Annotated in this window: 53 protein-coding genes (1 of these 53 cut by a window edge); 27 read left to right on the top strand and 26 right to left on the bottom strand. The window is 64.2% G+C overall.

The genetic code is table 11. The features are described 5' to 3' along the window. Window positions 1-167 precede the first annotated feature (167 nt). The 3 genes from holA to leuS are packed head-to-tail and all read right to left on the bottom strand — an operon-like array spanning window position 168 to window position 4517. Window positions 168-1205, bottom strand: a complete 1038-nt coding sequence (gene holA / locus CAG44_RS19495) for a DNA polymerase III subunit delta (protein ID WP_025340761.1) — start codon at window positions 1203-1205, stop codon at window positions 168-170. Between the two features lie 39 nt (window positions 1206-1244). Continuing rightward, complete coding sequence (gene lptE, locus CAG44_RS19500; protein ID WP_003257580.1) at window positions 1245-1850, bottom strand: LPS assembly lipoprotein LptE; 606 nt, start codon at window positions 1848-1850, stop codon at window positions 1245-1247. Window positions 1851-1910: 60 nt separating this feature from the next. Next, a complete protein-coding gene (gene leuS / locus CAG44_RS19505) occupies window positions 1911-4517 on the bottom strand; it encodes a leucine--tRNA ligase (RefSeq protein ID WP_085692817.1) in 2607 nt (868 codons plus the stop codon). Between the two features lie 227 nt (window positions 4518-4744). On the opposite strand from leuS, the gene CAG44_RS19510 reads away from it, so the two are divergent. Together CAG44_RS19510 and CAG44_RS19515 are read left to right on the top strand one after the other, a co-directional pair. Further along, window positions 4745-5059 carry a hypothetical protein gene (locus tag CAG44_RS19510; RefSeq protein ID WP_003257582.1) on the top strand — a complete coding sequence of 105 codons (315 nt, stop codon included), beginning with the start codon at window positions 4745-4747 and terminating at the stop codon, window positions 5057-5059. 136 nt (window positions 5060-5195) lie between these two features. Beyond that, window positions 5196-5957: a YdcF family protein gene (locus CAG44_RS19515; protein WP_085692818.1), complete on the top strand. Its 762-nt coding sequence runs from the start codon at window positions 5196-5198 to the stop codon at window positions 5955-5957. Window positions 5958-6082: 125 nt separating this feature from the next. Here the strand turns inward: CAG44_RS19515 and lnt are convergent, their stop codons facing one another. From lnt to CAG44_RS19535, 4 genes are read right to left on the bottom strand one after another with little or no spacing between them, the layout of a single operon-like run. Further along, window positions 6083-7600 carry an apolipoprotein N-acyltransferase gene (gene lnt / locus CAG44_RS19520; RefSeq protein WP_085591623.1) on the bottom strand — a complete coding sequence of 506 codons (1518 nt, stop codon included), beginning with the start codon at window positions 7598-7600 and terminating at the stop codon, window positions 6083-6085. Window positions 7601-7608: 8 nt separating this feature from the next. Further along, the gene (locus CAG44_RS19525; RefSeq protein ID WP_003257584.1) at window positions 7609-8448 is read right to left on the bottom strand and encodes an HlyC/CorC family transporter; all 840 of its coding nucleotides are present in this window, start codon (window positions 8446-8448) and stop codon (window positions 7609-7611) included. Between the two features lie 25 nt (window positions 8449-8473). After that, window positions 8474-8947 carry an rRNA maturation RNase YbeY gene (ybeY, locus tag CAG44_RS19530; protein ID WP_015271932.1) on the bottom strand — a complete coding sequence of 158 codons (474 nt, stop codon included), beginning with the start codon at window positions 8945-8947 and terminating at the stop codon, window positions 8474-8476. Continuing rightward, a complete protein-coding gene (locus CAG44_RS19535; RefSeq protein WP_039613560.1) occupies window positions 8940-9938 on the bottom strand; it encodes a PhoH family protein in 999 nt (332 codons plus the stop codon). The genes ybeY and CAG44_RS19535 overlap by 8 nt, the downstream gene beginning before the upstream one ends. Window positions 9939-10214: 276 nt before the next feature. Between CAG44_RS19535 and CAG44_RS19540 the strand changes: the two genes are divergently transcribed. Beyond that, window positions 10215-10541 (top strand): DUF1820 family protein, encoded by a 327-nt coding sequence (locus tag CAG44_RS19540; protein ID WP_013974341.1) that lies wholly within the window; start codon window positions 10215-10217, stop codon window positions 10539-10541. Window positions 10542-10544: 3 nt separating this feature from the next. Here CAG44_RS19540 and CAG44_RS19545 read toward each other — a convergent pair whose 3' ends face one another. The 4 genes from CAG44_RS19545 to CAG44_RS19560 form a co-directional block, all read right to left on the bottom strand. After that, on the bottom strand, window positions 10545-11090 hold the full coding sequence (locus CAG44_RS19545; RefSeq protein ID WP_003257587.1) for a tetratricopeptide repeat protein: 546 nt from the start codon (window positions 11088-11090) through the stop codon (window positions 10545-10547). 257 nt (window positions 11091-11347) lie between these two features. After that, on the bottom strand, window positions 11348-12631 hold the full coding sequence (hemL, locus tag CAG44_RS19550) for a glutamate-1-semialdehyde 2,1-aminomutase (RefSeq protein ID WP_013974339.1): 1284 nt from the start codon (window positions 12629-12631) through the stop codon (window positions 11348-11350). A 15-nt stretch (window positions 12632-12646) separates the two neighbouring features. Further along, window positions 12647-13270 carry a thiamine phosphate synthase gene (gene thiE, locus CAG44_RS19555; RefSeq protein ID WP_025340753.1) on the bottom strand — a complete coding sequence of 208 codons (624 nt, stop codon included), beginning with the start codon at window positions 13268-13270 and terminating at the stop codon, window positions 12647-12649. 13 nt (window positions 13271-13283) lie between these two features. Next, window positions 13284-14081, bottom strand: coding sequence for a hydroxymethylpyrimidine/phosphomethylpyrimidine kinase (locus CAG44_RS19560; RefSeq protein ID WP_046613210.1), 798 nt, complete (start codon window positions 14079-14081; stop codon window positions 13284-13286). 265 nt (window positions 14082-14346) lie between these two features. Between CAG44_RS19560 and CAG44_RS19565 the strand changes: the two genes are divergently transcribed. From CAG44_RS19565 to CAG44_RS19590, 5 genes are all read left to right on the top strand, one after another. After that, on the top strand, window positions 14347-16335 hold the full coding sequence (locus tag CAG44_RS19565; RefSeq protein WP_085692819.1) for a hybrid sensor histidine kinase/response regulator: 1989 nt from the start codon (window positions 14347-14349) through the stop codon (window positions 16333-16335). A 472-nt stretch (window positions 16336-16807) separates the two neighbouring features. After that, window positions 16808-17068, top strand: a complete 261-nt coding sequence (locus CAG44_RS19570; RefSeq protein ID WP_085692820.1) for a DUF3077 domain-containing protein — start codon at window positions 16808-16810, stop codon at window positions 17066-17068. A 399-nt stretch (window positions 17069-17467) separates the two neighbouring features. Further along, the gene (locus CAG44_RS19580; protein WP_085692821.1) at window positions 17468-19120 is read left to right on the top strand and encodes an acyl-CoA dehydrogenase family protein; all 1653 of its coding nucleotides are present in this window, start codon (window positions 17468-17470) and stop codon (window positions 19118-19120) included. A 177-nt stretch (window positions 19121-19297) separates the two neighbouring features. Beyond that, the gene (gene amn / locus CAG44_RS19585) at window positions 19298-20761 is read left to right on the top strand and encodes an AMP nucleosidase (protein ID WP_025340748.1); all 1464 of its coding nucleotides are present in this window, start codon (window positions 19298-19300) and stop codon (window positions 20759-20761) included. Between the two features lie 6 nt (window positions 20762-20767). Then, window positions 20768-21400 carry a pseudouridine synthase gene (locus CAG44_RS19590; protein WP_085591636.1) on the top strand — a complete coding sequence of 211 codons (633 nt, stop codon included), beginning with the start codon at window positions 20768-20770 and terminating at the stop codon, window positions 21398-21400. Between the two features lie 50 nt (window positions 21401-21450). Here CAG44_RS19590 and CAG44_RS19595 read toward each other — a convergent pair whose 3' ends face one another. Continuing rightward, window positions 21451-21654, bottom strand: a complete 204-nt coding sequence (locus tag CAG44_RS19595) for a DUF2788 domain-containing protein (protein ID WP_013974331.1) — start codon at window positions 21652-21654, stop codon at window positions 21451-21453. Window positions 21655-21708: 54 nt separating this feature from the next. Then, the gene (locus tag CAG44_RS19600; protein WP_003249795.1) at window positions 21709-22185 is read right to left on the bottom strand and encodes an Lrp/AsnC family transcriptional regulator; all 477 of its coding nucleotides are present in this window, start codon (window positions 22183-22185) and stop codon (window positions 21709-21711) included. Between the two features lie 395 nt (window positions 22186-22580). Between CAG44_RS19600 and CAG44_RS19605 the strand changes: the two genes are divergently transcribed. Further along, window positions 22581-23366 (top strand): DUF6515 family protein, encoded by a 786-nt coding sequence (locus CAG44_RS19605; RefSeq protein WP_085692822.1) that lies wholly within the window; start codon window positions 22581-22583, stop codon window positions 23364-23366. Between the two features lie 455 nt (window positions 23367-23821). On the opposite strand, the gene CAG44_RS19610 is transcribed toward CAG44_RS19605, so the two are convergent. Together CAG44_RS19610 and CAG44_RS19615 are read right to left on the bottom strand one after the other, a co-directional pair. Then, window positions 23822-24694: a cation diffusion facilitator family transporter gene (locus CAG44_RS19610; protein WP_085591640.1), complete on the bottom strand. Its 873-nt coding sequence runs from the start codon at window positions 24692-24694 to the stop codon at window positions 23822-23824. Window positions 24695-24716: 22 nt separating this feature from the next. Beyond that, window positions 24717-25136 carry a hypothetical protein gene (locus CAG44_RS19615; protein ID WP_013974328.1) on the bottom strand — a complete coding sequence of 140 codons (420 nt, stop codon included), beginning with the start codon at window positions 25134-25136 and terminating at the stop codon, window positions 24717-24719. A gap of 116 nt (window positions 25137-25252) precedes the next feature. Between CAG44_RS19615 and hrpB the strand changes: the two genes are divergently transcribed. Further along, window positions 25253-27781 (top strand): ATP-dependent helicase HrpB, encoded by a 2529-nt coding sequence (hrpB, locus tag CAG44_RS19620; RefSeq protein ID WP_085692823.1) that lies wholly within the window; start codon window positions 25253-25255, stop codon window positions 27779-27781. A 151-nt stretch (window positions 27782-27932) separates the two neighbouring features. Here the strand turns inward: hrpB and CAG44_RS19625 are convergent, their stop codons facing one another. Further along, complete coding sequence (locus CAG44_RS19625) at window positions 27933-28427, bottom strand: hypothetical protein (RefSeq protein ID WP_170929256.1); 495 nt, start codon at window positions 28425-28427, stop codon at window positions 27933-27935. 87 nt (window positions 28428-28514) lie between these two features. Continuing rightward, window positions 28515-29171, bottom strand: a complete 657-nt coding sequence (locus CAG44_RS19630; RefSeq protein WP_085591644.1) for a YciC family protein — start codon at window positions 29169-29171, stop codon at window positions 28515-28517. Between the two features lie 166 nt (window positions 29172-29337). On the opposite strand from CAG44_RS19630, the gene CAG44_RS19635 reads away from it, so the two are divergent. Beyond that, window positions 29338-30093 (top strand): DUF2076 domain-containing protein, encoded by a 756-nt coding sequence (locus tag CAG44_RS19635; RefSeq protein WP_085591646.1) that lies wholly within the window; start codon window positions 29338-29340, stop codon window positions 30091-30093. A gap of 107 nt (window positions 30094-30200) precedes the next feature. Here the strand turns inward: CAG44_RS19635 and CAG44_RS19640 are convergent, their stop codons facing one another. After that, window positions 30201-30731 (bottom strand): hypothetical protein, encoded by a 531-nt coding sequence (locus tag CAG44_RS19640; protein WP_085591648.1) that lies wholly within the window; start codon window positions 30729-30731, stop codon window positions 30201-30203. A 364-nt stretch (window positions 30732-31095) separates the two neighbouring features. Between CAG44_RS19640 and CAG44_RS19645 the strand changes: the two genes are divergently transcribed. Further along, window positions 31096-31575, top strand: a complete 480-nt coding sequence (locus tag CAG44_RS19645; RefSeq protein ID WP_004576858.1) for an NYN domain-containing protein — start codon at window positions 31096-31098, stop codon at window positions 31573-31575. Window positions 31576-31583: 8 nt separating this feature from the next. Then, window positions 31584-32189: a PolC-type DNA polymerase III gene (locus CAG44_RS19650; protein ID WP_085692824.1), complete on the top strand. Its 606-nt coding sequence runs from the start codon at window positions 31584-31586 to the stop codon at window positions 32187-32189. Here the strand turns inward: CAG44_RS19650 and CAG44_RS19655 are convergent. Further along, the gene (locus CAG44_RS19655) at window positions 32186-32635 is read right to left on the bottom strand and encodes an Lrp/AsnC family transcriptional regulator (RefSeq protein WP_015271918.1); all 450 of its coding nucleotides are present in this window, start codon (window positions 32633-32635) and stop codon (window positions 32186-32188) included. The two genes, CAG44_RS19650 and CAG44_RS19655, sit on opposite strands and share 4 nt — an antisense overlap. Before the next feature lie 154 nt (window positions 32636-32789). On the opposite strand from CAG44_RS19655, the gene yedA reads away from it, so the two are divergent. Both yedA and CAG44_RS19665 read left to right on the top strand, forming a co-directional pair. Then, window positions 32790-33710: a drug/metabolite exporter YedA gene (yedA, locus tag CAG44_RS19660; RefSeq protein WP_025340737.1), complete on the top strand. Its 921-nt coding sequence runs from the start codon at window positions 32790-32792 to the stop codon at window positions 33708-33710. Between the two features lie 55 nt (window positions 33711-33765). Next, on the top strand, window positions 33766-35097 hold the full coding sequence (locus CAG44_RS19665; RefSeq protein ID WP_013974320.1) for a DEAD/DEAH box helicase: 1332 nt from the start codon (window positions 33766-33768) through the stop codon (window positions 35095-35097). A 120-nt stretch (window positions 35098-35217) separates the two neighbouring features. Here CAG44_RS19665 and CAG44_RS19670 read toward each other — a convergent pair whose 3' ends face one another. The 3 genes from CAG44_RS19670 to CAG44_RS19680 form a co-directional block, all read right to left on the bottom strand. Continuing rightward, a complete protein-coding gene (locus CAG44_RS19670) occupies window positions 35218-36453 on the bottom strand; it encodes a TIGR03862 family flavoprotein (RefSeq protein ID WP_085692825.1) in 1236 nt (411 codons plus the stop codon). 147 nt (window positions 36454-36600) lie between these two features. Further along, window positions 36601-37515, bottom strand: coding sequence for a histone deacetylase (locus CAG44_RS19675; RefSeq protein WP_015271914.1), 915 nt, complete (start codon window positions 37513-37515; stop codon window positions 36601-36603). 195 nt (window positions 37516-37710) lie between these two features. Further along, a complete protein-coding gene (locus CAG44_RS19680) occupies window positions 37711-38403 on the bottom strand; it encodes a histidine phosphatase family protein (protein WP_085692826.1) in 693 nt (230 codons plus the stop codon). Between the two features lie 179 nt (window positions 38404-38582). Between CAG44_RS19680 and CAG44_RS19685 the strand changes: the two genes are divergently transcribed. From CAG44_RS19685 to CAG44_RS19700, 4 genes are all read left to right on the top strand, one after another. Then, window positions 38583-39152, top strand: coding sequence for a GNAT family N-acetyltransferase (locus tag CAG44_RS19685; RefSeq protein ID WP_085617949.1), 570 nt, complete (start codon window positions 38583-38585; stop codon window positions 39150-39152). Between the two features lie 96 nt (window positions 39153-39248). Continuing rightward, window positions 39249-40118, top strand: coding sequence for an acyl-CoA thioesterase II (tesB, locus tag CAG44_RS19690; RefSeq protein WP_046613155.1), 870 nt, complete (start codon window positions 39249-39251; stop codon window positions 40116-40118). Further along, window positions 40115-40705, top strand: coding sequence for an HAD family hydrolase (locus tag CAG44_RS19695; protein WP_025340732.1), 591 nt, complete (start codon window positions 40115-40117; stop codon window positions 40703-40705). Before tesB ends, CAG44_RS19695 begins: the two co-directional genes overlap by 4 nt. Window positions 40706-40868: 163 nt before the next feature. Further along, window positions 40869-41879 (top strand): NAD(P)-dependent alcohol dehydrogenase, encoded by a 1011-nt coding sequence (locus CAG44_RS19700; protein WP_085692827.1) that lies wholly within the window; start codon window positions 40869-40871, stop codon window positions 41877-41879. A gap of 124 nt (window positions 41880-42003) precedes the next feature. Here the strand turns inward: CAG44_RS19700 and CAG44_RS19705 are convergent, their stop codons facing one another. Continuing rightward, window positions 42004-42705 (bottom strand): FadR/GntR family transcriptional regulator, encoded by a 702-nt coding sequence (locus CAG44_RS19705; protein ID WP_085692828.1) that lies wholly within the window; start codon window positions 42703-42705, stop codon window positions 42004-42006. Window positions 42706-42966: 261 nt separating this feature from the next. Between CAG44_RS19705 and CAG44_RS19710 the strand changes: the two genes are divergently transcribed. Together CAG44_RS19710 and gudD are read left to right on the top strand one after the other, a co-directional pair. Then, window positions 42967-44319, top strand: a complete 1353-nt coding sequence (locus tag CAG44_RS19710) for an MFS transporter (RefSeq protein ID WP_025340729.1) — start codon at window positions 42967-42969, stop codon at window positions 44317-44319. A 19-nt stretch (window positions 44320-44338) separates the two neighbouring features. Continuing rightward, window positions 44339-45685, top strand: coding sequence for a glucarate dehydratase (gene gudD, locus CAG44_RS19715; protein ID WP_085692829.1), 1347 nt, complete (start codon window positions 44339-44341; stop codon window positions 45683-45685). Between the two features lie 109 nt (window positions 45686-45794). Here the strand turns inward: gudD and CAG44_RS19720 are convergent, their stop codons facing one another. Further along, a complete protein-coding gene (locus CAG44_RS19720) occupies window positions 45795-46682 on the bottom strand; it encodes a LysR substrate-binding domain-containing protein (protein ID WP_085692830.1) in 888 nt (295 codons plus the stop codon). A gap of 99 nt (window positions 46683-46781) precedes the next feature. Here CAG44_RS19720 and CAG44_RS19725 point away from each other — a divergent pair, with 99 nt between their 5' ends. The 3 genes from CAG44_RS19725 (at window position 46782) to gabP (ending at window position 51124) form a co-directional block, all read left to right on the top strand. Next, the gene (locus CAG44_RS19725; protein ID WP_085692831.1) at window positions 46782-47723 is read left to right on the top strand and encodes a 2-hydroxyacid dehydrogenase; all 942 of its coding nucleotides are present in this window, start codon (window positions 46782-46784) and stop codon (window positions 47721-47723) included. 175 nt (window positions 47724-47898) lie between these two features. Next, the gene (locus CAG44_RS19730; RefSeq protein ID WP_085692832.1) at window positions 47899-49242 is read left to right on the top strand and encodes an MFS transporter; all 1344 of its coding nucleotides are present in this window, start codon (window positions 47899-47901) and stop codon (window positions 49240-49242) included. 490 nt (window positions 49243-49732) lie between these two features. Continuing rightward, window positions 49733-51124, top strand: a complete 1392-nt coding sequence (gene gabP / locus CAG44_RS19735; RefSeq protein ID WP_075046444.1) for a GABA permease — start codon at window positions 49733-49735, stop codon at window positions 51122-51124. 57 nt (window positions 51125-51181) lie between these two features. On the opposite strand, the gene CAG44_RS19740 is transcribed toward gabP, so the two are convergent. Then, a complete protein-coding gene (locus CAG44_RS19740) occupies window positions 51182-52045 on the bottom strand; it encodes a LysR family transcriptional regulator (protein ID WP_085692833.1) in 864 nt (287 codons plus the stop codon). A gap of 283 nt (window positions 52046-52328) precedes the next feature. On the opposite strand from CAG44_RS19740, the gene CAG44_RS19745 reads away from it, so the two are divergent. Continuing rightward, window positions 52329-53867 (top strand): MFS transporter, encoded by a 1539-nt coding sequence (locus tag CAG44_RS19745; RefSeq protein ID WP_085692834.1) that lies wholly within the window; start codon window positions 52329-52331, stop codon window positions 53865-53867. A 67-nt stretch (window positions 53868-53934) separates the two neighbouring features. Here CAG44_RS19745 and CAG44_RS19750 read toward each other — a convergent pair whose 3' ends face one another. Then, window positions 53935-54810, bottom strand: a complete 876-nt coding sequence (locus CAG44_RS19750; RefSeq protein ID WP_025340723.1) for a WYL domain-containing protein — start codon at window positions 54808-54810, stop codon at window positions 53935-53937. 119 nt (window positions 54811-54929) lie between these two features. On the opposite strand from CAG44_RS19750, the gene CAG44_RS19755 reads away from it, so the two are divergent. Both CAG44_RS19755 and CAG44_RS19760 read left to right on the top strand, forming a co-directional pair. Beyond that, window positions 54930-55187 (top strand): hypothetical protein, encoded by a 258-nt coding sequence (locus tag CAG44_RS19755; protein ID WP_025340722.1) that lies wholly within the window; start codon window positions 54930-54932, stop codon window positions 55185-55187. Window positions 55188-55198: 11 nt separating this feature from the next. Further along, on the top strand, window positions 55199-55399 hold the 5' end (the start) of the coding sequence (locus CAG44_RS19760) for an ADP-ribosylglycohydrolase family protein (protein ID WP_085692835.1). The gene runs 852 nt beyond the window's last position; only the first 201 of its 1053 coding nucleotides appear in the window; the start codon lies at window positions 55199-55201; its stop codon lies beyond the right edge, outside the window.

A 55399-nucleotide genomic window follows, 5' to 3' on the forward strand; every position in this document is an offset into this window, starting at 1 on the left:
CTGTAGGGCTTGGGGCAGGGTGGGGCCAATTGATTGTGTATATGGTTCGAGATGTTGGGGACATTGCAGCCCTGTGGGAGCGGGCGTGCCCGCGAACACCGGCGAAGCCGGTGCCATCCACCGTGTCGCCTGGTTCGCGGGCATGCCCGCTCCCACAGCGGCCCCAGTTACTCGGGAGGCAGTGTCAGGCGCTGGCCGGCCATCAGCAGCGACAAGCGCGCCAGGCCGGTCCACGGCGAGCCCTCGGCCTGGCCCTTGATCTGTGCATCGATACGCTGGGCATCTTGCAGCAACTGCGCCCAGCGCTGCGCCGACAGGCGCTGCAGGGCCTTGCTGACCAGTGGCCGGCGTTTGTCCCAGATCGGCGGGCGGGCCTGGCTGAAGGCCTTGTCCAGCGGTACACCCTGGCTGAACTGCTGGGCCAGCCCGGCCAGCTGGCGCAGCTCGCGGGCCAGGGCCCAGAGAATCACTGGTGGCTCCACGCCTTCACCGCGCAAGCCTTCGAGCATGCGCAAGGCATGCGCAGCTTCGCCGTTGAGAATGGCATCGACCAGGCCGAAGACATCGAAGCGGGCGCTGTCGGCGACGGCGGCTTGCACGGTCTCCACGGTGATCTGGTTACCTTCGGCAAGCAGCTTGAGCTTTTCGATTTCCTGCGCTGCAGCCAGCAGGTTGCCTTCCACGCGCGCGGCAATCAGGTCGACGGCGTCACGCTGTGCCGACAGGCCGGCCTGCTGCAGGCGCTGGTTGATCCACTGCGGCAGCTGGTGCACATCCACCGGCCAGATCTGGATGAACTGGCAGTGGGCACCTTCGATCAGCGCCTTGCCCCACTTGGTCTTCTGTGCGCTGCCGTCGAGCTTGGGCAGGCTGACCAGCAGCAGGGTGTCTTCGGCGGGGTTGGCGCAGTATTCCATCAGCGCAGCAGCGCCCTTGTCACCGGGCTTGCCCGAGGGCAGGCGCAATTCCAGCAGGCGGCGCTGGGCGAACAGGGACAGGCTGGCGCCAGCCTGGAGCAAGGTGCCCCAGTCGAAGTTGGCGTCGGCACTGAATACCTGGCGTTCGTCGAAGCCCTGCTGGCGCGCGGCGTTGCGGATGGCGTCGGCGGCTTCCTGGCACAGCAGCGGGTCGTCGCCGCTGACCACGTAGACCGGTGCCAGGGCGCCTTGCAGGTGCTTGTTGAGTTGGGCGGGAGCGAGCTTCATGGGAAACAGGCGGGGCACCCGAAGGTACCCCGCTCGGGCTTAGTTGCCCGGCACTTCCAGTGGCGACTGCTGAGGCGTTTCGGCCTGCTGGCGGCGAGCGGCCTCCAGCGCAGCGGCTTCGGCCTTGGCACGTTCGTCGGCTTGACGCTGCAGCTCGTCCAGCTGGGACGGGGTCAGCATCTGCAGGCGAACGACCATGGCGTTGACCAGGTCGCGACGCATTTCTTCGCGGGCGCGGTTGGCTTCCTGCTCGGAGCCGGTGATGTTCGAGCCGTCACGCAAGTAGATCTTGCGCACTTCCAGCTTGTCGCTCATCAGCTCCAGGTTGTTCAGGCCCTGGATGCTGTAGTTCAGCACGGTGGTCAGCTCGTATTCGGCGGTACGGTTGCCGCTGTTGTAGGTCGCCGAGCGCTCGCGCTCCTGCTCGTTGGTCAGCACCAGGCGGTACGGTGCGCCAGCGTGCACGTTGACACCGCTACGCTGCAGTACTTCACGCAGCTGGACCACGGTGGGGCCGTAGGCGTTGCGCGCACTTACGTCCATTTCCTTCACGCTCAGTTCGGTAGAGCCGGTGCCACGCAGCTGGAAACCGCAGGCGCTGAGCATGACCGCCAGGCCAATTACCAGCAAATTGCGTTTGATCATGTTGTTGCTCCCTTGTGGGCCTGTTCGCCCGCCCGCAGTGGCTGCGGGCGGGCGTTGCCATCAGTTGGCGACGATGTTGACCAGCTTGCCCGGTACCACGATGACCTTGCGGATGGTCAGGCCATCGATGAAGCGCAGGACGTTCTCGTTGCTGCGCGCGGCGGCTTCGATTTCTTCGCGGCTGGCGGCGGCCGGCATTTCGACCTGGCCACGCAGCTTGCCGTTGACCTGCACCACCAGGGTAACGGTGTCCTGTACCAGGGCTGCCTCGTCGACGGCTGGCCAGCTGGCGTCGATGACGGCCTGCTGGTGGCCCAGCTGTTGCCACAGCTCGTGGGAGATGTGCGGGGTGATCGGTGCCAGCAGCAGGGTGACGGCCTCCAGGCCTTCCTGCAGCAGGGCACGGTCCTGTTCAGTGACTTGCGGGGCCTTTTCCAGCACGTTCATCACGGTCATCACCTGGGCGATGGCGGTGTTGAACTTGTGGAACTGACCCACGTCGGTGCTGGCCTGCTTGATGGCGGCGTGGATGGCGCGGCGGATGACCTTCTGCGCGTCGTCCAGGGCGGCGACATCCAGCTTGCCCGGCAGGCCTTGGGCCACGTGGGTCTGGGCCAGGCGCCAGACGCGGCGCAGGAAGCGGCTGGCGCCTTCGACGCCGGAGTCGGACCATTCCAGGCTCATGTCGGGCGGCGAGGCGAACATCATGAACAGGCGGCAGGTGTCGGCGCCGTACTGGTCGATCATCGATTGCGGGTCGACGCCGTTGTTCTTCGACTTCGACATCTTCTCGGTGCCACCGATTTCCACCGGCAGGCCGTCGGTCTTCAGGCGGGCGCCAATGATCTTGGCCTTGGCATCGCGCTCGACTTCGACATCGGCCGGGTTGAACCAGTCCTTGCCGCCGTTGCTGGCCACACGGTAGTAGGTTTCGGCGACCACCATGCCCTGGGTCAGCAGGTTCTTGAACGGCTCGTTCGAGGTGACCAGGCCTTCGTCACGCATCAGCTTGTGGAAGAAGCGCGCGTACAGCAGGTGCAGGATGGCGTGCTCGATACCGCCGATGTACTGGTCGACCGGCAGCCAGTGGTTGGCCGCTTTCGGGTCGACCATGCCACCTTCGTAGTTCGGCGAGGCGTAGCGGGCGAAGTACCAGGACGACTCGACGAAGGTGTCCATGGTGTCGGTTTCGCGCTTGGCCGCGGTGCCGCATTTCGGGCAGCTGCACTCGTAGAATTCAGGCATGCGCGCCAGCGGCGAACCGGCACCGTCCGGCACCACGTTCTCCGGCAGGGTGACCGGCAGTTGGTCTTCCGGCACCGGTACGTCGCCGCAGGACGGGCAGTGGATGATCGGGATCGGGCAGCCCCAGTAGCGCTGGCGGCTGATACCCCAGTCGCGCAGGCGGAACTGGGTACGCGATTTGCCCAGCTCCTTGCGGATCAGGGCGGCTTCGATGGCGTCGAAGGCACCGGCGAAGTCCAGGCCGTCGAACTCGCCGGAGTTGATCAGCTGGCCGTGCTCGCCATAGGCGGCCAGCCACTCGTTGCCGACTTCGTCGCCAGCGCTGGTGCGCACCACGGCCTTGACCGGCAGGTTGTACTTGTGGGCGAACTCGAAGTCGCGCTCGTCGTGTGCCGGCACGGCCATGACGGCGCCATCGCCGTAGTGCATCAGCACGTAGTTGGCGACCCATACCGGCAACTTCTCGCCGGTCAGCGGGTGCTCGACCAGCAGGGAAGTGGCCATGCCCTTCTTCTCCTGGGTGGCCATGTCGGCTTCGGCAACGCTGCCGCTCTTGCACTCGTCGATGAACGCCTGCAGCGCCGGGTTGCCCTGGGCGGCCTGGGTGGCCAGCGGGTGTTCGGCGGCGACGGCGACGTAGGTGGCGCCCATCAGCGTGTCGGGACGGGTGGTGAAGACCTTGAGGGTGCCTTCGTGGCCGATGCTGGCCAGGTCGAACGGGAACTGCACTTCCATGCCGCGCGACTTGCCGATCCAGTTGCGCTGCATGGTCTTGACCTGCTCAGGCCAGCCCGGCAGCTCGTCGAGGCTTTCCAGCAGCTCGTCGGCGTAGTCGGTGATGCGGAAGTAGTACATCGGGATTTCGCGCTTCTCGATCAGCGCGCCCGAACGCCAGCCACGGCCGTCGATGACCTGCTCGTTGGCCAGTACGGTCTGGTCCGCCGGGTCCCAGTTCACGGTACCGTTCTTGCGGTAGATGATGCCTTTCTCGAACAGGCGGGTGAACAGCCACTGCTCCCAGCGGTAGTAGTCGGGCTTGCAGGTGGTGACTTCACGTGCCCAGTCGATGGCCAGGCCCAGGCTCTTGAGCTGGGTCTTCATGTAGTCGATGTTTTCGTACGTCCACTTGGCCGGGGCGACGTTGTTCTTCATCGCCGCGTTTTCCGCGGGCATGCCGAATGCGTCCCAGCCCATCGGCTGCAGGACGTTCTTGCCCAGCATGCGCTGGTAGCGGGCAATCACGTCACCGATGGTGTAGTTGCGCACGTGGCCCATGTGTAGCTTGCCGCTCGGGTACGGGAACATCGACAGGCAGTAGTAGGTGTCCTTGCCTGGCTGTTCGGTAACAGCGAACGATTGTTGCTCGTCCCAGAACTTCTGGGCGGCGGCTTCGATATCACGGGGCGTGTATTGTTCGTGCATGGCTACTTTTTGCTGAGAGGGAAGAGACCTTGTTCCAGGCAGCGGAACCTCGCTGCGTCCGGCACTCCGGTGTCGTTTAGAGTGAACGCCGTAGCATACAGCAGCGCCGCGCATCGTGGGAAACCTTCGTTGCGAATGCCCGCTGGTCGCGGCACACGGCTGCTTTTTGCAACGACGCTAAGCTCAGGTGTGGGGGGAGATATTCTTATCTTCAATGAGGTGAACGGATGGGAGAGACGCAGCTACCCGCAATCAGACCGGAGCTATACGAACGCCTGATCGACCGGCTTGGCCTGGCGCTGGAAGTGGCCAGGACCTCGGTGCGATTGCGCGACGAAATGCCAGCCGAGCTGGAGTTGCGTGGCCTGAGCCACGCAGAGTTCGAACTGATCAAGGCCTACCTGGATTCCCTCCCGGAGCGCCACAATGCCTGTGTCGGCAGTTACCCACAAGCGGAGCCGACATCGGCCAAGATCATCTGGCTCAAGGACAAGAAACGCCCCGCCAGCACGGCGAGATCCAGGACGCTGCCACATCGCTAGCCGTTCAGGACGCCAGGCGCAGGCTATCGCGCGCCGGTTCTTCAAAATTTGCACAGCTCACGATCGGCGCCGGCCTCACCCTTGTTGACCGGCGTCGATCCTTCTAGGCTGCACGCCTGCCAAGGAGGTGTGGCCAATGCCGATCCGATTCTTCGTAAAACAATGGCTGATGCCGCCAGGCGTCCTGTTCCTGCTGCTGCTTGTGGCGTGGTGGCTGCGCCGTCGCCGGCCCAGGCTGGCAGCGCTGTGTTTTGCCGTGGGCCTTGGTGGCCTGTGGCTGATGAGCCTGCCGCTGGTGGTGCAGGAAACCGCTCGTGTGCTGGAGACGGAAGCGCCGCTGGCGGTCAGTGATTGGGCCGGCCTGGCAAGCCGGGCGGATGCCATCGTGGTGCTGGGCGCGGGGCGTGAGCGGGGTGACCCGGCCTGGGGTGGTAGCGACCAGCCCACGGCCACGGCGCTGGAGCGCATGCGCTTCGCCGCGCGGCTGGCCAAGGCTTCGGGCTTGCCGGTGCTGACCAGTGGCGGGTTGCACTATGGCACGCCGCCGAGCGAGGCGCGGTTGATGGCTGATCGCCTGCGTGAAGATTTCGGCGTCGAGGTGAAATGGCGGGAGGAGGGCAGCCGCACGACCTGGGAGAATGCCCGGCTGACGGCCAAGGTACTGCAGCCGTTGGGGATTCGCCGGGTGGTCGTGGTGACCCAGGCCTGGCACATGCAGCGCTCGCGCTGGAGCTTCGAGCAGGCGGGGTTCGAGGTGGTGCCGGCGCCGGTCGGGTTCCTCGGGCGCGATCATGCGCGGCCGTTCGGCGGGTTGCTGCCGGAGAGCCGGGCGATGTGGCAGAGCGGGCAGTTGCTCAATGAAGTGGCGGGGTTGGTGGGGTATCGGCTGTTCTACTGACCCTTGTGTTGCCTGTGCCGGCCTCTTCGCGGGTGAACCCGCTCCCACAGGTACACCGCAGGCCATGGGCTTGTGCGGTCCCTGTGGGAGCGGGTTTACCCGCGAAGAGGCCGGTACAGGAAAACTCAAACGGTCTTGGCAATGCGCCCGGCCAGCAACGCCCAACCCAGCAGCAATGCGCAGACTATCGCCAGCGGCCACGACCGCCATTGCAGGTACGGCGTCAGTTTCTGCATCGGCACCACCTCGCCGTACAGCACCGCCTGCTGGAACTGCGGTACCTGCGTGGTAATGCGGCCAAACGGGTCGATCAATGCGGTCACGCCGTTGTTGGTGGCGCGGATCATCCAGCGGCCGGCTTCCAGCGCGCGCATCTGCGCCATCTGCAGGTGCTGCAACGGGCCGATCGAGGTGCCGAACCAGGTGTCGTTGCTGATGGTCAGCAGCAGGTCGCTGCGGGCCGCCAGGCCAGCGGCGAATTCGGGGTAGACCACTTCGTAGCAGATGTAAGGCGCAATCTGGTAGCCCTTGGCCTGCAGCAGCGGCTGGTCTTCCGGCCCGCGGGCGAAGTCCGACATGGGCAGGTTGAAGAACTCGATCAGGCCGCGCAGCATGTCCTGCAGCGGCACATACTCGCCAAACGGCACCAGCTTCTGCTTGAGGTAGGTGCCATCGCCTTCACCGGTGACGGTGATGCCGTTGTAGTAGCGGCGCTGGTGGTGCACCACTTCACGCACCGGCACGCCGGTGATCAGCGCCGAATGCCGTTCGGCGGCGAAGCGGCCCATCACGTCGATATACCCCTGGGCTTGGTCCTTGAGCACCGGGACCGCGGTTTCCGGCCACACCAGCAGGTCCACCGGCCTGGAGCTGAAACTCAGGTCACGGTACAGCGCCAGTTGCGCGTCGATGTGTGCCGGGTCCCATTTCAGGTCCTGCTCGACATTGCCCTGGATGGCCGCCACTTTCAGCGGGTCGCCCGCCGGCTTGGTCCAGGCATGGCCCTTGAGCGCCAGGCCCAGCACCCACGGGGCCAGCAACAGCAGGCAACCCGCCGCCAGGAACGAGGGGCGGGCGCGCAGGCGGTGCAGGTTGCACAGCAGGGCAGCGGTCAGGGCCAGGGTGAAGGAAATCAGCCACACGCCGCCCAGCGGTGCCAGGCCGGCCAGCGGGCCGTCCAGCTGGCTGTAGCCGGCGTAGAGCCAGGGGAAACCGGTCAGGAACCAGCCGCGGAAGGCCTCTTGCAGCAGCCAAAGGGCGGCGAAGCACAAGGCGTCGGCCAGTGGTGCCTCGGTGCGCCGCAACCAGCGTGCCCAAAGCCAGGTGGGCAGGGCGAAGAACCAGGCCAGGGCGGCGAAGAACGCCAGCAGCAGCAGGATCGCCAGCAGCGGCGAGGCGCCGCCGTAGGTGTTCATGCTTACGTAGATCCACCAGGTGCCGGCACCGTACAGGCCGAAGCCGAACCACCAGCCACGCCACATGGCCTGGCGCGGGCTGAGCTCGCGCAGGCCAAGGTAGAGCAGGGCGATGGACAACACGGCCAGGGGCCAGATGTCGAACGGCGCCAGGGCCAGGAGGGTGGAGGCACCGGCCGCCAGGGCCAGCAGGTTACCGGGCCAGCCGGGGCGGGTGATCCAACGCATGTTTGTCCTTAACGGGTGATCGGTGTCAGGCGCAGCAAGTGTATCCGCCGGCTGTCGGCATTGAGAATACGGAACTTGTAAGGGCCGATCTCGGTGGTTTCGTTGCGCTTGGGCAGGTGACCGAAGGCGCTCATCACCAGGCCGCCGACCGTGTCGAACTCGTCATCGGAGAATTCGCTGTCGAAGAACTCGTTGAAGTTCTCGATCGGGGTAAGCGCCTTGACCAGGAAGTCACCGCTGGGCAGCGGCTTGATGTAGCTGTCTTCCTCGACATCGTGCTCGTCCTCGATGTCGCCGACGATCTGCTCCAGCACGTCCTCGATGGTGACCAGGCCGGCCACGCCGCCGTACTCGTCGATGACGATGGCCATGTGGTTATGGTTGGCGCGGAACTCGCGCAGCAGCACGTTCAGGCGCTTGGACTCGGGCACGAAAGTGGCCGGGCGCAGCAGGTCCTTGATGTTGAAGCTGTCACCGTTCTCCTTGAGGATCAGCGGCAGCAGGTCCTTGGCGAGCAGGATCCCGAGCACATCGTCGTGGCTTTCGCCGATCACCGGGTAGCGCGAGTGTGCGGCGTCGATCACTGCCGGCAGGAACTCGCGGGGCGACTGGCTGGCCTTGATACTGATCATCTGCGAACGCGGCACCATGATGTCGCGAACCTGCAGGTCGGCCACCTGGATGGCGCCTTCGACGATGGTCAGCGCTTCGCTGTCCAGCAGTTTGTTCTGATGGGCTTCGCGCAGCAGTTCAAGGAGCTGCTGGCGGTTTTTCGGCTCATGGGCAAAAGCCTGGGTCAGTTTACCCAGCCAGGACTTCTGCCCGTTGCTCGATCGATCTTCGCTCATGGCGGTTCTCGTGATCCTTCGTGTATCAGTGTGTGATGGTGTCGGTTTCATCGTCGGCGTACGGGTCGGGATGACCCAGTTCTGCCAGCAATTCCCGTTCCAGGCCTTCCATTTCCTCGGCTTCCTCATCTTCGATGTGGTCGTAACCGAGCAGGTGCAGGCAACCGTGGATGACCAGGTGTGCCCAGTGCGCTTCCAGCGACTTGCCCTGTTCGGCGGCTTCGCGCTCGACCACCGGCACGCAGATCACCAGGTCGCCCAGCAGTGGGATATCGAGCAGGTCGTCGGGGACGTCGGCCGGGAACGACAGCACATTGGTCGCGTAGTCCTTGTGCCGGTAGGTGTGGTTCAGCTCGCGGCCTTCGGCTTCGTCGACCAGGCGAATGGTCATTTCCGAATCGGCGCTGCGCTGGCGCAGTGCCAGTTCGCACCAGCGGCGAAAGGCGGTGTCATCCGGGGCGGCAGCATCCGTGGCCCGTTGAATATCGAGTTCAAGCATCTTTGCCGGGCGCCTCGGGCTTGGCCTGGCGGGCATCGAAGCGGTCGTAGGCCTCGACAATGCGCTGCACCAGTGGGTGACGAACCACATCTTTGGGTTGGAAGTGGGTGAAACTGATCCCCGGAACGTCCCTCAGCACCTCGATGACGTGCGCCAGGCCCGACTTGGTGCCACGGGGCAGGTCGACCTGGGTGATGTCACCGGTGATGACCGCGGTAGAGCCGAAGCCGATACGGGTGAGGAACATCTTCATCTGTTCCAGCGTGGTGTTCTGGCTCTCGTCGAGGATGATGAAACTGTTGTTCAGGGTGCGGCCACGCATGTAGGCCAGCGGGGCGATCTCGATCACCTGGCGCTCGATCAGCTTGGCCACATGTTCGAAGCCGAGCATTTCGTACAGGGCGTCGTACAGCGGGCGCAGGTACGGGTCGATCTTCTGGGCAAGGTCGCCGGGCAGGAAGCCGAGCTTTTCGCCCGCCTCGACCGCCGGGCGCACCAGCAGGATACGGCGCACCTGTTCGCGTTCCAGCGCGTCCACGGCGCAGGCCACGGCCAGGTAGGTCTTGCCGGTACCGGCCGGGCCGATGCCGAAGTTGATGTCGTTGGCCAGGATTTCCTTGACGTAGCGTTGCTGGTTGACCCCGCGCGGGCGGATGTTGCCCTTGCGCGTGCGCAGCGACACGCTGACCTCGTTGACGGCCGGGTTGTCGATGTTCTCGACGGTCGATTCCTGCAGGTACAGGTGCACGGTTTCCGGCGACAGGTCGCTGGCCTTGGTCTCGCGGTAGAGACGGCGCAGCAGCTGTTCGGCAGCGGAGGTGGTCTTGGGTTCGCCGATCAGCTCGAACTGATTGCCGCGGTTGCGGATCTCGATGGCCAGGCGCTGTTCGATCAGGCGCAGGTGCTCGTCGAACTGGCCGCACAGGTTGGCGAAACGGTGGGCCTCGAAAGGTTCGAGGATGAAACGATGGGGTTGTATGGGTGCGTTCAAGGTCGTTTTTAGCCGCTCGACGGCAATGGATGTGAACTCAAGAATAACCCTTGAATGGCAGTGGCGAAAGCACTGAAACGTTCAACGGTATGTATGGCCTGTTCCGGCCCTATCGCCGGCAAGCCGGGCTCCCACAGATACTGCACAGGCCTGAAGCTTGCGCAGTACCTGTGGGAGCTGGCTTGCCGGCGATGAGGCCGGGACAGGCAACACAGATCAGCAAACCTGTCTGCTATGATGCCCGCCTTTTCTTACGCATGTGTTATCCCGACGAACATGAGCAAACGCGAACCTGCCATCTATAAAGTGATCTTCCTCAACCAGGGGCAGGTCTTCGAGATGTATGCCAAGCAGATCTACCAGAGCGACCTGTGGGGGTTCCTGGAAATCGAGGAGTTCGTGTTCGGCGAGCGTTCGCAGCTGGTGGTGGACCCGAGCGAGGAGAAGCTCAAGAGCCAGTTCGATGGGGTGATCCGCAGCTTCGTGCCGATGCACTCGATCGTGCGCATCGACGAGGTGGAGCGCCTGGGCACGGCGAAGATCAGCGAAGCCAAGGGCGGCGGCAACGTGATGCCGTTCCCCATGCCGATGCCGGAAAAGTAACCCTCAGGGGAGTGGCGAGAACGGCGTGCGCCCTTCGGCGTTCTGCAGTTCCAGCAGGTACTTGCGGAAGATCTGGCCGAGCACCTGGGTGGCGTGCTCCAGTTCGTCGCGGGGCATTTGCTCGGTCACTTCGTCGGCCATGTCCAGCGCATCCTCGGCGCCGTTGACCGCTGCCATCTTCAGCAGGATGTAGGCCTGCACATTGTTGGCCTTGACCCCTTCGCCACGGAAGAACATGGCGCCCAGGCGGTACTGGGCCTCTGCATGGCCTTGCAGCGAGGCCTTTTCGAACCAGTTCAGGGCTTTGCCCAGGTTTTTCGGCGTTTGCGTGTAGTAGTACTCGCCCAGTTCGAATTGCGCCTGGGCATCCCCCGCTGTTGCCGTCTGCTCACAAGCCTTGAGGGCGTTTGCCAGGTCTTCAGGCTGGACATTCAAGGTGCAGCGGCCCGTCGCCGGAATGAGCAACGAGTTACCGCCCTCCGCCAGGGCCAGCAGGGGCTGAAGAAGCAACAGGCAGCCCAGGGTCAGGGCGCGGCCGGTGCGGTTCATGGGGATCGACTTACCTCTGCAAAGCTGCGGCCAATGTCTCTGGTGGCACATTATGGGATAAGCAGCGCCAACCTTACAAAGTTTTACTCGAATTTCTGCTTGGTTGGGGGAGTCAGCTGATTGTGCAGGGTCTTTTGTTGCCTGTCCCGGCCTCTTCGCGGGCACGCCCGCTCCCACAGGGATCGCACCATTTTCAAGGTTGGTGCAGAACCTGTGGGAGCGGGCGTGCCCGCGAAAGGGCCGGTACAGGCTGACAATTACTTCAGGGCTGCAAAAGCCTTTTCAGCCGCATCCAGGGTGATCTGCAGCTCCTTGTCGCCATGGGCGATGGAGGTGAAGCCGGCCTCGAACGCGCTCGGCGCCAGGTACACGCCACCATCGAGCATCAGGTGGAAGAAGCGCTTGAAGCGCTCGGCATCGCTGGCCATCACGTCTTCGAAGGTGACGATGTCGTCGGCACCGCTGAAGTACAGGCCGAACATGGCACCGGCCTGGGTGGTGACGAACGGCACGCCAGCGGCATCGGCGCGCTGTTGCAGGCCGTCGAGCATGCGGCTGGTGTAGTCGGTCAGCTCGGCGTGGAAGCCCGGGCGGCTGATCAGCTTCAGGGTGGTCAGGCCGGCGGCCATGGCCAGCGGGTTACCCGACAGGGTACCGGCCTGGTAGACCGGGCCGAGCGGGGCGATGCAGCCCATGATTTCACGCTTGCCGCCGAAGCAGCCGACCGGCATGCCGCCACCGACGATCTTGCCGAAGGTCGACAGGTCCGGCTTGATGCCGTAGTGGCCCTGGGCGCCGCCGAGCGAAACGCGGAAACCGGTCATCACTTCGTCGAAGATCAACACCACGCCGTGCTTGTCGCACTGCTCGCGCAGGCCTTCGAGGAAGCCTGGCGCCGGCGGTACGCAGTTCATGTTGCCGGCTACCGGCTCGACGATGATGCAGGCTACGGTCTGGCCGACTTCGGCCAGGGTTTTCTCGACGGCGGCGATGTCGTTGAACGGCAGGGTCAGGGTGTGCTTGGCGAAGTCCGCCGGCACGCCCGCCGAGCTCGGCACGCCCTGGGTCAGCAGGCCGGAGCCGGCTTTTACCAGCAGGCTGTCGGAGTGGCCGTGGTAGCAGCCTTCGAACTTGATGATGGCGTCACGGCCGGTGTAGCCACGGGCCAGGCGGATGGCGCTCATGGTGGCTTCGGTGCCCGAGCTGACCATGCGCACCATCTCCATGGACGGCACCAGCGAGCAGACCAGGTCGGCCATCTCGGTTTCCATGGCGGTCGGGGCACCATAGGACAGGCCGTGCTCCAGCTGCCTGCGTACCGAGTCCAGTACCTCCGGGTGGCCGTGGCCGAGGATCATCGGGCCCCAGGAGCCGACGTAGTCGACGTAGCGCTTGTCATCCTCGTCAACGACGTAGGCTCCTTCGGCATGCTTGAAGAACAGCGGCGTGCCGCCAACGCTCTTGAAAGCGCGGACCGGCGAGTTGACGCCACCGGGGATGTGCTTCTGGGCTTGGGCGAACAGGGCTTCGGAACGGGACATGGGGGTTCTCTCGAATCAGGATGCGAACAAGGCGTTGAAGGCGCGGGCGCGGCGGGTGACTTCCTGCGCGCTGTCGGCACCGAACAGGCCGTGGATCACCGCCAGCAGGTCGGCGCCATGGGCGACCAGCGGGGCGGCGTTGTCGAGGGTAATGCCGCCGATCACCGCGATCGGCAGTTTCACCTGGGCGCGGGCCTGCTCCAGCAGTTCGATGTTGGCAGCGGGTGCACCCGGCTTGGTGACGGAATTGAAGAAGCGGCCAAAGGCCACGTAGCTGGCGCCTTCGCTGGCAGCCTGGGCGGCCAGTTCGAGGCTGGCGTGGCAGGTGGAACCGATGATCGCCTGGCGGCCGAGCAATGCGCGGGCTGGGGTCAGCGGGCCGTCGGTCTGGCCCAGGTGCACGCCGACGCCCAGGCGCGCGGCCAGTTCGGCGTCGTCGTTGATGAGCAGCTGGGTGCCGTAGCGCTCGCAGAGCTTCAGCAGCCCTTCGGCTTCACGCAGGCGGCGCGCCGCGTCGTCACTTTTGTCGCGGTACTGCAGCAGGCACACGCCGCCTTCCAGTGCCGCCTCGACATGGGACAGGAAACGGCCAGCGAGCAGCTGGCTGTCGGTGATGGCGTACAGACCGCGTAGCTTCATTGGAGGCCTCGTGTCAGGAGCAGAAATCCAGCGGCAGGCGGCGCGGCACGAACTGGCCCTTGCCCAGCTGTTCGGCGTCACGCAGGGTGCGCCAGGTGTAGTCCAGGGCGCTGCGGACGGCGCTTTCCAGCTGCTCGCCGAGGGCCAGACGGCCGGCCAGGGCGCTGGCCAGGGTGCAGCCCGAGCCGTGGTAGCTGCCCGGCAGGCGCTGGCAGGTCCAGGTGTGGCGCTGGCCGTCGCGGCTGTACAGGCGGTTGTGAATTTCGTCTTCGTCGCCGTGACCGCCGGTAATCAGCAGGTGTCTACAGAACGGCAACAGTTTCTCGGCACACTCGTCGGCGGTGCCTTCGGGCAGTTCGGCAAGGATGCGGGCTTCGGGCAGGTTCGGCGTGGCGATGGTCGCCAGCGGCAGCAGGCGTTCGCGCAGGGCGTAGCCCACTTCGTCCTTGCCCAGGCGGCCACCACCACCGGCACGCAGCACCGGGTCGCAGACCAGCGGCAGGTGCGGGTGGGCGGCCAGCAGTTCGGCGACGGTGTCGACCATTTCGATCGAACCGAGCATGCCGAGCTTGACGGCGGCCACCGTGGAGTCGGCCAGCACGGCGTTGGCCTGGGCCAGCACCCACTCGCGGTCGAGCACGCGGAAGTCGGAAACGTTGACGGTATCCTGCACGGTCAGGGCGGTCACTGCGGGTGCGGCGTGACAGCCTTGGGCGATCAGGGCTTCGATATCTGCCTGCAGGCCGGCGCCGCCACTGGGGTCGTGGCCGGAGAGACAGAGGACAACGGGGCGGGAGCTGTAGGTATTCATGGTCGGCGAGCTTACCACCAATCCTGTTTGGGCGGATCGTCCTACAAACGAGTTTTGTTGATCATAAGGTCAGTTTTTTGCCGGTTTAATTTCTGAAAGCATTGATTTAGAGCCTTTTCTTTGTGATTGGATATGGTCGATTGCCAGGTTGCGAAGCTATGCTAGAGTGCTCGGATAACTCTACAAACGGGTTCTGCCGGATCGTGTCGTCTCAAACGGATGGGAGGCAACCGCGACTCGACCGGACAGGCCATGCTGGGGCTGTATGCGCTATTTGCTGATTGTGCTTCTGGGCTTGCTGCCCGTGCTGGCCGGGGCAGTCGATTTCGACGACGCTACGCGGCATCTTCCGCTGGGCAAGGCCATGCAGGTTTATGAAGACCTCGATGGCAGCGCCAGCATCGCCCAGGTCAGTGCCCCTGGGTTCGCCAAGCATTTTCGCCCCCACCACGAAGACGTGCTGAACGCCGGTTATTCCACCTCGGTGTTCTGGCTCAAGGTCGAACTGCGCCCTGTCGCCGCACCCGGCGCCGCCCCACGGCAATGGCTGCTGGAACTGGCCTATCCGCCGCTGGACCACCTCGAGCTGTACCTGCCCGACAGCAGTGGCAGTTACCGCCTGGCCCGGCGCACCGGCGACGCCTTGCCCTACCACAGCCGCCAGATCCTGCAGAACAACTACCTGTTCGAACTGCAGCTGCCGCCTGGCCAGGTGACCACCGCCTACCTGCGCCTGCACAGCCAGGGCTCGGTGCAGGCGCCGCTGGCGCTGTGGTCCGCCCAGGCCTACATGGAGGAGCAGCCCACGCGCCTGTATGTGCTGGGGATGATTTACGGCGTGCTGCTGGTGATGCTGGTGTACAACCTGTTCATCTACCTCAGCGTGCGCGACGTCAGCTACCTCTATTACATCCTCTATATCGCCTCGTTCGGCTTTTACCAGGTGTCGGTGAATGGTGCTGGTGTGGCCTACTTCTGGCCGGACAGCCCGTGGTGGGCGAATGCTTCGACGCCGTTGTTCATCGGTGCCGCTGGCCTGTTCGGCTGCCAGTTCGCCCGGCATTTCCTGCAACTGGGCAGCATCAGCCGTGGTTTCGACAGGCTGCTGCAGCTGCTGATGCTGGGTGGCGCGCTGGTCATGGTGCTGGCGGTGAGCATGCCCTACGGCGTCGCCCTGCGCATGGCCACGATGCTGGCGTTGCTGTTTACCGTGAGCATCTTCGCTGCCGGGCTGTACGCCTGGTGGCGAGGCTTGCGCGTGGCACGCTGGTTCATCATCGCCTGGACGGCGTTCCTGCTCGGAGGCCTGGTCAACACCCTGATGGTGCTGGGCTACCTGCCGAACGTGTTCATCACCATGTATGCCAGCCAGCTGGGGTCGGCGCTGGAGGTGGCCTTGCTGTCGCTGGCGCTGGCCGACCGCATCAACAGCCTGCGCGAGCAGCAGGCGCAGACCTTGCGAGACACCGGGCGCACGCTGGAACAACTGAACCTGCAACTGGCCAGGAGCAACCGGCTGAAAGATGAGTTCCTGGCCAGCGTGACCCATGAGCTGCGCACACCGATGAATGGTGTGATCGGCTCGCTGGAGCTGATGCATACCCTGCCGATGGAGGCCGAGATGGCCCAGTACCACCGCACGGCGGTGGGCTCGGCCCAGGGCATGATGGATATGGTCGATGCCATTCTTACCCTGTCCGAGCTGCAGGCCGGCCGCCTGCGCGCGCAGCCGGCGCCGTTCAGCCTGCGTGACCTGCTGCAGGGCGTGCGTGCCGGTTATGCCGGGCAGGCTTTGGGCAAAGGCTTGTACCTGAGCCTGGACATCCCGGCCGATGTGCCGGACGGGTTGCTGGGCGATGCTCAGAAGCTGGCCCGCTGCCTGGGGTGCCTGGTGGACAACGGTTTGAAGTTCACCCACCAGGGCGGGGTGATGATCCAGGTGCGCGGGCGCCGCGTGGGGCCTGACGACCTGGCGCTGACCTTCATGGTCAGCGACAGCGGTATCGGCTTCGATGACCTCGATCAGGCGACCCTGTACCAGCGCTTTTTCCAGGTCGATGGCTCGATGACCCGGCGTTATGGCGGGCTGGGGATTGGTTTGTCGATCTGCCGGCAGATGGGGGAATTGCTGGGGGCACGGTTGTCGCATGAGTCGACGCGGGGGTTGGGGAGCCGGTTCGAGTTGAGTTTGAACATGGCTATTGCGCAGATGCAGATGGCATCGAATGTTCTGCAGACGCGACGGTCGCTTTAGAGATTTTCGCAGGCTTTGTTGGGGCTGCTTTGCAGCCCTTCGCGGGCACGCCCGCTCCTACAGGTTTGGTGCTCAGCCCAAATAATGCGCGATCCCCTTGTGGGAGCGGGCGTGCCCGCGAAGGGCCGCAAAGCGGCCCCAAGAAACCCACAGGCTACAACAACTCCAGACTCTTCCTACGCACTGGCACTGGAAACTGCGCCAACTGCGAAATACCCTACAACCCCTGTCGACACGCGTCTGATTGTTCCTGCAAATCCCGCCCTCTAGGCTTTTCCTGTCGCTGACGGTTCAGCGATCGGGTGTGGAAACCTGGCAAGACATATGATGTTTGTTGACACGACAGCTGTACGCGGGAGGCTTTCGAGCCTACCGGGTTTCATCATATGCCTGGTTTTCCACCCCGTGTGCAGCTGTCACCCCAATGTGTGGAAACGGACGGGTGGCACATAACCAATATGATGACCAATCCATGACCGACGAAACCAAAACCACCCCTGGCGTTACTTACTTCTACCAAGGCGAAGGCCAAACCCATCCACTGTTCCGCATTGCCGAGGGCATCCCCTGTCGCAGCGCCCGTGAGCAGGCCTCGGAGCTGATGGGCTATGCGCGGGACTTGTCGCTTACCGGTTTGATAGATGGCGACCAGCAAATGATGTGGGCTTCACACTACTTCGCAGCAATGGCCAAGGCGCTGCTGGATGATGCCGAGCTGGGTTTGATGCGCTGAGTTTTGTTTGGCTGCACCGGCCCTTTCGCGGGTGAACCCGCTCCCACAGGGATTGCGTATGCCTCAGGCTATGCACATCTCCTGTGGGAGTGTTTACCCGCGAACATCGGCGCAGCCGATGACGTCCTGCTGCCAGCGGGACTCGCCTTCGATGAGGGTGCTTTCTTGGCCACAGCGCGGGCAGGGGGTGGTCTTGTCGCCCTTTAGCAGCCAGTCTTTACCGTGTACACGGCCCCTGGCCTGGCCGGCAATGCAACTGTCGTGTCGAAAACCTGTCAGCCCCGTTGCATCCCCAAGACATGCCCCCCACCACATGTTTAGTCATTAATGTCACTTTGACTGACTCACAGGGAGTGCTTCACTGGGTCTCTCAAGCCTACCCGGATCCAGGAGCCCACGATGAACCTGCACCAGTACGCTGAAACCCACGAAGTCACCAACCAGCCACCGCCCCTCGACGGTGCCAACCTTTACCGCCTCGACCTGCCGCTACAGGAATGGTCGCGGCGTTTCGGTGCGGGTTGGGCCGAATCGCGGATCGATGCCTACGGTGCCCTGGCCGGCGGCCCGCTGATGCAGGCGGGCTTCCTGGCCAATGCGCACAAGCCGGAGTTCAGCAGCCACGACCGCTACGGCCATCGCATCGACCTGGTCGAGTTCCACCCCGCCTACCACGAACTGATGCGCACCGCCGTCGAGCACGGCCTGCCGTCGCTGCCATGGGCCGAACCCCGCCCAGGCGCCCATGTGGCGCGGGCTTCGATGACCTACCTGCACAGCCAGGCCGAGGCCGGTACCGGCTGCCCGCTGACCATGACCTTCGCCGCTGTGCCAGCGCTGCGGCTGCAACCCGAACTGGCCGAATACTGGCTGCCGAAAATCCTCGCCTGCGAGTACGACCCGCGTAACGTCGGCGACCGTCACAAGGCCGGTGTCACACTGGGCATGGCCATGACCGAGAAGCAGGGCGGCACCGATGTACGGGCCAACACCACCCGGGCTTATCCGGTCGGCGCCGCGGGCCCGGGGCAGCCCTACGAACTGGTCGGGCACAAGTGGTTCTGCTCGGCGCCGATGTGCGATGCCTTCCTGACCCTGGCCCAGACCGAAAAAGGCCTGAGCTGCTTCCTGCTGCCGCGTCACCGCCCGGATGACAGCCGTAACCAGTTCTATATCCAGCGCCTGAAGAACAAGCTGGGCAACAGTTCCAACGCCTCCAGCGAGGTGGAATTCCGCGGTGCCCTGGCGTGGATGGTCGGGGAAGAAGGGCGGGGCGTGCCGACCATCATCGAAATGGTGGCCATGACCCGCTTCGACTGCATGGTCGGCTCCAGCGCCCTGATGCGCCAGGCGCTGACCCAGGCGACCCACCATTGCGCGCACCGCAAGGTCGGCGGGCGGCTGCTGAGCGAGCAGCCGTTGATGCAGAACGTGCTGGCCGACCTAGCGTTGGAAAGCGAGGCCGCGCTGGCCCTGAGCCTGCGCATGGGGCAGGCGCTGGAGCAGCTGGAAGACCCGCAGCAGGCGCATTTCGCCCGGCTGGTCACGGCGGTGGGCAAGTACTGGATCTGCAAACGCGCGCCGGCCATGATCAACGAGGCCGCCGAGTGCCTGGGCGGGGCAGGTTATGTGGAAGACAGCATCCTGCCACGGCTGTACCGCGAAGCGCCGGTCAACTCGACCTGGGAAGGCTCGGGCAATGTGCAGTGCCTGGATGTGCTGCGGGCCTTGTCCAAGGAGCCGGGCGTGCTCGATGCGCTGTTCGCCGAGCTGGGCGATGGGCACGGGGACCCGCGCCTGGCGGCGCACATCGGCAACCTCAAGGGGGCGTTTGCCGACACTGGCGACATGCAGTACCGCGCGCGGCAGCTGACCGAGGATATTGCCCTGGCGCTGCAGGCCAAGCTGCTGCTGGAGGCGGGCAATGCGGTGGTCAGTGATGCGTTTATCGACAGCCGCTTGACGGGGGGCGGGCGCGTGTACGGGGCGTTGCCGCGGGGTGTGGATGTGGCGGCATTGGTGGCCAGGGCGACGCCAGCCTGGGCGAACTGAGCTGGCTTCTTCGCGGGCACGCCCGCTCCCACAGGTACTGCGTCGTGCTTGAGGGCAGTGAAGATCCTGTGGGAGCGGGCGTGCCCGCGAATGGATGCAACACCGATCAATGGGGGTGTATTTAGCCAAGAAGGCAGGCAAGATGGTTCACATGCATGTCCAGACAGGAAGCACAGTGTGAGCCAAGCTTTTGTAGTCGTTGATACCCCCGAACAGGCCGTCGACCGTCTGGCGGCCCTGCATGACCAGGCCACCGGGGCCCTTAGCCAGGCCCTCAAGCGTTACCTGAAGGACCGTACCGAGCCAGGCGTCGAAGAGCGCGACCTGTTCCGCTACCCGGCGCTGCGCCTGACCTACTACAGCCACGGTGAAGTCGCCGCCACCACGCGGGCTTACGCCAAGGTTCAGGTGGCCGGTACCTACAGCGTCACCATCACCCAGCCGGCTGCTTTCCGTGGCTACCTGCTGGAGCAACTGCGCCCGCTGATGCACGACTACACCGTCACGGTAGAGGTCGGCGTCAGCGAACAGAACATCCCTTACCCCTACGTGGTCGATCAGGGCGACGAACTGGCCGGCAGCGGCATCACCGCCGCGCAGCTGGCGCGGGTGTTCCCCAGCACCGACCTGTCGGCTGCCACCGACAACATCGCCGACGGCCTGTATGACTGGGGCAGTGCCGAAACCCTGCCGCTGGCGCTGTTCGATGCCGCGCGGGTCGACTTCTCGCTGCGCCGTCTGGTGCACTACACCGGCAGCGACTGGCGCCATGTGCAGCCATGGATCCTGCTGACCAACTATCACCGCTATGTCGACCAGTTCATCAGCCACGGCCTCGACCAGTTGCGTGACGACCCGCGCTTCGTGCGCATGGTGCTGCCGGGCAACGTGGTGATCGAAAAGGGCATGGACCACGGTGAAACCCAGGCCCTGGTGGCCAGCGTGGTCTGGCACCGCTACCAGATGCCGGCGTATCACCTGATCGCCGCCGATGGCGACGGCGTCACGCTGGTCAACATCGGCGTCGGCCCGTCCAATGCCAAGAACATCACCGACCACCTGGCCGTGCTGCGCCCGCACTGCTGGCTGATGATCGGCCACTGCGGCGGCCTGCGGCAGTCGCAGACCATCGGCGATTATGTGCTGGCACACGCCTACATGCGCCGTGACGGCATTCTCGACCGGGTGGTGCCGCCGAACATCCCGATTCCGGCCCTGGCCGAAGTGCAGCTGGCCTTGCAGGAAGCCGCCGCGCAGGTCACCGGCGAGCGTGGCGAACAGCTGAAAAAGCGCCTGCGCACCGGCACCGTGCTGACCTACGACGACCGCAACTGGGAGCTGCGCTGGGCCCAGGAGCGGCCGCTGATCAACCTGTCGCGTGCCGTGGCGGTGGACATGGAAAGCGGTACCATTGCCGCCCAGGGTTACCGCTTGCGCGTGCCGTACGGCACCTTGCTGTGTGTGTCCGACAAACCGCTGCACAGCGAGATCAAGCTGCCGGGTTCGGCCAACGCCTTCTATAACCGGGCGGTCAGCCAGCATCTGAAGATCGGCATTGCCGCCCTCGACTTGCTGCGCACCGAGCTCAACTCGCTGCACTCGCGTAAACTGCGCAGTTTCGATGAGCCGCCGTTCCGCTGAGGATCCATGTCACTGCCACCCCGTTCCAAGCCGCGCCGCCCCCAGGCGCGGCCTGCCACCGGCCCGCGTCGCCAGCCCAAGGCGCCACCGGCCGAGCCGCGCCTGATCCTGTTCAACAAACCGTTCGACGTGCTGACCCAGTTCAGCGACGGCGACGGGCGCGCGACGCTCAAGGACTACATCGACATCCCCGGCGTGTACCCGGCCGGGCGGCTGGACCGCGATAGTGAAGGCCTGTTGCTGCTGACCAACGATGGCGGCCTGCAGGCGCGCATTGCCGACCCGAAGCACAAACTGGCCAAGACTTACTGGGTTCAGGTGGAGGGGGAGCCGAGCGAGGAGCAGTTGCAGCGCTTGCGCGATGGTGTGGAACTGAACGATGGGCCGACCTTGCCGGCCGAGGCGCGGCGCCTGGACGAGCCCGAGCTGTGGCCGCGCAACCCGCCGGTGCGTTTTCGCAAGAGCGTGCCGACCAGCTGGCTGGAGCTGGTTATTCGCGAAGGGCGTAACCGCCAGGTGCGGCGGATGACGGCGGCGGTGGGGTTGCCGACCTTGCGCCTGGTGCGGGTGCGGATTGGCGACTGGGCGCTGGATGGGTTGGAGCAGGGCTGCTGGCGCGAAGTGGCCGCCAAGCTTTAGTCCAGTTCAAGGGCCATTCGCGGGCACGCCCGCGAATGGCCCTGAATTTTCTACACCCCTTCGAGAAACCCCACCACCACGCTCTTGATGATAAAGGCCAACACCCCCAGCCCCAGCACGAAGAACAGGATCAGCGTCCCGAACCGCCCGGCCTTGGACTTTTTCGCCAGGTCCCAGACGATGAAACCCATGAAACCGATCAGCACGGTGACCAGGATGATCATCATCCACTCTTCGAATACGGCGGGATCCATCGGTGTTCTCCAGGCGGGTTGAGCGTCCGATTATACGCCTGCTGGCGCAGGCAATTAACGCAGGTGGGTCAAGGGCAGCTCGGTGCTGGCCAGCACCTGGTTCAGCACGAAGCTCGAACGCACGCTGGTGACACCTTCAATGCGGGTGAGGCTGCCTAGCAGCAGTTTCTGGTAGTGGTCCATGTCGGGCACCACCACCTTCAGCTGGTAGTCGGCATCCATGCCGGTGACCAGGCTGCATTCAAGCACCTGTGGCAGGTTGCGGATGGCCGCCTCGAAGGTTTCGAAACGCTCCGGGGTGTGGCGGTCCATGCCGATCAGCACATAGGCAGTCAGGCTCAGGCCCAGCTTCTTGCGGTCGAGCAGGGCCACCTGGCGCGAGATGTAGCCATCGTCCTCCAGTTGCTTGACCCGACGCGAGCATGGCGAAGGCGACAGGCCGATGCGTTCGGCCAGTTCCTGGTTGGAAATGCGCGCATCGCGCTGCAATTCGGCGAGGATGCTCAGGTCGTAGCGGTCAAGTTTGCTCATGGTTTATGCCTTTTCTGTTCGGATTGCGGTGAATTATCAATCCAGGGTGAAAAATTGCGCAAGTGCTATTTATCCGAGCAATCTTCGCAATCATCTGCCGCAACCTGTCCGGTATCTTTATCCACAGAATCACTGCCCGGACATCAGTCCACGGCGACGCGCCCTAGGCGGGCGGTCGCGGCCAGCCATCCAACAGGATCTGCAGGCCCCCGGGCTACACACCTTCCAGAAGACGGTGTGAGGTGAGCCGGCGCCACAAGTGCCGAGCACGGACGACAATTCCTGAAGGGAGGCCCAGCGGCCTCCCTTTTTTCATGTCCGGAAATTTAGTTGGCGTGCGTGACAGGCGCGGTAGACTGGCTGTGGTTGCCGTATTTTCTACCGAGAGGAACAGCATGAAGTCGCGCATCTGGCAGTTGGCAGGTGTTGGTGTGTTGGGGTTGAGCATCAGCCTCGGGGCCATGGCCGAAGGGCCGGGCGAGGGGGCGCCGGGCCGCTCGCTCAATTCGCGTGACGAAGTGCAGCAGACCCAGCCGCCACGCCAGGGCTATTACCAGGACATTCCCCGCCGCCATGGCGATAACCGCCACTGGGAAGCCGGTGGCCCGGGGCAACGGCCTGGCGGTGACTGGCAGGGGCGCCCGGATGGTCATGGCAATGGCTGGGGGCCGGGGCCGCAGTATCGCCCGGGGCACACCATCGATCATTTCCCGGACCGCTACTGGAAAGTACCCTACCGTGGAGATGACTATTTCTACTCCGGTGGTTACTGGTATCGCCCCCATGGTGGCCGTTATGTCGTGGTGACCCCGCCCCGTGGCGTGCGGGTCGACTACCTGCCGCCCTATGCGCGGGAAGTCTGGCTGGGCGGGGCGCTGTTCTTCCTGGTGGCCGATACCTATTACCAGTACCTGGCCGACAGCCGCGAGTACGTGGTGGTCAACCCGCCGGTTGCCGCGCCGGCACCTGTAGGCGGTGGGTATGACGTGGTGGCCTACCCGATGTATGGACAAGGGCAGGAGCAGCAGGACCAAGACCGTTACCAATGCCACCGTTGGGCGGTGAGCCAGTCAGGGTTCGACCCGGCGACAGCGACTTATGCACCTTCGGCCGATGTGGCGGACAACTACCGGCGGGCGCTGGGCGCTTGTTTCAGCGGCCGAGGCTACAGCATCAACTGAGCCAGATGTGCTGCCTGTCCCGGCCCTATCGCCGGCAAGCCAGCTCCCACAGGGACCGCACCGGCCTGAAGCCATGAGTAGTGCCTGTGGGAACTGCCTGTCCCGGCCCTATCGCCGGCAAGCCAGCCCCCACAGGAACTGCACCGGCCTGAAGGCATGTGTAGTGCCTGTGGGAGCTGCCTGTCCCGGCCCTATCGCCGGCAAGCCAGCTCCCACAGTAACCGCACCGGCCTGAAGCCATGTGTAGTGCCTGTGGGAACTGCCTGTCCCGGCCCTATCGCCGGCAAGCCAGCTCCCACAGAAACCGCACCGGCCTGAAGCCATGTGTAGTGCCTGTGGGAACTGCCTGTCCCAGCCCTTCGCTGGCAAGCCAGCTCCCACTGGTATTGCGCATGCCTTCAGGACGGTGCGGTTCCTGTGGGAGCTGGCTTGCCGGCGATAGGGCCCTTGCAGGTTCACACCGGATCCGCATGCACCATCACATCCGCCTGTGGATAACGCTGGCGGATCACCCTCGAGGCCTCCACGCACAAGGCGTGCGCTTCATGCAGCGGCAATTGCCCCGGCATCTCCAGATGCAACTGCACGAACCACTGGTTGCCCGACACCCGCGTACGCAGGTCGTGCACGCCTTTGACCCCGGGAATGGCCAGCACCAGCGCAGCCATGTCCTCGCCAACATCGCCGGGCAGTTCCTGGTCCATCAGGATGGCCGTACTCTCCCGGGCAATCTGCAGCGCGCTCCAGAGGATATAGACAGCGATGCCCAGGCCGAACAGCGCATCCAGCTGCGGCCAGCCAAAGCGTGCCAGCAGCAGGGCCAGCAGGATGCTGCCGTTGAGCAGCAGGTCCGAGCGGTAGTGCAGGGAGTCGGCCCGTACCGCCGTGGAGCCGGTCAGGCGGATGACCTTGTGTTGCAGTGCCAGCAGGGCAAGGGTCAGCACCAGCGACAGCAGCATTACCCCGATACCGACGGCGGTATCGCCCAAGGGTTGCGGGGTGTGCAGGCGTTCAACCGCCTGCACCCCGATCAGCACCGCGCTGACCCCGATGAACAGCGCCTGCGCCATACCGGCCAGGGCCTCGGCCTTGCCATGGCCGAAACGGTGGTCGTTGTCGGCCGGGCGCAGGGCGTAGTGCACGGCGAGCAGGTTGAGGAACGAGGCAACGGCATCCAGTGCCGAGTCGGTCAGCCCGGCCAGCAGGCTGACCGAGCCGCTCAGCCACCAGGCCAACGCCTTGCTCAGGACCAGGATGCTGGCCACCGCCAGCGAGGCGCGAGTGGCCAGGCGTAGCAGGCGCTGGTGTTCAGCCGGGGTGGTCATCATCCGTGGGTAGTGTCCTTGTACTTCAGGCTGCAGGTACCAGGCCCAGGCTGGCCAACTGCTCGATGCTGCCGCGATGCTGGATCAGCCGAGGGTCGTTCAGCGGCAGGCGCTGGCCCAGTTCGCTTTCCAGAATGGCCTGCAACTTCAGGTTGTCGACCTTGCCATCGGGGCTCACGGCCTCGCGCAGTTTGACCGGGTCGACCTGAGCGGATCGCCCGCCTGAGTAATAAATGGCGCCCGTGGCGAAGTCGATACCGAAGGCGATCAGCCCCGGGATCACGTAGAACAGGATGCCGATGGCATCCATTGCGGCAACCACTGGGTCGATCTTGCCGCCGATCTGGCCGCGCCGTTCCGGGTAGAGAATGGTGCCGCAGGCGGTCAGTTGGGTCAGCAAGGTGACGATGAGGGCGCCACCGATGACGCGGGTTGGGATGCGCATGTAAATCTCCGAAAAGGTATCCAGCAGGGCAAGCGAAGCGCCTGCACCTGAAGCTAAGACCATGATAGAGCAGGCTGGGTTCGCCGTTATACTCGCGGGACTGTTCGAGGACCACCATGATTTCATTACCGATCGATGCTGTCTTGCCCGCTCTGCGCCAAGCCCTGGAAAACCGTGACGAAGCGGTGCTCGAGGCGCCGCCTGGTGCCGGCAAGACCACGCGCGTGCCGCTGGCGCTGCTCAACGAGCCGTGGTTGGCCGGGCAGAGCATTCTCATGCTCGAGCCCCGGCGCCTGGCAGCGCGGGCTGCGGCCGAGCGCCTGGCCAGCGAGCTGGGCGAAAAGGTCGGCGAAACCGTGGGCTATCGCATCCGCCTGGACAGCAAGGTCGGGCCGAACACCCGCATCGAGGTAGTGACCGAAGGCATCCTCACCCGCCGCCTGCAGGCCGACCCGGCGCTGGAGGGTGTGGGGCTGGTGATCTTCGACGAATTTCACGAGCGCAGCCTTGATGCCGACCTGGCCCTGGCATTGAGCCTGAATGGCCGGGAATTGCTGCGGGACGACCCGCCACTGAAGGTTTTGCTGATGTCCGCGACCCTGGAGGGCGAGCGCCTTTCGCGGCTGCTGGATGATGCCCCGGTGGTCAGCAGCGAAGGCCGCATGCACCCCGTCGACATCCGTTGGGGGCGGCCTTTCCAGCCGGGTGAGTTCATCGAGCCACGGGTAGTGGACAGCGTGTTGCAGGCACTGGCCGACCAGACCGGCAGTGTGCTGGTATTCCTGCCAGGTCAAGCCGAGATCCGCCGGGTGCACCAGAGCCTGCAGGAAGCGCTGGGCGAGCGCCCCGAGGTCCTGCTTTGCCCGCTGCATGGCGAGCTCGATCTCGACGCCCAGCGTGCGGCCATCGACCCGGCGCCCAAGGGCCTGCGCAAGGTGGTGCTGGCCACTAACATCGCCGAGACCAGCCTGACCATCGACGGCGTGCGCGTGGTGATCGACGCAGGCCTGGCCCGGGTACCGCGTTTCGACCCCGGCAGCGGCATGACTCGTCTGGACACCCAACGCATCTCCCGTGCCAGTGCCACTCAGCGCGCTGGCCGTGCCGGCCGCCTGGAGCCCGGCGTGTGCTATCGCCTGTGGTCCGAGGCCCAGCATGACCAGCTGGCCGCCCACGGCAGCGCCGAGATCATGCAGGCCGACCTGGCCGGCCTGGCCCTGCAACTGGCGCGCTGGGGTGTTACACCCGAGCAGTTGCGTTGGCTCGACCAGCCTCCCACGGCCGCCTTCGCCCAGGCCCAGGACCTGCTGGCGCGGCTCAACGCCTTCAAGCCCGGCAGCCGTGACAAACTTAGCGAGCACGGCCAGGCCATGGCCGAGTTGCCGGCGCATCCGCGTATTGCGCATCTGCTGTTGCGCGGCCAGGACCTGGGCCTGGCACAGATGGCCTGTGATGTGGCTGCGCTGCTGGGCGAGCGGGATATCCAGCGCGGCGGTGGTGCCGATTTGCACAGCCGGCTGGCGCTGGTCAGTGGCGAAAGCAAAGCTGCCCGTGGCAGCCACGGCGGTGTGCAGCGTGCGCGCCAACTGGCTCGCCAGTACCGTGGCCTGCTGCGTGGCAAACCAGGCGCGCCGGTTGCGGACCCCGATCACCCGCGCTGGCTGGGCGCGCTGCTGGCGCTGGCCTACCCCGACCGCGTCGCCCAGCAGCGCCGCGAGGGCGGTGCGGAATACCGGCTGGCCAACGGCCGTGCGGCGCTGTTTGCCGAAGTCGATGCACTGATGAAGTGCCCGTGGCTGGTGATCGCCGACCTGGGCAGCCGCCAAGGTCAGCGCGAAGAACGCATCTATCTGGCTGCCGAATTCGATCCGGCGCTGCTCGAAAGCGTGCTGGCCGAACAGGTCGAGCGGGTCGATATCCTCGATTGGGACGAGCGTGAGCAGGTGCTGCGTGCCGAACGCCAGACCAAGGTCGGCGAGCTGGTGCTGGGTCGTGAACCGTTACCCAACCTGGATGACGATGCCCGCGCCAAAGCGTTGCTTGGCCTGGTGCGGCGCAAGGGCCTGAACCTGTTGACCTGGACCCCGGAACTTCGCCAATGGCAAGCGCGGGTGGCGCTGTTACGTCAGCTTGATCTGGACAAAGAGGGGCAAAGCGAATGGCCTGACCTGGGGGACGAAGCGCTGCTGGCGACCCTGGAAGAATGGCTGCAGCCATACTTGGGCAAGGTCTCGCGGCTGAGCCATTTCGCCGCCCTGGATGTGTCTTCGATCTTGCGCAATCTGCTGCCATGGCCATTGCCACAGCGCCTGGACGAATGGGCACCGGCGCATCTGGCGGTGCCCTCCGGCTCGAACATTCGCCTGGACTACAGTGAAAACCCACCGATTCTCGCCGTGCGTCTGCAGGAACTCTTCGGCCTCGCCGATACACCGCGTATTGCCCAAGGCCGTCAGCAGGTGAAGTTGCATTTGTTGTCACCGGCACGGCGGCCGGTACAAGTGACCCAGGATCTGGCCAACTTCTGGCGCACGACGTATGCCGAGGTGAAGAAGGATTTGAAAGGGCGTTATCCCAAGCACTATTGGCCGGATGACCCCTTGGTGGCCGATGCGACCGCGCGGGCGAAGCCGCGCGGCACCTGAATGTGACGCAGAGCGGTTGCCAGATCGGTTGCCTTGTTCAGAGGGTTAGAGATCTGGCTATCCTCATGAATCATGTGATTCGGCCAAAGAAAATTTGTGAAGGCTAAGAAGCCCCAATAGATGTGCGCTTCATCGAAGTGCTCCCTATGAATTAATATTTCGTCAGGTCGAAGGTGACGATCTGACCTTTCTTGACATTCAGCGGGGCTAACGTTTCTTGGTACTCGTCTCGTTTGTAGTCAATGGCGCCCACGCTCTGCCCGCTTTGGTCTCGCAGATGACAGATGAGAGATCCATTGAGCAGGTGCAGTGGCTCGATCATCCAGTAATCGGTGACTTCGGCATACTTGTAGAAGCCGAGGTAGCCATTGCGGCTGACACCCAACTTCTTGTCTGTTTGTCCCCAAAGGTGGATGTGATAATGCAGGCGATCTTCGGTTTTGGAGATATAACGGAACTCCAACAGTGGCGGCAGCGTGCGTCCGCCCAATATTAACCAGTCATCCCCAGGGGAGAAATCAAAGAAACTATCATCGGTTTTGTCGCCACTACGACTAAGCCGAGTATTGGCGTAACCACCGTCGAGGCGCATTAAAAGCCGGCCTCGAAACGATTCGGCATATTGAGTGCTGATTGTTTGCTCCATGACGTTTTCCTCTAATGGCATTGAAGGTGTGTTTACACTAATGCCACCGTCGGGCGTGCGAGCAGAATGAAGATTTTCCCAGATGCCTCAAGCCCCGGCTTCACCTTCCAGCAGCATGAACAGGCGATACAGCACCACGGTACTGAACAGCTGCAGGAAGCCGCTCAGGCTGTCCATGGCCAGTTGGGCACCCGCTGCGGGTTCGGGAAAAGCCATCAGCAATAGCCCGTCGATCAGCCAGATCGGTGCCAGCACCCCCAGCACGCAGATCATGATGCGCATGAAGTGTCCGGTGGTCATGCGTGCGCTCTCGCGCATCGACTGCACCACCGGCAGGCCGCGCAGCACCAGCAGGTACTCGGCGAACACCAGGTTGATCATGATCCACACGCCCGGGAAGATGAACAGCGCCAGGCCGGCCATGATCAGCAGCGAGCTGATCAGGATCAGCAGGGCCAGCTGCGGCCACAATTGCAGGGCTCGGGCGAACAGGTCGCGCTTTGCGATTTCCTGGCCATTGCTGCGGGTGTCGAGGTACAGGATCAGCGCGGCGCTGTACAGCGGGTAGAACAGCAGGCTGATCAGCATGCCGTAGGCCGGCGATGCCTGATCGCCCATCTGCCGGTACAGCAGCTGGGTGAGCAAGGCTTCCAGCACCACCAGCGGCAGGCACAGCTGGAGGATGTTCGGCAGGTGGCGGCGGAAGAAGTACAGGGAGTCGCGCAGGACGCTCAGCGGGTTCATCGGTCTACATCGCATGGCAGTAAAAACAGGGGCATAACTTTAGCCCAAAGCAGGCCTGGGGCTGTCACTTGCTGAAAAAAGTTTCACGCCGCCGGTGATTGAATCCCACGCCTGTACGCCCCATCTTTGACGCTGTCCGTTGTCCGCTCCCCCACGAGGTCGCCCCATGAATACTGAAGAACAAACCCTGATCGACGGCCTGTTCGGCCGCCTCAAGCAAGCCGAGGACCCGAGCCAGCCACGTGATGCGCAGGCCCAGGCATGCATCGAGGAACATGTGCGTCAGCAGCCGGCGGCGCCTTATTACATGGCCCAGGCGATCCTGGTGCAGGAGGCAGCGATCAAGCGCCTCGACGAGCAGAACAAGCAACTGGAAGCCGAACTGAAGCAGGCCCGTGCCCAGGCCGAGGCCGCCCGTGCCGGCAGCGCGCCGAGCAATGGCGGTGGTGGTTTCCTGTCCAGCATCTTTGGTTCGTCTGGGCGCAATGCGGCCCCGGCCGTGCAACAGCAGCGTCCAGCTGCAGCCCCCGTGGCATCTGGCGGTGGCTGGCGTGAGCCGTCGGCGCCGGGCTTTTCCCAGCCACAAACGCAGCAGCCTGGCTTTGGCGCTGCACCGGCACGCAGTGGTGCCAGCAGCTTCCTCGGCGGCGCAATGCAGACTGCAGCCGGTGTGGCGGGTGGTGTGTTGCTGGCGCAGGGCATCAGCAGCCTGTTCAACCACAACTCGCAGCCGGAGGAGGTGGTAGAGGTGATCAAGGAGGAGCCGGCGCCGGCCAGCGACAGCGGTGGCTGGAGCGACTCGGGGGCGCAGCAGCAGGTGGCTGACAACAGTGGTTGGGGCAGCGACCAGGGTGGTTATGCCGACAGCGATTATGGCAGCGATGATGGCGGGTTCTTCTCGGACGACGATTCGTACGTCTGACAGGTCTGGCATACTGCTGGCCAAACCCAGAGGTACATGACAATGCATGGCCGTGTACCTCGGGTTTTCCAGGGGCAACCTGTCAGGGGGCAGGTGCAGCCTGGCAGCTATCGGCGCGTGATAAGAAATGTCGCAATGTCGCCATCGTTCGTATTCAGATAGACATTCCTGTCCGGAGGCATGTGATACAGCGTTTTCACGGTACGGCCCGTATGGTCGCGCAGGCGGCAGCGCAGTGTGTCAGGGCCCCATTCCAGCGGTTCGAGTTTTATCAGGTCGACCGGTGAGTTGGTTCGGTACAAACCAAGATAGCCGTTGCGGCTGATCTCGACCTTTCTGTCGCTGTCGGTGCCCGTGCCGTTGATGTAGACATGGATTCGATCCGTTGTCTCGGAGTGGTATTCGATGTTGAACGTGGTGGGTGCTGCTTGGCGTCCGGTGATCAGCCAGCCTTCCTCCTGGCCGAGCCCGGAAGCGTCGCTCAGCCAGACTGGTTGATCTATCCCCGGTGAGTCGAAAGTCATTATGTCTTTGTACCTGTCTTGTGTGCCGTCCCAGTATTTCCAGACCGACTGACAATGTATGTGCGCCTTGAAAGATTTTGCTTCTGCGATCCAGTTGGTAATGCTGTTACTCATGACTGTTCTCCAATGAGGGAGTTGAACTCCCTATGCGTGGGTACAGTAGTAAGGCGCGGGACCGGGCCGAAGCTTGAAGTACTTCCTTGTTCATTGGCATTGCATGGGCGAGCAAGGCTGGGAGGCGACTACGTGGAATGCCGTCAGCGGTTATGCCAGCGATGATGGAGGGTTCTTCTCGGACGACGATTCTTGCGTTTGACAGGTCTGGCATACTGCTCGCAATTTTGGGGGCGCTTTGCGCCCCTTTCGCGACACAAGGCCGCTCCTACAAGGGTACGCGAACCCCTGTAGGAGCGGCCTTGTGTCGCGAAAGGGCTGCAAGGCAGCCCCCAGCACTCCAGGCCGACCAAGGGGTTCCAAGGTGAAAAAGATCGCGCTGTTCGCCGATGTGCAGAACCTCTACTACACCGTGCGCCAGGCCCACGGCTGCCACTTCAACTACACCGCCCTGTGGGCCGATGTCAGCCGCGAAGGCCAGATCGTCGAGGCCGTGGCCTATGCCATCGACCGTGGCGACAGCAAGCAGCAGCAGTTCCAGCAGATCCTGCGCAATCTCGGTTTCGATGTGCGCCTCAAGCCCTTCATCCAGCGCAGCGATGGCTCGGCCAAAGGTGACTGGGATGTGGGTATTACCCTGGATGTGATCGACGCCGCCAGCCGCGTCGACCAAGTGGTACTGGCCTCCGGCGATGGTGATTTCGACCTGCTGCTGGAGCGGGTGATACAGCGCCATGGCACCGAGGCGGTGGTGTATGGTGTGCCCGGGCTTACCGCACTGTCGCTGATCCGTGCCGCCACCCGTTATGTGCCCATCGAGGGTGCGCTGTTGCTAAAACACTGAGATTTTTCATGGAACGTATCGCTGTCATCGACTTTGAAACCACCGGCATCAGCCCCGGCGCCGGCTGCCGCGCCACTGAGGTGGCGGTGGTGATGCTGGAGGGCGGGCGCATCGTCGAGCGCTACCAGAGCCTGATGAACGCGGGTGTGCCGGTACCGGCCTTCGTCGCCGGGCTCACTGGCATCACCACCGCCATGCTGCGCAGTGCGCCGCCGGTGGACAAGGTGATGAACGAGGTGGCCGAGTTCGTTGGTGGCACCCCGCTGCTGGCACACAATGCCGCCTTCGACCAGAAGTTCTGGGACTACGAACTGAGCCGCATCGGCCGTAGCCGCAGCCAGGCCTTCGCCTGTTCCCTGCTGCTGTCACGGCGCCTGTTGCCGGCGGCACCGAACCACAAGCTGGGCACCCTGACCCGCTGGGCCGGGCTGCCGGATACCGGTACCGCGCACCGGGCCATGGCCGATGCCGAAATGGCCGCCAACCTGCTGCAACATCTGGCTGGCGTGCTGCGCCAGAGCCACGGTGTACAGCAGCTTTCGCACGACCTGCTCTGCCGCCTGCAGAAAACCCCGGCCGCCAAGGTTCGTGAAGCTCTGGCCAAGTACTGTTAGGGCTTCTTCTCCAGTTGCGCCAGCGGCACCCGCCGCTCCACAGCGCTGGAGAGAATGATCGAGGTCTTGCTGAAGCCGAACTGCGCGACCCGGTTGATCAGTTCTTCCAGCTCCGGCATGGAACCCACCGCTGCCTGCATGATGACGCAGGGGTCGCCGGTTACCCGGTGGCATTCGGTCAACTGGGGGATCTGGGTCAACGCTTCGTAGGCCTGCTGGTTGCCGTGGCTGGCCAGGCGCAGTTCGATCACGCACTGGATCGGCAGGCCGATCTTGCTCATGTCGACCTTGGCCTGGTAGCCGGTGATAACCCCGCTGGCCTCGAGCTTGGCCACCCGCTCGGCCACCGCCGGTGCCGACAGGTTCACCTGGCGCGCCAGTTGCGCGAAGGTGGCGCGGCCATTGTCGAGCAGGGCGGCGAGCAGCATGCGGTCATACTTGTCCATGGGTTATTCCTGCCTGGTTTCGATTCGATTGAAAAGCATCCGAATAACCATGCAATGCAAAGTGTTCGGGTGATTTAAAGCTGTTTTGTAACTTAAGCTTACACGGTGGCCTTTCTAAACTAAGCCACCCGTAAACGGATTTCGAGTGTTTCCCATGCCTGCCTCCCGTCGCTTCCCGTTATTGCTCATTGGCGCTTTCCTGGCCTTGTACCTGGTCTGGGGCTCCACCTACCTGTTCATTCGCATAGGCGTCGAGAGCTGGCCACCGATGCTCATGGCCGGGGTGCGCTTCCTGATTGCCGGGGGCCTGCTGTATGGCTTCTTGCGCTGGCGCGGTGTGCCGGCACCGACCTGGCCGCAGTGGCGGGCTGCGGGGGCGATCGGTTTCCTGCTGCTCAGCTGTGGCAACGGTGGCGTGACCGTGGCCGAGCATGCCGGTGTGGCCTCGGGCGTGGCGGCACTGGCGGTGGCGACGGTGCCGCTGTTCACCTTGCTGTTCGGCCTGCTGTTCGGGCACCGCAATTCGAAGCTGGAGTGGGCGGGGATCGCCCTCGGGCTGGTGGGTATCGGCCTGCTGAACCTGGGCTCCAACCTGCAGGCAAGCCCGATTGGCGCGGCGCTGATCATTTTTGCGGCGGCGTCGTGGGCATTCGGCTCGGTGTGGAGCAAGACCTTGCCGCTGCCCCAGGGGCCCATGGCCAGCGCCGCGGAAATGCTGGTCGGTGGCGCTGTGCTGCTGCTCGGCAGCGTGCTGTCTGGCGAGCGCATGACGCAGATGCCGACCGCTGCCGGCTGGGGTGCACTGGCCTACCTGGTGTTCTTCGGTTCGATCCTGGCGTTCAGTGCCTACATGTACCTGCTCAAGCACGTACGCCCGGCAGCCGCCACCAGCTATGCCTACGTCAACCCGGCGGTGGCCGTGCTGCTGGGCATCGTCTTTGCCGGTGAGCAGATTGGTGCCGAAGAATGTGTGGCCATGGCGGTGATCATCGGCGCGGTGGTGCTGATCGGCCTGCCGCAGTGGCGCAAGGCACCTGAGCCGGCGCAGCCGTTGAAAGGCGAAATCTGCAAGTAGGCAGGGGTGATGCGGTAAACTTGCCGCCTTCGCTGAACCCCCTGACGGTATTGCCATGAATTTCGCCAAACTCGGCCTGATCGAACCGCTGCTGCGCACCCTGCAGCAACTGGACTACACCACCCCGACCCCGGTGCAGGCCAAGGCCATCCCCGCCGTGCTGGCCGGCCGCGACCTGATGGCCGCGGCCCAGACCGGCACCGGCAAGACCGCGGGCTTTGCCCTGCCTGTGCTGCAGCGCCTGGCGCTGGAAGGCGAGAAGGTGGCCAGCAACTCGATCCGCGCGCTGGTGCTGGTGCCCACTCGTGAGCTGGCCGAGCAGGTGCACAACAACGTGCGCGAGTATGCCGAGAACCTGCCGCTGAGCACCTACGCGGTGTATGGCGGGGTCAGCATCAACCCGCAGATGATGCGCCTGCGCCGTGGCGTCGACCTGCTGGTGGCCACACCGGGGCGCTTGCTCGACCTGTTCCGGCAGAACGCCGTGAAGTTCAACCAGGTGCAGACCCTGGTGCTGGACGAAGCCGACCGCATGCTCGACCTGGGCTTTGCCGAAGAGCTGCAGTCGGTGTATGCCGCGCTGCCACGCAAGCGCCAGACGTTGCTGTTCTCCGCCACTTTCTCCGACCAGATCCGCATGCTGGCGGGGCTGGCCCTGAACGACCCGCTGAGCATCGAAGTCAGCCCGCGCAATGCCACGGCCACCAGCGTCAAGCAGTGGCTGGTGCCTGTGGATAAAAAGCGCAAGGTCGACCTGTTCTGCCACTTGCTGCGCAAGCAGCGCTGGAAGCAGGTGCTGGTGTTCGCCAAGACCCGCAATGGCGTCGATCAACTGGTGGAGCGCTTGCTGGCCGAGGGTGTGAATGCCGACGGTATCCACGGTGACCGCCCGCAAGCCACCCGCCAGCGCGCGCTGGACAGCTTCAAGGCCCGCGAAATCCAGGTGCTGGTGGCGACCGATGTGGCGGCCCGCGGCCTGGATATCGACGACTTGCCGCTGGTGGTCAACCTTGACCTGCCGATCGTTGCCGAGGATTACGTGCACCGCATCGGGCGTACCGGGCGGGCGGGCAACAAGGGCGAGGCGATCTCGCTGGTGTGTGCGGATGAAGTGCAGCTGCTGGCGGCGATCGAAGTGCTGACCCGGCAGACCCTGCCGCGTCATGAAGAGCCGGACTTCATCCCTGACCACCGGGTGCCGATGACCGACGCCAGTGGCCAGGTGATCAAGAAGCCGAAGAAGCCCAAGAAGCCGAAGGAAAACAGCGCCAAGCGCGGGTTGGGGCGCTGGATGGACAGTGCTGAATCAGGCAGTGCGGAGCCGGCGGTGAAGGCGGTGCGCAAGGTGCCGAGCTTCAATGGTGGGGCGCGCAAGCGTAAGCCGTAGCCTGGGGAAGCTTGGCCCCTGTGGGAGCGGGCATGCCCGCGAAACAGGCACCGCAGTGCATGGCACGGGCTTCGCCCGTGTTCGCGGGCACGCCCGCTCCCACAGTGGATCGAGTATGTGTCAGGATTTCAGCCAGCTTGCCGCCGCCCGCCCGGCGCGCAAGCCGCTGGCAAAGCACGCTGTCAGCAGATACCCCCCGGTCGGTGCCTCCCAGTCCAGCATCTCGCCGGCACAGAACACCCCCGGCATGCCCTTGACCATCAAGCCCTCATCCAGCCCCTCGAAACGCACCCCACCCGCGCTGCTGATCGCTTCATCCAGCGGCCGCGTGCGCACCAGCGTGATCGGCAATGCCTTGATCGCCCTCGCCAAGGCATCAGGGGCGGCAAAGGTCGCCTGATCGGTCAACTCGCGCAGCAGCGCAGCCTTGACCCCATCTATACCCAGTTGGCTGTGCAGGTGCTTGGCCATGGAGCGCGAACCCCGTGGCTTGGCCAGCGCCTGGGCAATCTTGTCCACAGGCTTGTCCGGCAACAGGTCGAGCAGCAACACCCCGTGGCCCTCACGGTTGATGGCCTCGCGCACCGGCGCTGACCATGCATACACCAGGCTGCCTTCCACACCCTGCGCGGTGAGGATGAACTCGCCCTTGCGCGGCGCGCTGCCGGGAACGCTGAGGGCAATGTTCTTCAACGGCGCACCGGCGAACTTGTCCTTGAGCAGCGCACTCCAGCCTGCCACTTCAAAACCGCAGTTGCTGGGTTGCAAGGGCGAGATATCCACAGCCCGTGCGGCCAGCAGCGGCTGCCAGCTACCGTCCGAGCCCAGTCGCGCCCAGCTGCCGCCACCCAGCGCCAGCACCACCACGGCGGCCTTCACCGCCCGCTCGCCCTGTGGATAAGCAATCCGCAATGCACCTTCGGCATTCCAGCCCAACCAGCGGTGACGGGTGTGGATAACTACTCCGCTGTCGCGCAGGCGCTTGAGCCAGGCGCGCAGCAGTGGCGCGGCTTTCATGTCGGTGGGGAACACCCGGCCCGAGGTGCCGACGAAGGTTTCGATACCCAGGCCGTGAATCCACTGGCGCAAGGCGTCGGCATCGAAGTCGTGCAGCAGCGCGGCGATTTCGCCCTGGCGCTCGGCATACCGGCTGACGAACGCCGGGTAGGGCTCGGAATGGGTGATGTTCATGCCACCGACGCCCGCCAGCAGGAACTTGCGGCCCACCGATGGCATGGCATCGAACACCTCGACCGCCAGGCCCGCCTGGGCCAGTGCTTCGGCGGCCATCAGGCCGGCTGGGCCGCCGCCGATGACGACAGCGAGGGGAGGGGAGGCGGGGCTCAGATCAGGCATGGTGGGCAGCAGGCTGTGGAAAAGAGCGCATTCTAGCGCAGCGCGGCCTGTGGAAGCACTGCTCAAAAAATGATCAGAGCTTTGCAGGCCTTGCCTGTAAAGGGCTGCAGCGCCTTTCCCGCAGGTTATCCACAAGCGGTTCCACAGTCATTGTGAACAACCGATGACGCGTGCCGCGCTGTGATGAAGGATGCCATGGCGCCTGGCCAGGGCTGCGCGGTCCTTGCTGTAGCCACCGCCGATCACGCCCACCACCGGGATGTCGCGGCCCAGGCAGTGGCGCAGCACCGCTTCGTCACGGGCGGCAACGCCTGCATCGGTCAGTTGCAGGTAGCCCAGGGCGTCGTCCTTGTGCACATCGACCCCGGCGTCGTACAGCACCAGGTCGGGTCGATAGAGTGGCAGCAGGTAGTTGAGGGCGTCGTCCACCACCTTCAGGTAGGCCATGTCACCCATGCCGCGGGGCAGGGGGATGTCCCAATCGCTTTGTGCCTTGCGCGCCGGGAAGTTCTGTTCGCAGTGCAGCGACACGGTGATGGCGTCTGGTGTGTCGTGCAGGATGCGCGCGGTGCCGTCACCCTGATGCACATCGCAGTCGAAGATCAGCACCCGGTGTACCCGGCCAGCCTCCAGCAGGTAGCGGCTGATCACGGCCAGGTCGTTGAAGATGCAGAAACCGGCAGGGTGGTCGTAATGGGCGTGGTGGGTGCCGCCGGCAAGGTGGCAGGCGATGCCGTGCTGCAGCGCCATCTCGGCGCTCAGCAGCGAGCCGCCTACGGCGCGCACGGTACGCCGGGCCAGGGCCTCGCTCCAGGGCAGGCCGAGGCGGCGTTGGTCCTCGCGTGACAGGTCACCGTTCATGTAGCGCTCGATGTAGCTGCGGTCGTGGGCCAGGGCGAGGATGTCGTTGGGGCAGATGTCCGGGCGCAGCAGGGCTTGGTCAGTGGTCAGCCCGCTGTCGATCAAGTGGTCGTGCAGCAGGCGAAACTTGTCCATGGGGAAGCGGTGTTCGGCAGGGAACTCCGGGCTGTAGTCTTCGTGGTAGATCAGCGGCAACGGCATGGGTGGGGTCGCAATCGGGGCCAGTGCTGATCTTGCCATGGCTGGGGCAGCTTTGCTGCCCAATCGCCGGCAAGCCAGCTCCCACAGGTACTGCACAAGGCTAAAAGGCTATGGGATACCTGTGGGAGCTGGCTTGCCGGCGATGAGGCCAGAAAAGGTAGTGCAAGGCAGTTGCCCTGGCAGGCAGGAGCGGCGTCAGTGCTGTTTCGTGGTACTGGCCAGCACCCGTTGCCAGTCCGGTTCGTTCAGGCGGCCGAGGATACGCGTCTTGCCATTGCCGTCCACCGAAACGAACAGCGCACTGGCATAGCCGCTCTCACGCTCGCCCCCCGCAACTTTCTGCTGGCGGGCAAAATGGTCGATGCAGCCGTTGTGGGTCACCAGCACCAGGTTATGCCCCGGTCGTTTGTGTGCCAGCGCTTCGCTGGCGAACTGGCTGTCACAGCTTTCCAGCCAGTCCTCGCTGGCCACCGCCTGGCCAAGTATGAAATGCGCGGTTTGCCGTGTGCGCAGTTTCGGGCTGCTGAGCATATCGGCGTTGTTCAGGCCCAGCTGGTGCAGCCCTTGGCCAACACGTCCGGCAGCCTGGCTGCCGGCCACGGTGATGCCGGTGGGGTCGTCCAGGCACGGGCCGGGGGCGCTGTCGCAGCGCTCGGCGTGGCGGATCATCACGATCACCGCACCGTCGGCCCAGTCCTGCAGCAGGCCGCTGTCACTCAATTGTCGTTCGTTGCCAAGGTCCACGATGTGCGTCCTCGTCGCCAGCCAGGTGCTCAACGCCGCCACGACCATGCACAGGCCAAGGGCGGCACCGAGGGCTTTGCGGGTCAGGCGTCGCTTGCGCCGGGCGTGGATGGCAGGGTGCCCCAGGGTGTTGCTCGATAGCATGCGTTGCTCCGTTGGCATGGTCGCGGCTGGCGCGGCGGTGTTGGCTGGCATCCTGCCAACTGGCCTGTCGGGGGGCGGTGAAGGGCGTGTGAAAATTGCATTCGGCTGCGCCGGCTGGGTGAAACCTGCACCCGCGCCTACGCTGTAAACTGCAAGACGGTAAAACCGGAGCACGCCCGATGACCCCTATCCTGCAACTGGAAAGCGCGCGGCTGGTGCTGCGCCAATGGCACGACGACGACCTGCGCGAGTTCGCCGCCCTGTGTGCCGACCCGCAGGTGATGCGCTACTTCCCGGCGCCGCTGACGCGCGTGGAGGCAGCCGCGCTGATCGGCCGCGTGCGCGGGCATTTCAATGAGTACGGCTTTGGCCTGTGGGCCCTGGAGCGCAAGGACAGCGGTGCGTTCATCGGCATGACGGGGTTGCTGCACGTGGGCTTCGATGCCGATTTCGCGCCGGCGGTGGAGATCGGCTGGCGCCTGGCACGCCGCCACTGGGGCCTGGGTTTCGCCAGCGAGGCGGCGTGGACCTGCCTGCGCTGTGCTTTCGCCCAATTGCGCCTGGAGGAGGTGGTGTCGTTCACTAGCGAGAGCAACCTGCCCTCGCAGAAGGTCATGCAGGCCATCGGTATGCAGCAGGACCTGAATGGCAGTTTCGAACACCCCAGTCTGCCCGTGGGCCATCCGCTGCGCCCGCATGTGCTGTACCGCATCGACCGCGCTCACTGGGAGCGTACCCTGCGCGCCTGAATGCATGGCCATGCCCGGCGCGAATGACAAACCCTGTATCATTTGCCTTCATAAGAGTGCTGTAGAGACCTGTTTGCCTTGCTAGGAGAACCCCCGATGAGTCATGTGTTGGACGACCTGGTCGACCTGTTGAGCCTCGAGTCCATCGAGGAGAACCTGTTCCGTGGCCGCAGCCAGGACCTGGGCTTCCGCCAGCTGTACGGTGGGCAGGTACTGGGCCAATCGTTGTCGGCGGCCAGCCAGACGGTCGAGGATGCACGCCATGTGCATTCGTTGCACGGCTACTTCCTGCGCCCTGGCGATGCCAGCCTGCCGGTGGTGTATTCGGTGGACCGCGTGCGCGATGGCGGCAGCTTCAGCACCCGGCGGGTGACGGCGATTCAGAAGGGCCAGCCGATCTTCACCTGCAGCGCCTCGTTCCAATACGACGAGGAAGGTTTCGAGCACCAGGCGCAGATGCCCGAGGTGGTCGGCCCGGAGAACCTGCCCACTGAAGTCGAGCTGGCCCGGGCCATGGCCGACCAGTTGCCCGAACGCATTCGCGACAAGGTGCTGTGCGCCAAGCCGATCGAGATCCGCCCGGTCACCGAGCGCGACCCGTTCAACCCCAAGCCTGGCGACCCGGTGAAGTACGCCTGGTTCCGCGCCGACGGCAACCTGCCCGATATCCCCGCCCTGCACAAATACATGCTGGCCTACGCCTCGGACTTTGGCCTGCTGACCACTGCGTTGCTGCCCCATGGCAAATCGGTGTGGCAGCGTGACATGCAGATCGCCAGCCTCGACCATTCGCTGTGGTTCCATGGCAACCTGCGTGCCGACGAGTGGCTGCTGTACGCCACCGACAGCCCTTGGGCGGGCAATGCCCGTGGCTTCTGCCGCGGCAGCATCTTCAACCAGGCCGGGCAACTGGTGGCGTCGTCGTGCCAGGAAGGCCTGATTCGCCATCGCAAGGACTGGGCATGAGCCTGGGCGAGGTGCGCAACTGGGTGTTCGACATGGACGGCACCCTGACCGTGGCCGTGCACGATTTTGCCGCCATCCGCGTAGCGCTGGATATCCCGGCCGAGCACGACATCCTCACCCACCTGGCAGCCTTGCCGGCGGACGAGGCGGCGGCCAAGCATGCCTGGCTGCTGGAGCACGAGCGTGACCTGGCGATTGCCTCCACGGCGGCCACCGGGGCGGTGGAACTGGTGCGCGAACTGGCCCAGCGTGGTTGCCGGCTGGGCATTCTGACCCGCAATGCCCGCGAGTTGGCGCATGTGACGCTGGAGGCCATCGGCCTGGCGGACTGCTTCCCGGTGGAGCACATTCTGGGGCGTGACGAAGCGGCGCCCAAGCCAAGCCCGGATGGGCTGCTGAAGATTGCCAATGCCTGGGGTGTGGCACCGGGTGAGCTGGTGATGGTGGGGGATTACCGGTTTGACCTGGACTGTGGGCGGGCCGCAGGGGCGCGCACGGTGCTGGTGAACCTGCCGGACAATCCGTGGCCGGAGCTGGTGGATTGGCATGCGGCCGATTGCCGGGCATTGAAGGTGATGCTGGGCTGAATCTTGTGTTGGCAATGTGGGCCCTATCGCCGGCAAGCCAGCTCCCACAGGGACACCACTAGAGCTGAGACTTGTGCAATACCTGTGGGAGCTGGCTTGCCGGCGATAGGGCCGGACCTGTCTATGCTGAACCCCAATCTATTCCCTGAACGGAGACCTATCCATGACCAGCAAGGCCATCTACGTAAAACCCGGCGGCGGCTACGACAAGGTCGAGGTCGGTACCAGCGAGGCTCTCGCCCCCCAGGCCGATGAAATCACCGTGCGCCTGCACGCCAGCTCTCTCAACTACCACGATTTCGCCGTTGTCAGCGGCATGTGGGGCCCGAGCGAGCGGCGCATCCCCATGGCCGATGGCGCTGGCGAAGTGGTCGCGGTGGGTAGCGGCGTCACCGAGTTCCAGGTCGGCGACAATGTGGTCAGTACCTTCTTCCCCGACTGGCTCGACGGCCAGGCCAATGTGGAAGGCTTCGCCAGGGTGCCCGGCGACGGTATCGATGGTTACGCCCGTGAACAGGTCACCGCTCGCGCCACCGCCTTCACCCTGGCGCCCAAGGGCTTCAGCCATGCAGAAGCTGCCACGCTGACCACGGCCGGTCTCACGGCCTGGCGTGCGTTGATGAGCGACGACCACCTCAAGCCCGGCGATACGGTGCTGGTGCAGGGCACGGGCGGTGTGTCGATCTTCGCCCTGCAGTTTGCCAAGCTGGCCGGCGCGACGGTGATCGCCACCTCTTCCAGCGACGCCAAGCTGGAGCGCCTGAAAGCCCTGGGTGCCGACCACCTGATCAACTACAAGAGCACCCCGGCGTGGGGTGAGAAAGTGCGCGAGCTGACCGGCAACCGCGGTGTCGACCATGTAATCGAAGTGGGTGGCCCGGCGACGCTGGAGCAATCGATGGTTGCCGCGCGCATTGGTGGGCATGTGTCGTTGATCGGCATCCTCACCGGCGTGGCCGGGCAGTTGCCACTGGTGCAGGCGCTGGTGCGGCAGATTCGCCTGCAAGGCGTGCTGGTGGGCAGCCGCGCCCAGCAGCAGGCGATGGTGCGGGCGATCGATGCCAACGGCCTGCGGCCGGTGGTGGACAAGCATTTCGAGCTGGAACAGATCGTCGAGGCGTTCCGTTATCAGGAGAGCAATCGGCATTTCGGCAAGATCTGCCTGACCTGGTAATGGCTGGGGGCTGCTTTGCAGCCCATCGCCGGCAAGCCAGCTCCCACTTCGACCGCATCGGCCTCAGGCCATTCGCTACCCCTGTGGGAGCTGGCTTGCCGGCGATCGGGCCGCGTAGCGGCCCCTAGTCCGGCAACAACCGGTCGCGGCTATTGGACAGGTGCAGGCACACCGCCGCCCGCGCCGCGTCCGGGTCCTGCCGGCGGATGGCATTGAGGATCGCCTCATGCTCGAGGTTGGCCAGGTACGCCTGCCGCGCCAGCTTCGCTCCGCTGCGTTCGGCCAGGGCCATGCGGTTGCGCGGGATCAGGCCGTTGCCCAGCTGCAACAGCATTTCAGTGAAGTACAGGTTGCCAGTGGCCTCGGCAATCAACAGGTGAAAGCGCCGGTCGGCCTCGATGCAGCTGTCGCCGGCGGCGGCCAGGTCCTGGTAGTCATCCAGCGCCTGGCGCATGCGCCTCAGGTGCCCCTCGTCACGGCGTAGCGCGGCCAGGGCGGCGGCCTGGCCTTCCAGGCCGATGCGCAGCTCCAGCAGGTCGCGCACATTCGCCGCGCTTTCCGCAGCGATGCGCAGGCCGGCCTGGGTCTGGCGCTCCATCACGAACGTACCGATACCGTGGCGTGGCTCCACCAGCCCCGAGGCCTGCAATTTCGACAGGGCCTCGCGGACCACGGTGCGGCTGACCCCATGCTCGCGCACCAGGCTGTTTTCCGAGGGCAACTTGTCGCCTGGCTTGAAGGTACCCAGCAAGATCTGTTGGGTCAGGCTGGAGACCAGGTCATGGGCACGGCTGTGGCCGCGTTTGTGGGCTTGTTCGGTGGCCATGGTGTGATCCGATTGTTGTTGTGCTTGTACGACAAGTTAATCGATAAAAATATTTCTTGCCGATTTTTCCTGCGGTCAAGCCAGCGAGTAGTTTGTCTGTTTTTGCAAGATCGACGCATATTGGCTTTGCGGTAGCTTGTATTTTGTGATTTTGCCGATGTTGTTGATCTTGTCGTACAACTGCACTGCGCATATGCTCCTCCCCACTGCCATGTCAGACAACCTCGACCCGCACAAAAACAATTAGTGGGAGATCCGCAAGTGAACGATACCCTCGCTCCGTCTGCCCGGAATGAAGGCGACGCCCTGGCCAGCGCCGTGGCCAAGGTCAAGCGCCACGTCCTGCCGCTGTTCGTCATCATGTTCATCGTCAACTACCTGGACCGCGTCAACATCGGCTTCGTCCGCCCCCATCTGGAAAGCGACCTTGGCATCAGCGCCGCGGCCTATGGCTTTGGCGCCGGCCTGTTCTTCATCGGCTACGCGTTGTTCGAAGTGCCCTCGAACATGCTGCTGCAGAAGGTCGGCGCACGGCTGTGGCTGACCCGCATCATGTTCACCTGGGGGCTGGTGGCCACGGCCATGGCCTTCGTCCAGAACGAAACCCAGTTCTACGTGCTGCGCTTTCTGCTGGGCGTTGCCGAAGCGGGCTTCTTCCCCGGTGTGATCTACTACTTCACCCGCTGGTTGCCGGCCGCCGAGCGTGGCAAGGCGATTGCCATCTTCCTCAGCGGCTCGGCATTGGCGTCGCTGATTTCCGGGCCGCTGGCCGGCGCGCTGATGCAGATCCAGGGCCTGGGCATGCATGGCTGGCAGTGGATGCTGTTCATCGAAGGCATGGCCTCGGTGACGCTGTGCTTCTTCGTGTTCTTCTGGCTCGACTCCAGGCCGCAGGACGCCAAGTGGCTGAGCCAGGCCGAGCAGGAAGCACTGGTGGGCGCCATCGATCGCGAGCAGCTTGAGCGCGAAGCGGTCGGCGCGGTCAGGCCATCGGCCTGGAGCCTGCTCAAGGACCGCCAGATCCTGCTGTTCTGCCTGATCTACTTCTGCATCCAGCTGACCATTTACGCCGCCACCTTCTGGCTGCCGAGCATCATCAAGCGCATGGGTGACCTCAGTGACCTGCAGGTCGGCTTCTTCAACTCGATCCCGTGGCTGATCTCGATCCTGGCCATGTATGCCTTCGCCGCCGGCTCGGCGCGCTGGAAGTTCCAGCAGGCCTGGGTCGCAGGTGCGCTGGTGATCGCTGCCATCGGCATGTTCATGTCCACCACGGGTGGGCCGGTGTTCGCCTTTGTCGCGGTGTGCTTCGCGGCCATCGGTTTCAAGTCGGCGTCGTCACTGTTCTGGCCGATCCCGCAGGGCTACCTGGATGCCCGCATCGCCGCTGCGGTGATCGCGTTGATCAACTCGGTTGGCAACCTCGGCGGCTTCGTCGCCCCCACCACCTTCGGCCTGCTGGAGCAGCAGACCGGTTCGATCCAGGGCGGCCTGTACGGCCTGGCGGTGACCTCGGTGCTGGCGGCCATTGCCATCTTCTTCGTACGCACTCGCCCAAAGGGCGTCCCTTCCGATGACCTCAAGGCCCCTTCGGCCCTGGGTCAGAGCCATTGATGACTGCGAGACAACAACCATGAACATGCAGACCCTTCACACCAGCACCCCCGTGGTCACTGATCTGCGCGTGATTCCCGTCGCCGGGCACGACAGCATGCTGCTCAACCTCAGTGGTGCCCATGGCCCGTTCTTCACCCGCAACGTGGTGGTGCTGCGTGACAGCGCCGGCAATACCGGGTTGGGCGAGGTGCCGGGCGGCGAGAAGATCCGCCAGACACTGGAGGACGCCCGCGGCCTGGTGGTCGGCCAGCCGATCGGCCATTACCAGCGCGTGCTCAATGCCATGCGCCAGACCTTCGCCAACCGTGACTCGGCTGGTCGCGGCCTGCAGACCTTCGACCTGCGCATCACCGTGCATGCGGTGACGGCCATCGAGTCTGCGCTGCTCGACCTGCTCGGCCAGCACCTGAACGTGCCGATGGCGGCACTGCTGGGCGAGGGGCAGCAGCGCGAGGCAGTGAAGATGCTCGGTTACCTGTTCTACATCGGCGACCGCCAGCAGACCGACCTGGCCTACCGCAACGAAGCCGATGCCGAGGACGACTGGTTCCGCCTGCGCCACGAAAAGGCCCTGACCCCGGACGCGGTGGTGCGCCTGGCCGAAGCCGCCAAGGCGCGCTATGGCTTCAGCGACTTCAAGCTCAAGGGCGGGGTGTTGCGCGGCGAGGAGGAGATGGAAGCGGTAACGGCGCTGGCCGAACGGTTTCCCGAAGCCCGCATCACCCTCGACCCGAATGGTGCCTGGTCATTGAAGGAGGCCATTGCCCTGTGCCGCGACAAGCACGATGTGCTGGCCTACGCCGAAGACCCGTGCGGTGCCGAGAACGGCTACTCGGGCCGTGAGGTGATGGCCGAGTTCCGCCGCGCTACCGGCCTGCCCACCGCCACCAACATGATCGCTACCGACTGGCGGCAGATGGGCCATGCGATCCAGTTGCAGTCGGTGGACATTCCGCTGGCCGACCCGCACTTCTGGACCTTGCAGGGTTCGGTACGGGTGGCGCAGATGTGCAACGACTGGGGGCTGACCTGGGGTTCGCATTCCAACAACCACTTCGATATCTCGCTGGCAATGTTCACCCAGGTGGCGGCTGCGGCGCCGGGTGAAATCACTGCGATCGACACCCACTGGATCTGGCAGGACGGCCAGCGCCTGACCCGCGAACCACTGCGCATCGTCGACGGGCATGTGCACGTGCCGGCTCGGCCGGGGCTTGGGGTGGAGCTGGATGAAGACCAGTTGGCCAAGGCGCATGAGTGCTACCGCAACATGGGGTTGGGCGCGCGGGATGACAGCGTGGCAATGCAGTTCCTGATTCCGGGGTGGAGCTTCGATAACAAGCGGCCTTGCCTGGTGCGTTGAGGCTGCTGGCCCTTTCGCGGGCTTGCCCGCTCCCACAGGTACTGCATCAGGCTCCAGGCCTGCATTTATCCTGTGGGAGCGGGCGAGCCCGCGAAGAGGCAGGCACAAATCAACCTGCTTCGAAAAACTTCCGCGCCATCGCCACGAATGCCCCCAGCACCGGGTTGGGGTTATCCCGGCAGAACGCCAGGAAAATCTCCGCCTGTTGCTCCATCCCCACCAATGGCCTGAACACCACCTGCTCCAGGCGCAATGCCTGCGCCGAGGCCGGCACCACCGCGCAGCCCAGCCCCACATTGACCAGCCCCAGTATCGAGTGAGTCTGCCCCAGTTGGTGCAGGTACCGCGGCTGCACCTCATGCCGGGCAAACAGGTTGGCGATGCGGTCATGGAAGTAGCGCCCTTCGTTGGCGCTGTACATCACGAATGGTTGTTCATCGAAATCGCTCGGCCTGAGCCGCTCACGTGCCACCAGCGCATGCCCGGCGGGCAGGGCGGCGATGAAGGGTTCGCGGTGGATCGGCAGGTACTCCACACGCGCGCTGGGCAGCACTTGGCGCACCAGGCCTACATCGATCAGCCCTGCCTCCAGGTCATGCACCTGGGTGCTGGAGACGCGTTCGCTGAGCACCAGTTCGATGTCCGGCAGCGCCTGCCCGGCATGCACCAGCAAGCGCGGGATCATGCTGTAGGCACCCACTGCGGTGAAACCCAGGGTCAACCGGCCCGCTTCGCCATGAGCGATGCGCCGCGCCGACTGGCTGGCCGACTCGGCGATCAGCAGGATGCGACGGGCGTCTTCGAGAAAGCTCTGGCCCGCCAGGGTCAGCCGCGCCTGGCGGTTGTTACGCTCGAGCAGCAACACGCCGAGGGCATGTTCCAGCAACTGGATCTGCCGGCTCAAGGGCGGTTGGGTCATGTGCAGGCGGGTGGCGGCGCGGCCGAAATGCAGCTCTTCGGCCACGGCCACGAAGCAGCGCAGCTGATGCAGCTCCATGATTCAATTCCTGAATTATTCGATCCAGCATCTATATTAGACCTGTATCAAATGCCGGCCTAGCATCGAGTCATGTCTTCGAACTGCCGGATGCCCACCATGAACGAAAACCCCATCGAAGTGCTGTTGACCCAGCCAGTACCAGAGGCCATCGACGCCCGGCTGGTCAGCGCCTATCGGGTACATCGCCTGTATCAGCATTCCAACCCGCAACAGTTGCTCGACGAAGCCGGCCCGCGCATTCGTGGTGTGGTTACAGGCGGTGCCAAGGGCCTGTCCAATGGGCTGATGGAGCAACTGCCCGCGCTGGAGATCATCGCCATCAGCGGTATCGGCACCGATGCCGTGGACCTGCGCCATGCGGCCAGCCGCGGCATCCATGTCACCACTACGCCGGGCGTGCTCACCGCCGATGTGGCCGACCTGGCCATGGGCTTGATCATTGGCACCTTGCGCCGCCTGGGCGAGGGTGAGCGGCTGGTGCGTGATGGCTTGTGGGGCAAGGTCGACCTGCCATTGGCGCGCAAGGTCAGCGGTATCGAACTGGGCATCGTCGGGCTTGGCGAGGTGGGCAAGGCAATCGCTCGGCGTGCCGCTGCATTCGACATGCGTATTGCCTACAACGGGCGGCGCGAGCAACCAGAAACCGGCTACCGCTATGAGGCCGATCTGGTCGAGCTGGCGCGCTCGGTGGATGTGCTGGTGGTTGCAGCTGCCGCCGATGGCGGCCAGGTGCTGGTGACGGCCGAGGTGCTCGATGCACTGGGGCCGGAGGGGTACCTGGTCAATGTGGCGCGCGGCAAGTTGGTGGATGAGAACGCGCTGGTCGAGGCGTTGCGTGAGCAGCGCATTGCCGGGGCCGGGCTGGATGTGTTCGTCGATGAGCCGCATGTGCCGCCGGCGCTGCGTGACCTGAACCAGGTCGTTCTGCAGCCGCATCGAGGCAGCGCCACGCTGCAAACCCGGCTGGAAATGGGGCAGATGGTTTTATCGAATCTCGCTGCTTGCTTCCGCGGCGAGGTTCCCCCGAATTGCGCGTAGGCCCCATCGCCGGCAAGCCGGCTCCCACAGGGACAGCGCATGCCTTGAACACTGCACTGACCCTGTGGGAGCGGCTTTAGCCGCGAAGAGGCCGGTACAGGCAACACAAGGCCCCAAGGGCCACACCTTCTCCGCACAAGAACAATCGCTTCCACCGAGAAGCAAGAGGGTCCACATGAACAGCAAATCCGCCGTCGCCGCACCGCAGGCCGTGGCCGGGATCGGTCGCCATCGCTTCCTGGTCCTGGCACTGATCTTCGTCATCACCGTCATCAACTACGCCGACCGCGCCACCCTGTCGATTACCGGCACCGAGGTGCTCAAGGACCTCGGCCTGGACCCGGTCATGCTGGGCATGATCTTCTCTGCTTTCGCCTGGGCCTACGCCCTGGGCCAGGTGCCTGGCGGCTGGTTGCTCGACCGCTTCGGCGCCCGCCGGGTCTACGGCATCAGCCTGATCCTCTGGTCGCTGTTCACCCTGCTGCAAGGGACCGTGGGCTGGTTGGGCCTGGCTGGTGTGTCCGCCGCCGTGGCGCTGTTCTCCATGCGGTTCATGCTGGGCCTGGTGGAGTCGCCGGCCTTCCCGGCCAACTCGCGCATCGTCAGTTGCTGGTTCCCCACCCGCGAGCGCGGCACCGCCTCGGCACTGTTCAACTCGGCGCAGTACATGGCCGTGGTGGTGTTCGCACCGTTGATGGCGTGGATGACCCATGCGCTGAGCTGGGAGCAGGTGTTCATCTGGATGGGCGTGCTGGGGCTGGCGCTGAGCGTGGTATGGTTCCGCTTGTACCACGAGCCGCACAGTGCGCCAGGGCTGAGCCCCGAAGAGCTGGATTACATGCGTGAAGGCGGCGCCCTGGTCGACCTGGAAAAGGAACGCAAGTCCGCCAAGAGCAAACCGACCCGGGCCGAGCTTGCGCAACTGTTCACCAGCCGTAACCTGTGGGCGGTGTACCTGGGCCAGTACTGCATCACCGCGCTCACCTACTTCTTCATCACCTGGTTCCCGATCTACCTGATCAAGGGCCGTGGCATGACCATCATGGAGGCCGGCTGGGTGGCCGCGTTGCCGGCAATCTGCGGTTTTACCGGTGGCATTCTCGGTGGCTTCGTGTCCGACTGGCTGATCCGCCGTGGCGTGCACCCGTCCAGGGCGCGCAAGACCCCGTTCATCATCGGCATGGGGCTGTCCACCAGCCTGGTGCTGGCCAACTATGTGGACGGCAATGCCGCAGTGATCGCCCTGATGACCCTGGCCTTCTTCGGCAAAGGCCTGGCGGCGGTGGGCTGGGCGGTGTTGTCGGATGTGGCGCCGAAGAAGATGGTTGGCCTGTGCGGTGGCGTGTTCAACGGCATCGGCAACATCGCCGGTATCGTCACCCCGTTGGTGATCGGTTATGTGGTGGCCAGCACCGGCTCGTTCCACAACGCACTCTGGTTCGTGGCCGCCCATGGCGTGCTGGGGATCCTCGCTTACCTGTTGCTGGCCCGACGCTTCGAGCGTACCGGGCAGGCGTAGGCAGACGCCTGGCAACAGAGGCCCCGGGAGACCGGGGCTTTTTTGTGGCTGGCAGAAAGTGGTGATGCCTGCACCGGCCCTTTCGCGGGCTTGCCCGCTCCCACAGGTACACCACAGGTTTGAGGGGCGTGGAAGTAACCTGTGGGAGCGGGCGAGCCCGTGAAAGGGCCAGTACAGCCACAAACACACCCAAATGAAAAACAAAAGCTCCAGACGGCCTGGTGGCGCGATCGGGCATGCCATTCACGACATCTGGCGTTCATGGAAATGCCCTGTCGTGATCGAACAGTTCCGGGGCGTTCTCGTGTAATTTCCCACAGCCCTGCGGGGCTTAAATGAAGCCCGACCTGCACTGACACGTTGCTCTGTGACGCGTGCCAAATATCAACAACAGAGCGCGAGTAACGTGTCGACTTATTGATTTCAAAGGAGATATTTTCGCCTACACCTGCCCGTCCATCCTTGTGTCAGCAAAAAGAGAACAACATCAATGAACACCGTGGGATCTGATGGCAACCTTGCACAAGGTTTCAAGCCACGTCATGTAACGATGCTGTCCATCGCCGGCATCATCGGCGCCGGACTTTTCGTCGGCTCTGGCCACGCCATCGCGGCAGCCGGGCCAGCTACCATAATTTCCTATTTCGTGGCCGGGACCCTGGTGGTACTGGTCATGCGCATGCTCGGCGAAATGGCCGTGGCACACCCGGACACCGGATCGTTTTCCACCTACGCCGAGCAGGCCATCGGCCGCTGGGCCGGCTACACCATCGGCTGGCTGTACTGGTGGTTCTGGGTACTGGTAATCCCGATCGAAGCACTGGCCGCCGGGCATGTGCTGAACGCCTGGTTCCCGCAGGTGGACAGCTGGATATTCGCCCTGGCTTCGGTGCTGCTGCTGGCCGGTACCAACCTGTTCAGCGTGGCCAAGTACGGGGAGTTCGAGTTCTGGTTCGCCATTCTCAAGGTCACGGCCATTCTCGGTTTCATCGGCTTGGGTTTCGCCGCACTGATGGGCTGGCTGCCCAACCGCGAGGTCAGCGGCCTGAGCGGCTTGATGGCCGAGCACGGCGGCTTCGCGCCGAAGGGCTGGTCGGCCGTGGTGGGTGCGTTCATCACCGTGATGTTCAGCTTCATCGGCACCGAAGCGGTGACCATCGCCGCGTCCGAGTCGAGCGACCCGTCGCGCAACATCGCCAAGGCCACTCGCTCGGTGATCTGGCGCATCAGCACCTTCTACATCCTGTCGATCTTCGTAATCATTTCGGTGGTGCCGTGGAACGACCCGCAGCTGGCGGTGGTGGGTTCCTACCAGCGTGCGCTGGAGATCATGAACATCCCCAACGCGGCCTTCATGGTCGACCTAGTGGTGCTGGTGGCAGTGACCAGCTGCATGAACTCTTCGATCTACATTGCCTCGCGGATGATGTACTCGCTGGCCAAGCGCGGTGACGCACCGGCCATGCTAAACAAGACCTCCAAGGTCGGTGTGCCACGCGCTGCGGTATTCGGCAGCACGCTGATCGGCGCGGCCATTGCCATCCTCAACTACTTCGCGCCGAAGGGCGTGTTCGAGTTCCTGCTGGCCAGCTCCGGCGCCATTGCCTTGCTGGTGTACATGGTCATCGCCATTTCGCAGCTGCGCATGCGCCGCCGCCTGGAGCGGGAAAACACCGAGCTGAAGTTCCGCATGTGGCTGTTCCCGTACCTGACCTGGGCGGTGATCCTGTTCATTGGCGGGGCACTGGCGGTCATGATGTTCACGCCTGAACACCGGGCAGAAGTGAGCTCGACATTGGGCCTGGCGATCGTGATTTCCTTCCTGGGGATCGTGACCACGCGAGGCAATGCGCAACCTGTGGGGGTGCGTTCGATGGGGTGATTGAGTTCACCTGGCGGTAGGGCAAAGGGCACCAGTGGATGGGTGCCCTTTGTTTTTTCAGCCCTTCATCATCTTGATGTATCTGATTGCCGCCGGCGCTTTCTCGAAGCACCGGTGGATCAGGCTAAGCCACGAGCTGGCCTGGCAGTCGACAATACGCCGGTAGTTCACCTGCGGCAGGCTGATGCGTTGCACCACCGATTCCGGCACCACTGCGATGCCTTGGCCGAGTGACACCAGGGTGATCACCGCCACCAGGCTGCCTGGCTGGGGGCCGAGCTTCGGGACGAAACCACCTTGTGCGGCCACCTCCAGCGTGCCGGAGATCTGTTCGGGCAGGATGAAGGTTTCATTGGCCAGGCGCGAGGCCGGGATCTGCGGCACTTCATTTATCCGTGAGCTGGCGGGCAGGGCGAGGACGAAACCTTCCTGGTGCAAGGCGATGGCTTCGAGTTCCTCGGGCAGCTCCATCGGTGAGCGCACATAGGCAAGGTCGAGCAGGCCGTCGCGGACCATGCCGGGCAGTTCGGCCATGGGCAGTTCGCGAATGTTCAGGCGCACGCCGGGGCAGGTTTCGCTGTAGCGGCTGACTTGCTGCTGGAGCATGCCCGAGTACGCGGCCGAGGCCACATAGCCCAGTTCGATGCGCCCGCTTTCGCCTCGGGCGGCCCGTTGCGCGCCCAGTTGTGCAGCATCGAACTGGCGTACGGCATGTTCGGCCTCGACCAACAGGGCCTGGCCCGCTGCGGTGAGGTTGACCTCGCGCTGGTTACGCTCGAACAGGCGCACGCCCAGCTCGCGCTCCATGTCCTGGATCTGCCGGCTGAGGGTGGGCGGGGCGATGCCCAGCTGTTCGGCGGCACGGGTGAAGTGACCGTGGCGGGCGACGCAGAGGAAGTAGCGGAAATGGCGGATTTCCATGGGTGTTACCTGCAGGGTAATGACGCGGGCCGCCGGGGCTAACAAGCCTGGGGGCTGGCGGCGTTATGGTGAGGCCAACACTACAAGGCTGATGGCTTGGCGGCAAAGGCTGCCAGGGAATTGCAGGGGACCGCTTTGCGGTCCGTCGCAGGCAAGCCAGCTCCTACAGGTATTGCGCAATCCTTGAAGGCGGTGCGGTCCCTGTAGGAGCTGGCTTGCCTGCGATGGGCTGCAAGGCAGCCCCGGCGATTTGACCAACCAGCCCTGCATCCGGAGCCTCACCATGCCCTCTGCGCGTTTCACCCTGCTCACCGCATCCCTGGTCTGCGCCCTGATCATCCTCGACACCAACATCGTCGCGGTCAGCCTGCCTAGCATCGCCCGCGACCTGTCCGGCTCGTTCGCCGATATCGAATGGGTGGTCAGCGCCTACCTGCTGGCCTTTGCCGCCTGCCTGCTGCCCGCTGGCAGCCTGGCCGACCGCTTTGGCCGCCGCCGCATGCTGCTGCTCGGCCTGGCCCTGTTCGGCATCGCCTCGCTGGCCTGTGGCGCGGCGCCCAACTTGCTGTTCCTCGACCTTGCCAGGGCAGCCAAGGGCGTTGGTGCGGCGCTGCTGCTGACCTCGGCCCTGGCCGCGATCGGCAACCGCTTCCACCAACCCCAGGAACGCATGCGCGCCTGGGCCTTCTGGGGCGCCTGCATGGGCGCCACCATCACCTTTGCGCCGCTGCTGGGCGGGTTGATCGCCAGCACCCTTGGCTGGCGCTGGATCTTCTACATCAACCTGCCGTTGGTGGCAGTGCTCGCAGTGATGGTGCTGCGCAGTGTCGAAGAGTCCCGTGACAGCGCTGCGGCCCGGCTCGACCCATGGGGCAGCCTGACTTTCTCCGGCAGCCTGGGTTACCTGATCTGGGCAATGATCGATGCCAACCAGGTGGGCTGGGGCAGTGCGCAAACCCTGGGACGGCTGGTGATCAGCGCCTTCCTGTTCGGCCTGTTCGTCATGGTCGAGCGGAGCCAGGAACGGCCGATGATCGACCTGCGGCTGATGCGCAGCGGGCGTTTCGTTGGTGCCTTGCTGGGCATGTTCGCCTACGCTGCCTGCGCCCAGGTGATGATGACCCTGCTGCCGCTTTACTTGCAGAACGGCCTGCAGCTGTCGGCCCTGGCCGCAGGGGCGGGCATGTTGCCGTTTGCCGTGGCCATGCTGCTGACGCCACGCCTGGGCATGCGCCTGGCTGCGCACTTGAGCCCGTCGCAGGTGTTCGCACTCGGCCTGGTATTGGTCGGGGCGGGTAACCTGTTGTGTGCCTGGGCCACGCAGCAGGGCAGTTACGGTGTATTCGCCCTGGCCAGCCTGGTGCTGGGTGCTGGTGCCGGACTGCTGAATGGCGACACGCAGAAGAACGTCATGGCTTGCGTGCCGCGTGAGCGTACTGGCATGGCCTCAGGGCTGAGCACCACGACGCGGTTCGGGGCGATCGTGCTGGCCATTGGAGTGCTCGGTGGCGTGCTGGCTGCTCGTAGCGGGCAGTTGCTGCACGAGGTCATGGCTGTGGTGGCGCCCGGGCAATCGGGGCAGGTTACCGCGATGGCGACGCGGGTTGCCGCTGGGGACTTGCAGGCGGCGTTGGCATTGCTTGAGCCCGGGTTGCGGGAAACGGTGGCCCCCTTGGCCCGTCAGGCGTTCATCGGGGGCTTCGAAGCCGTGTTGCAGGTCGCTGGTGTGGCGGCGCTGCTGTTCGCGATGCTGGTCGGCGTGTTGCTGAGCCGGCCGCTGCCGGCCATGCCGGAGGTATTGCTGGCCGAGGGGCGATCATGAAACGTGCGGCGGGACACCACGACACAGCGACTGGGGGCATCGAGCCCCTCGTCGCGGCATCCGACAATCAGTCATTCAACAGCCATGGCTTCAGTTCCTTGAGGTTGCTCACCACCAGTTGCTGCGCCTCGGGAAGTACTGCCAGGTTGCGGTGGTCGATCTGGTAACGCTGCAACACGTACTTAACCAGCGCCCTGCGGCTGGGCACCACCAGTTGCCCCTGCGTCATGCCAAAGTCGGTTTCGATGATTGCCTTCTGCGCCGCGTTCAATCGCCCGTCAGGTTCGAAGATGACCGGCACCTCGACATTCCAGTCTTCATCCTGCTCGCGCGTGTTCGGCGACTGGTCGAGCAGGTCTGGCTGCCCACGCAGGCGGCTGAGGACGAAGTCGCGATACTGGCCGTTCTTTTCGCAGTAAGCCCTCACGTGCCAGCGCATGCCGGTGTAGACAAGCGTGTGCGGGGCGATGAGGCGCACCTCCACGTTGGGGGTGTTGAAGGACACGTATTCGGTTTCCAGGCGCAAGCCTTCACGGCAGGCCTTGAGCAAGGGGCGCAGCACTTCCGGGCGAATAGGCCGGTCCGGCACTTCCAGCACCCGGGTATGCGCATAGGCCAGTGCCAGCCCGTCGATGTGCGGGGCCCGCTCATTGTTCTGGTAAAGCAGGTGCAGGTAGGCGCTGGCGCTGTCGTCGATGAACAGCGGCTTGAACTGCTTGCTTGGTACATAGCCCTTGAGCTGCTTGTCATATGTCAAGTTTTTGGGCGCATGTTCGGTGATGTAGGTATTGATGTCCTTCGACGCCTGCTGGCGGCTGATGCCAAAGCTCTGCATCAGGTGGCCCGTGGTCAGCCGGCCTTCCCACCAGGCAACGGTCTCGATCAAGCGATAGCGAAGTGCCAGGTCCCAGCGTACCTGCTCGATGGATTGCTTGCGTTTCATACCCTCTCCATGTGCGCGATAACTTTACCTGTATAAGTCTACATTCTAGACCTGTCACTAAACACTACATATCGTGTTCCTGTCTTCGAAATAAATTGAAGTCACGAAAGGAAGTGGACATGACCATGTCTGAAGCGGTTTCAACAGGAGCGTTGGTGTTGATCGGGGTGATCCTGGTGGTGCTCCTGATGCAGTACCTGCGGTTGCGAGAAATCTGGCACCTGGTTTTCGCCTGTCGCCAGGACGCGCGTTGGGCGCGGATATGGGAGATGGAAAACCGGGAGCTACGTGCGGCACAGCGTGCCGACAAAGCGCACATCGCACAGCTGCAAAGCAAGCTGGTGCTTTTGCAGAACCTGGTCTCTGCAGAAGAGTGACAAGGGAAGACATGAACAGACTTGAACGGATCAAAGGCTGCCTGCTAGGTGGCGCAGTGGGAGACGCGCTTGGCGCCCCCGTGGAGTTTCTCGAGTGGCCTGTGATCAAGGCCAGGTTCGGCGCGCAGGGCATCATTGATCTTGCCCCGGCCTACGGCATCACCGGTGCGATCAGCGACGATACGCAGATGATGCTGTTCACCGCTGAAGGC

The sequence above is a fragment of the Pseudomonas sp. B13(2017) genome, from assembly GCF_002113245.1.
Taxonomy (GTDB): Bacteria; Pseudomonadota; Gammaproteobacteria; order Pseudomonadales; family Pseudomonadaceae; genus Aquipseudomonas; species Aquipseudomonas putida_Z.

Bases quoted from the DNA above. Each gene is read 5' to 3' on its own strand.
- CAG44_RS19740 (WP_085692833.1), bottom strand. From the start codon at position 52,045: ATGGAAATCCGCCATTTCCGCTACTTCCTCTGCGTCGCCCGCCACGGT.
- hrpB (WP_085692823.1), top strand. From the start codon at position 25,253: ATGATTTCATTACCGATCGATGCTGTCTTGCCCGCTCTGCGCCAAGCC.
- CAG44_RS19665 (WP_013974320.1), top strand. From the start codon at position 33,766: ATGAATTTCGCCAAACTCGGCCTGATCGAACCGCTGCTGCGCACCCTG.
- CAG44_RS19540 (WP_013974341.1), top strand. From the start codon at position 10,215: ATGAGCAAACGCGAACCTGCCATCTATAAAGTGATCTTCCTCAACCAG.
- CAG44_RS19600 (WP_003249795.1), bottom strand. From the start codon at position 22,185: ATGAGCAAACTTGACCGCTACGACCTGAGCATCCTCGCCGAATTGCAG.
- CAG44_RS19640 (WP_085591648.1), bottom strand. From the start codon at position 30,731: ATGAGTAACAGCATTACCAACTGGATCGCAGAAGCAAAATCTTTCAAG.
- CAG44_RS19650 (WP_085692824.1), top strand. From the start codon at position 31,584: ATGGAACGTATCGCTGTCATCGACTTTGAAACCACCGGCATCAGCCCC.
- CAG44_RS19700 (WP_085692827.1), top strand. From the start codon at position 40,869: ATGACCAGCAAGGCCATCTACGTAAAACCCGGCGGCGGCTACGACAAG.
- CAG44_RS19745 (WP_085692834.1), top strand. From the start codon at position 52,329: ATGCCCTCTGCGCGTTTCACCCTGCTCACCGCATCCCTGGTCTGCGCC.
- CAG44_RS19730 (WP_085692832.1), top strand. From the start codon at position 47,899: ATGAACAGCAAATCCGCCGTCGCCGCACCGCAGGCCGTGGCCGGGATC.
- CAG44_RS19510 (WP_003257582.1), top strand. From the start codon at position 4,745: ATGGGAGAGACGCAGCTACCCGCAATCAGACCGGAGCTATACGAACGC.
- CAG44_RS19675 (WP_015271914.1), bottom strand. From the start codon at position 37,515: ATGCCGTTGCCGCTGATCTACCACGAAGACTACAGCCCGGAGTTCCCT.
- CAG44_RS19590 (WP_085591636.1), top strand. From the start codon at position 20,768: ATGTCACTGCCACCCCGTTCCAAGCCGCGCCGCCCCCAGGCGCGGCCT.
- CAG44_RS19725 (WP_085692831.1), top strand. From the start codon at position 46,782: ATGAACGAAAACCCCATCGAAGTGCTGTTGACCCAGCCAGTACCAGAG.
- CAG44_RS19750 (WP_025340723.1), bottom strand. From the start codon at position 54,810: ATGAAACGCAAGCAATCCATCGAGCAGGTACGCTGGGACCTGGCACTT.
- tesB (WP_046613155.1), top strand. From the start codon at position 39,249: ATGAGTCATGTGTTGGACGACCTGGTCGACCTGTTGAGCCTCGAGTCC.
- CAG44_RS19515 (WP_085692818.1), top strand. From the start codon at position 5,196: ATGCCGATCCGATTCTTCGTAAAACAATGGCTGATGCCGCCAGGCGTC.
- CAG44_RS19615 (WP_013974328.1), bottom strand. From the start codon at position 25,136: ATGCGCATCCCAACCCGCGTCATCGGTGGCGCCCTCATCGTCACCTTG.
- CAG44_RS19580 (WP_085692821.1), top strand. From the start codon at position 17,468: ATGAACCTGCACCAGTACGCTGAAACCCACGAAGTCACCAACCAGCCA.
- CAG44_RS19625 (WP_170929256.1), bottom strand. From the start codon at position 28,427: ATGGAGCAAACAATCAGCACTCAATATGCCGAATCGTTTCGAGGCCGG.
- lnt (WP_085591623.1), bottom strand. From the start codon at position 7,600: ATGCGTTGGATCACCCGCCCCGGCTGGCCCGGTAACCTGCTGGCCCTG.
- gudD (WP_085692829.1), top strand. From the start codon at position 44,339: ATGAACATGCAGACCCTTCACACCAGCACCCCCGTGGTCACTGATCTG.
- hemL (WP_013974339.1), bottom strand. From the start codon at position 12,631: ATGTCCCGTTCCGAAGCCCTGTTCGCCCAAGCCCAGAAGCACATCCCC.
- CAG44_RS19560 (WP_046613210.1), bottom strand. From the start codon at position 14,081: ATGAATACCTACAGCTCCCGCCCCGTTGTCCTCTGTCTCTCCGGCCAC.
- CAG44_RS19720 (WP_085692830.1), bottom strand. From the start codon at position 46,682: ATGGAGCTGCATCAGCTGCGCTGCTTCGTGGCCGTGGCCGAAGAGCTG.
- lptE (WP_003257580.1), bottom strand. From the start codon at position 1,850: ATGATCAAACGCAATTTGCTGGTAATTGGCCTGGCGGTCATGCTCAGC.
- CAG44_RS19695 (WP_025340732.1), top strand. From the start codon at position 40,115: ATGAGCCTGGGCGAGGTGCGCAACTGGGTGTTCGACATGGACGGCACC.
- CAG44_RS19605 (WP_085692822.1), top strand. From the start codon at position 22,581: ATGAAGTCGCGCATCTGGCAGTTGGCAGGTGTTGGTGTGTTGGGGTTG.
- CAG44_RS19655 (WP_015271918.1), bottom strand. From the start codon at position 32,635: ATGGACAAGTATGACCGCATGCTGCTCGCCGCCCTGCTCGACAATGGC.
- holA (WP_025340761.1), bottom strand. From the start codon at position 1,205: ATGAAGCTCGCTCCCGCCCAACTCAACAAGCACCTGCAAGGCGCCCTG.
- CAG44_RS19545 (WP_003257587.1), bottom strand. From the start codon at position 11,090: ATGAACCGCACCGGCCGCGCCCTGACCCTGGGCTGCCTGTTGCTTCTT.
- CAG44_RS19525 (WP_003257584.1), bottom strand. From the start codon at position 8,448: ATGAGCGAAGATCGATCGAGCAACGGGCAGAAGTCCTGGCTGGGTAAA.
- yedA (WP_025340737.1), top strand. From the start codon at position 32,790: ATGCCTGCCTCCCGTCGCTTCCCGTTATTGCTCATTGGCGCTTTCCTG.
- CAG44_RS19685 (WP_085617949.1), top strand. From the start codon at position 38,583: ATGACCCCTATCCTGCAACTGGAAAGCGCGCGGCTGGTGCTGCGCCAA.
- CAG44_RS19670 (WP_085692825.1), bottom strand. From the start codon at position 36,453: ATGCCTGATCTGAGCCCCGCCTCCCCTCCCCTCGCTGTCGTCATCGGC.
- CAG44_RS19755 (WP_025340722.1), top strand. From the start codon at position 54,930: ATGACCATGTCTGAAGCGGTTTCAACAGGAGCGTTGGTGTTGATCGGG.
- gabP (WP_075046444.1), top strand. From the start codon at position 49,733: ATGAACACCGTGGGATCTGATGGCAACCTTGCACAAGGTTTCAAGCCA.
- thiE (WP_025340753.1), bottom strand. From the start codon at position 13,270: ATGAAGCTACGCGGTCTGTACGCCATCACCGACAGCCAGCTGCTCGCT.
- CAG44_RS19680 (WP_085692826.1), bottom strand. From the start codon at position 38,403: ATGCTATCGAGCAACACCCTGGGGCACCCTGCCATCCACGCCCGGCGC.
- CAG44_RS19635 (WP_085591646.1), top strand. From the start codon at position 29,338: ATGAATACTGAAGAACAAACCCTGATCGACGGCCTGTTCGGCCGCCTC.
- CAG44_RS19565 (WP_085692819.1), top strand. From the start codon at position 14,347: ATGCGCTATTTGCTGATTGTGCTTCTGGGCTTGCTGCCCGTGCTGGCC.
- CAG44_RS19570 (WP_085692820.1), top strand. From the start codon at position 16,808: ATGACCGACGAAACCAAAACCACCCCTGGCGTTACTTACTTCTACCAA.
- leuS (WP_085692817.1), bottom strand. From the start codon at position 4,517: ATGCACGAACAATACACGCCCCGTGATATCGAAGCCGCCGCCCAGAAG.
- CAG44_RS19705 (WP_085692828.1), bottom strand. From the start codon at position 42,705: ATGGCCACCGAACAAGCCCACAAACGCGGCCACAGCCGTGCCCATGAC.
- CAG44_RS19610 (WP_085591640.1), bottom strand. From the start codon at position 24,694: ATGATGACCACCCCGGCTGAACACCAGCGCCTGCTACGCCTGGCCACT.
- ybeY (WP_015271932.1), bottom strand. From the start codon at position 8,947: ATGCTTGAACTCGATATTCAACGGGCCACGGATGCTGCCGCCCCGGAT.
- CAG44_RS19595 (WP_013974331.1), bottom strand. From the start codon at position 21,654: ATGGATCCCGCCGTATTCGAAGAGTGGATGATGATCATCCTGGTCACC.
- CAG44_RS19630 (WP_085591644.1), bottom strand. From the start codon at position 29,171: ATGAACCCGCTGAGCGTCCTGCGCGACTCCCTGTACTTCTTCCGCCGC.